Below are 45,253 nucleotides of genomic sequence, written 5' to 3' on the forward strand. Positions count from 1 at the left end.
GATCAAGTTATTGCGACTAAAGCTGATACAACTTATGTAAATGCTCAAAATGCACTTCAAAATCAAGTTATTGCGACTAAAGCTGATACAATTTATGTAAATGCTCAAAATGCACTTCAAGATCAAGTTATTGCGACTAAGGCTAATACAACTTATGTAAATGCTCAAAATGCACTTCAAGATCAAGTTATCGCGACTAAAGCTGATACAACTTATGTAAATGCTCAAAATGCACTTCAAGATCAAGTTATTGCTACTAAGGCTAATACAACTTATGTAAATGATTTGTATACATCACAAAATCAAACTATTGCTTCTAAAGCAGATAAAGCATACGTTGATCAACGTGATAATCAAGTACTGGCTAGTGCTAATGGCTATACAAACTCTCGAGTTAACGATTTAGAGAAAACCTTCTCACAAGAAAGTAGAGAGTTAAGAGCAGGAATTGCTGGAGCAATGGCATTATCTGGATTACCACAAGCTACCATCGGTAGTCGTGGTATGCTCAGTATGGCTGGTTCAACTTATAATGGACAATCAGCATTTGCATTAGGTGCTAGTGCCGCATTTGAAAATGGGGCGATTTTTAAAATGGGTGTAACAAGTGATAGTCAATCTAACTTTGGTGGGACTGTTGGTGTCGGTTACCAATTTTAAAAATAAATTGTAATTTATGAAACCAGTATAAGCTTTATGCTTATACCGGTTTTTAAAATTAATTAAAAAGAAAATAATATAATTTTATAAATACATAATAGCTATAAAATGCCCAATTTATCATAGCACCTATCAATACCACGATACTGCTTGAGCTTAGCAAAAAGTTTCGATTAAATGTCGTGCTTTATAAGGATATTAGACATAATTACCTTGATCATTAACGTTCCTTTTTTTGGCATGATGACTTGGCTATTGATTTTATCGATTGGATCAATCGCCTGATCTTTAGAGTTGTACACTTTATCCATGAACTAAGTCTGGTTTAATGATCTATCTAACATTACATATTTACTGTCAGGCACTCTGCCACCCAACTATTTTAGCGTAACAGCTAAAGTGAGTGAGTATGACTCTAAAATTATCAAAGCGTTTTGGTAAGTCTTGCTAATAGATACCTGAATAATGCCCATACAATATTGCTTCAACAAATAATCGGTTATCTTTGATGCTAACTCCAATACTATCTGCCAGTCCAAGTAACAGATCTTAGTAACTTTGATAATTTATTTAAAAAATCTTAAATAATGCATAATAAAGTTTGATATATGTCACAAAATTTACAAAAAGAATGATTTTAGTATTATAATAGATCTGTTTGAAATGATTAAAGTTGAGTAAAAAAAGCCGAACAAAAATTTTGATAGTAGAAATTACCATATATTGTGCAGACATAATTTTATGGTTTGAAAAATAATGTTTTGTCTATATGTATCTAAGAATTCATATAGATAATAATTAATGTATGAAAATTGTTTAATACACATTGATATAATGGTGCCTAAGTGATTGAAAAGATATTAAAAATCAATAAAGATAAGATTCTTATTTTATCTAATCTAATTCGATTAAATATATCTAAAATTTCAGAGTTATCGAAATCAATTTTGTTTAAAAAAATATTTTATTGCATCAATAATTTAAAACAGAAAAATTTTAATTTTCTAAAAATAAAAATTTTTATCAAAAAAAATATCAATCAAAACTACTATTTTTTTATAAAAAATAATAAAATTAGCCGTGTTAATTTACAAATTATCTTTTATAAGAAAATCTATTTATCTAGATTCTTCACCTATCTTAACAAAATTGAATTTGTAGTGAGTGAATAATGATTCTTGATTTCTGTAATGAGCTTGGTATAAACAATTTTATTGATTTTGTTAGTCCTAATCAAATCATAATTTTTGGTCTATGGAAATTTGGGAAAGATGAAAATGATAATATCTATATTCAAGAACTAAATGAATTTGGAACTTGGGTAGAAACTGAATTTACTGATTGTAAAGTAAAATTATTCCTAGATGATGGTTTTATAAGTATGCCAGATATGAATCCAGTTTATATTTCTGATATGATAAATATAGAATATAAGTTACGTGGTTGGACAGCTAACTTTCGTGATGCAGTAATTGCAAAGATAAAAAAACTATATTATGCAAAGAAAAGATTTCATATACATGAAAAACAAGAAAAGTTAATAGAATATTTTATCAAACAGATCTGTAATAGATTAAATTATGAGGATTATATTTTTAAAGTGTATAATCTTCATTACTTTTTTGAAACTAACTTCAATTTTAATAAAATAAGAAAATTATTGGTTTATATTGATGAGCAAATATATATACATACTTTTTTGAATTTTTCTAATAAAAATTACGCTATTGAAAACTTTACAAAATATTTACCTACACATCTTTCTTTTCTTCGATTGATTGATGGTAGAGACTTTATAATGAGTATTAACAAGTTAACTTTTGAATCTAAAGAACAATTTGTAAATCACATATTTTCTTTTATTAATAGAAATCAAAAATACTCAATTAATGATATTAATTTTTTTTTAAATTTAGATTATAAAAGCTTAGATGTTCTAATTAAAGATCATAGAAACTTCATCTCGTGGATTAAATTTTTATCTGATAATAAAAATAATCATTTTATTTTTAATATTCATCTATTATATAAATTTTTCATTAAAATTGGAATTAAAAATTGTAGGTTAAATAGAAATTTAGTCAAAGAAATTTTTACATTTTTTTATAAAAAACAACTGCTTGGAAATAAATATGATCTTTTATATTCAATTAAAGAAAATGTAATTGAAAATTGTACTGATTGGAATAAATCATGTGCAATTGAGCTTAATATTTTTATGAAAAAAATTGAAAATGATATTGAAGAAATTAGAAGAAGAACGATAATTAGTTTTTTCTTGGAATTGAATAATAGGAACCAATTATTTTTTTCAAAATCAGATGTTATATGTGATAAGACTAAAGAAATTTGGGATAACTGTATAATATTTTGTGGTATAGATAGAAAAGATAGTCAATGTATACAATTTACTATTTTTCAACATGAAGAACGTTATCTTCTTTTGGGAGGTAGTGTTGGTGAATCAGTATGTTTATATATGGATTTACTAAAAGGGAGCAGTGATAATTGTTGTTGTATCTATCTATACGGTGAAAGATATTTTAACATGGCTATGCGTATTTAATTTATAAATCTTAGGGTGTATTGATATCTCATAATAGTAGGCAAATAAATATAGGATAAAGCAACTGAATTTTCATAGTTTTTCTTTAAATTGCTTAAGTCTTGTAAATGTACTTTCAATAAGTATCTGATTTTATATAAAAGCCACTCCATGTAATCATTATTCGAAAGGTGGCCTTTTGGGGAGTATTCTCTTGAGTCATTACTCTTTTAATGATTCTAAATTATATCTTTTATTTGCGAAACATACCTCAGTATATTTTAGATCTATGCAACCCATACAAGTGCTATTTTAAAATCGTAAATTTTACCATCCTGGATAAGAAATTGAATCTGATTTCTATTTGAATCTATGGCTAAATTATTTTTAGAATAATTATTGTTTACCTTCATAAAATTACCAATTTGAAAGCTAAGAATTTTTAGATAAAGTGAGAAATATCAGATATTCCTTATCACATTGATACAATTTATATTAAAAAAAAATATCGGTGTCGCCAGATTTTAGAAAATATAGTTATTTATTGGTAATCCCACTAAAAAGAATAGAATCTAAAAGTAGAATTTTCTCTTAAAGTATAGGCAGGAAATTCTGCATGAAAACATCTAAATTTACTGACAGTCAGATCATGTCCATTTTGAAACAGGCGAAGTCTGGCACACCTGTAACCGCCCTTTGTCGTGAACACGGTATGAGTAATGCGACCTTTTATAAATGGTGTGCCAAATATGGCGGTATGGATACGTCATTAATCGCTAGACTCAGAGAGTTAGAAGCAGAAAATGCCAGACTGAAAAAAATGTATGCTGAAGAGCGATTAAAGGCAGAGATCATTCAGGAAGCGATGGCAATGAGTAGCACTGCTACGCAAGGGTGAAACTATCCTGCCGACGTAAGATGGCACAGCAGGCAGTTGCCCACTATGCCATTATCATTCGTTTGGCTTGCACTGCATTTAGTATCAGTGAAACCTGCTACCGTTATCAGTCCAAGTTAAACGATGACAATGCATTAATTGCAGAACAGCTCATTGAACTCACTGAAGAAAATGCAGATTGGAGCTTTGGTCTGTGTTTCTCTTATCTACGTCATATTGAAAACCATGTTTGGAATCATAAGCGTATTTACCGTATTTACTGTGAGTTAGCACTGAATCTGCGCATTAAACCAAGAAGACGACTAAAAGGGCATGCACCAAAACCACTGAAAGAGCCAATCCGAGCAAATCAGGTCTGGTCACTGGATTTTATGCATGATCAGCTTTCTGATGGTCGAAAGTTCCGATTATTCAATGTGATTGATGATTACCGTCGAGAAGGTTTAGCGAGAGGTGGGTTTCTCATTGCCTACAATGCGAGTTATTAGAGCATTCAATCAGTTACTGGAATATCGAGATAAGAAGAACGGATGAGCTGTAATAACCGCTTATCTTCAATCGTTCTGCCTGATTCGGGTTCATGCAACCAGGCGTAGTAGCCAGCACGACCAATCTTAAGAACCCGACACATCTTTTTAATTTTAAATTGATGGCTGTGTATTCAAGGATAAACTGATAATTTACTCTGGCAGGCTTGCAAAGCTGCGTGAAAGCAGTGCTTTCACTTTAAGATGTTCCGTTCCTCTTCAGTCTGTAAGCTGACTTTTAAGGCGAAGGATTTCTTTCGTTGCCTCGAGCAGTTCATGTTCATCAGAATGGTTGCGTAAGGGTTGTAGATATTTTAGCCATTTTAAATGCTGTGCTACACTTAAATGTTCCTCCACATCAGTGACAGAATATCCAAGTTCGGTAATCAATTTAACAGCTTCATCTTTAAATTCAGGGGGATATCGTTGTCCACTCATAATGTTATCTTTTATGCAAAAAGAATAGATGATATTTATTTAGGAGAGTGGTGGCACTCTTTTGCATAGTAGATAAACTTAATCCTACTCAAATGCTAGATAATTTAGATCTTACACCCAAGTTACGATTTAAATTTGAGAAGCCTAGGGTAGCTCTAATTGTTCAATATTTTTGCAATAGAGTTCTTATATGAGAGGAAAGTATTTTAATATAAAACATATATTTAAAATATATGTTAAATTATCTAATATAATTATGAATAAAATAAAAAAATGGTTTCAAAAATTACCTATATTAATATTTAAAAACTATTATTTTTTGTAAAAATGTTGCTCGCAATTGTTGTGTAAAACTTATCATTCAATCAACATAAATTTTGTTTTATAAACATTCTTTATTTTAGCCAAAAATATTTCTATTAATAGTTTTTATTAAAATTTTAAAAATAAGTATGTTACGTTCATACACTATTAATAAAGTATAAAACCAACCTAATTACTAGAGATTTATAAGTTTTTTAGGAATGATCATAAATTGTATAGAATACTTACTCTATTAGTTATTATTCTTACCATAGATAAACCTCAATTTTATAAAGTAACTTATTTTTTAAATTATTATTACGTAAATCAGCATTTCTTTGATATTTTTATGGTAAATTAATTAGTGTAAAAAAACCATGTTTTAGATTTTTCCTCGAAGACATTTAGCGGAATTGAAACTAAGACAATTTGTAAGGATTTAATTTAGAATAGATGAATAGGTTAAAAGTATGAAAGCTGAGGCAAAAAATTTAAGTAAAAACTCGGAGCGCTTCTTAGAAATAGACTTTAATTCGCTAACTTCTGAACAAGTACAACAGTTGCTCCTTCAAGCAAACAAGATTATTGAAACTCGTAGAGAAAACGAACGAGAAAATGCAAAAATGCAAATCTTGAAACTCGTTAATGACTTTCAAATACCGTTTGATGAGTTAAGTAATTTACTGCAATCTTCAGATGCTATTTATACGACACATGGTCGTCTTAAGAAAATTTATGTTGATCATAATAACAAAAATAATAAACCATGGGTTGGACTGGGCCGGCGTCCAGAATGGATTCGTATTGCAATTGAAAATGGAGAAGATATCGAAAAATATGCTGTAGAAACTTCTGATGACTCGAAGCATACTTCAACTTGGTTTTTTAATCCCAATCGTCCAACTCAGCGCTGGAATGGTATTGGATGTAAACCAATTTGGTTTAAGGAGCTAGAAGATCAGAATATTGATATGGATAATTATCGTATCAGCTTGTAATTAAATTTTGCGTAAAAAACAACTTGATATTATGTAAGTTAAAATAGAATAATGACATGTTTTTTTTGTATAAATCTATAACTAGAGTCAGCCCTATAATTTTGTAATGAATAAACATAGACAATCCAATACTCGCTCATTACTAAATCCCTACTTCGGCTATCTTTATGTATCGTCACTAGGGTGTGATATGAATTAAGCCACATCATTGTTAGCAAGGTAAATTGCTCAGGTAGGAAGTTTTGAATCAATTTACCATAGCGTGTAGCAATACCATGACACGGCTTGAGCCTAGCAAAAATTTCTCTATTGGGTGTCTTGCTTTATAAAAATATTGGTAATCTCCGCTGAACTCTACTTTTCTAACTTATGGGTTTAAAAAGAGTTGTAGACAGTACAACACCAATGCTAAAAAAGTCCCGTTGAACCTTTACAGTTGAATTTAAAAATAAAATTATTCAACAATCCCCGCAACCAGAGACATCGGTGGCCAAGGTGACTTCTACACCGGCATCCACAAAGATGTTGTAGTAAGGAGCAGCGAGTTCTTCCAGCCAGAAGCCGGTTTTCTTACCAGTCTTACCAAGCGTGTCATGTGAAGTCAAAACCATCAGAATGTTCATATTATTTTCCTGTCTTTCTTTAACGTTTATATGCATCATCGCAAGTTAATTTAACAATTCGCTGGTATGTAGATTGTTGTGATCGGTTCATTTGCTGTATCAAGATGTTTTTATTGAAATTGATTCAAGCTGTGATTTATCTGCCCATTAGCAGTCCTTGCTGAACATCGGCCTGTTTACGCAAAAAATCCCACACTAACTTAATTCTGGGCTCATGTTGTAAATCGACCAGGGTCAGCATCCAGAAAGTATGGGTAAAGCTCAGCTGATCGCCCAGAACTTCTTCCAGTTCGCTTTTATCATGCACCAGAAATCTCGGCAAAATGGCCAGTCCGGCACCCGCCCGGACTGCAATTTCTTGTGCCAGAATGCTGTTACTGCGAAAACAGGCACTGACCTGCAAAGGTAAACGTTCCAGCGAATACAGTGCAGCGCTATAAACCAGATCATCAATATAATCGACAAAACGGTGCTGTTTCAGATCATCCAGTGTTTGAATGGGCGGATTGTGTTGTAAATAGTGTTTACTGCCATACAGCTTTAGACAGTAATTGGACAGCCGGGTAATGATATAGGGTCCAGATTTGGGCCGGTCGATGGAAATGACGATATCCGCTTCCCGATGCGAGAGCTTGATGGTTTTCGGCACCGGAATCAGGTCAATGGTCAGCAACGGATAATGCTGGGAAAACTCCGCCAACAGACCGGCCAGAAATGCCGTGCCGAATCCTTCCGGCGCACCGATACGCACCCGACCTTGCAAGGGGTCATGCCGCGTGTCAATCTGGATAAAGGACTGCTCCATCAGTTCCACACGCGGGACCAGCGCCAGACCTTCCGAAGTCAGCTCATAACCGCTGGCTTCGCGCTTAAACAGTTGCGTACCGAGGGTATTCTCCAGTGCCTGAATCCGGCGTGCCACGGTACTGTGTTCAACCCCGATCAGGCGGGCTGCGTTGGTGAGCGTTTTAGCACGTGCCAAAACCAAAAAAAAGCGTAAATGATCCCAATCTACTTTCATCTTCTATTTAACATCCTGTTAAATTCCTGTGCATATTTGCACAACCATCGTGCATCAATTTCTATTGGTGGTCAAAGTGTTCTTTGTTAGTCTGCTGAAACAGCGTAAAAAATACGTTAAAAAAGCCAGTAAAGGCAGAGACAACGACAATAACAAACCAGCACGGAGCGACCATGAACGCTATTCATCATCCACAGCAAAGTACCGGATTCACCACGGCCAAATTATTGATTAATGGTGAATTTGTCGAATCCAAAACCAACCATTGGCAAGATATTGTCAATCCTGCGACTCAGGAAGTTTTGGGTCAGGTACCATTCGCAACCCCTGAAGAAGTCAATGCTGCGATTGCGGCGGCGCAAAATGCCTTGGCCAGCTGGCGTCAAACCCCGATTCAGGCCCGTATGCGGATTATGCTGAAACTACAGGACTTGATCCGCAGTAACTTGAAAAGTATTGCACAAGTTCTGACCGCTGAACAGGGCAAAACCCTGGCCGATGCCGAGGGCGATATCCAGCGTGGCCTGGAAGTAGTGGAGCATGCCTGTTCTATCGGTACGCTGCAAATGGGAGAGTATGTGGAAGGCGTGGCACGCGGTGTCGATACCTATACCTTGCAGCAGCCGCTGGGTGTCTGTGCCGGCATTACCCCGTTTAACTTCCCGGCAATGATCCCACTTTGGATGTTCCCGATGGCCATTGTTTGCGGTAATACCTTTGTATTAAAGCCTTCGGAACAGGATCCCCTATCGACCATGATGCTGGTTGAACTGGCGATTCAGGCTGGTGTACCGGCTGGTGTACTGAATGTCGTACATGGCGGTAAGGAAGTAGTTGATCAGCTGTGTACCCATCGCGATATCAAGGCGATTTCTTTTGTCGGTTCGACTGCAGTCGGTACGCATGTCTATAACCTCGCAGGCCAACACGGAAAGCGTGTGCAGTCGATGATGGGTGCGAAAAACCATGTGGTGGTGATGCCGGATGCTAACAAGGAACAGACCTTGAATGCCTTGGTCGGTGCAGCTTTTGGTGCAGCGGGACAGCGTTGTATGGCACTTTCGGTGGCGGTGATGGTCGGTGAGACCAAGCACTGGGTCGATGAACTGGTCAATAAAACCAAAACCTTAAAGGTGAATGCCGGGCATGAACCGAATACCGATGTTGGACCAGTGATTTCAACCCGTGCCAAAGCGCGTGTCATCGATTTGATTAACAGTGGTGTTGAACAGGGTGCTGAACTGCTGCTGGATGGATGTGATGTGCAGGTTCCGGGCTATGAGCAGGGCAATTTTGTCGGTCCCACGATTTTTAACCAGGTGACGACCGAGATGCGCATTTATAAGGAAGAAGTGTTTGGCCCGGTACTTGCGATCATGCATGTCGATACTTTGGAACAGGCGATTGCACTGATTAATGCCAATCCGTTTGGTAATGGCGTTGGTCTGTTTACCCAAAATGGTAATACGGCACGCACCTTCCAGAACCAGATTGATATCGGTCAGGTCGGTATTAATATTCCAATTCCGGTGCCTGTGCCGTTCTTCAGCTTTACCGGATCACGCGGTTCCAAGCTTGGCGATTTGGGTCCTTATGGCAAACAGGTAGTGCAGTTTTATACCCAGACCAAAACCATTACCAGCCGCTGGTTTGAAGACAACCAGGAAACCACTGGTGTGAATACCACCATCAGTCTGCGTTAAGGAGCATCAGCATGAAGATTGCATTTATCGGTTTAGGCAATATGGGCGGCTCGATGGCACAGAACCTGCTCAAGTCGGGACATCAGGTGTTGGGTTATGACTTAAGCGAAACAGCGCTACAGCATTTTGCGCAAGCCGGTGGCATCATCTGTGACAGCCCGCAAGCTGCCGTCAAGCAGGCAGAGGTCGTGGTCAGCATGTTGCCCGCCGCCAAGCATGTCCGTGACGTTTATCTGGGTGAAAATGGCATTCTGGATGTGCTTCAGGCGGGTAGCCTGTGTATTGACAGCAGCACCATTGACCCGCAAACCATTCAGGAGATTGCCGCAGCAGCGCAGGCCAAACAGGTTCGCGTCTGTGATGCACCGGTATCCGGCGGCACTTTGGGCGCTAAAGACGGTACTTTGACCTTTATGGTCGGTGCCGATGATGCCACCTTTGAAGCCGTTAAGCCGGTCCTCAGCTGTATGGGTAAAAATCTGGTGCATTGCGGTGCTGTGGGTACAGGACAGGTGGCGAAAATCTGTAATAACCTGATTCTGGGCATTTCTATGACCGCTGTTGCTGAAGGAATGGCGCTCGGGGCCAAACTAGGCATTGATCCGCAGGCACTGGCTGGGGTAATCAACAGTTCCACCGGACGTTGCTGGAGTTCTGAGATTTATAATCCCTGGCCGGATATCTGTGCCAATGCGCCATCATCACGGGGTTATACCGACGGTTTTGCCGCACAACTGATGCTGAAAGATCTGGGCCTGGCGGTCGATGCGGCACAACAGGCCGAGCAGCCGGTGGTTCTGGGCAGCATGGTACAAAAACTCTACCAACAGCTGTGTCAGGACGGTCATGCCCATCTGGATTTTTCCAGCATCATGCATCAATACACTACAACACCTGCTTAAAAACTTAATGATTCAATGGAGCAAGGACTCGCTTCATCAACAATACCTTGTCAGTAATAACGATAAATTCAGGCTGAGGTTTAAAATGTTAAATTATCAAAAAACGGTTGAAAATTTCGATTTAGATGCGGTGGCAAAGCAGTATTTGTCCGGTTCGATGCAGGCGGTAAACGCCTGTTATGAATGTTGTGACCGGCATGCCGATTCCGATGCGATTGCCTTGTACTGGTATGGTAAAGATGGCCGCAAAGAAAAATACAGCTTTCGTGAACTGAAGAAATATTCCAGTCAGTTTGCTAACTTTTTAAAGTCACAGGGCATTGGTAAAGGTGACCGCGTTTCCGGCTTGTTGCCGCGCACCCCGGAGCTGATCATTACCATTCTGGCGACCTGGCGCATTGGTGCAGTTTATCAACCTTTATTTACTGCCTTTGGCCCTAAAGCCATTGAGCATCGTATTCAGCTGGCGCAAAGCAAGCTGGTGGTCACAGACCTGGCCAATCGGGAGAAATTATCCGAGATTAGCCACTGCCCCCCGATTGTGACGGTACAGGCTGAACTGCAGGCCGAAGTCTATCCGCAGGATCTCAGCTTCTGGAGGGTGCTGAACCGGCAAGCGGAAAACTGTGAACTGGAAATGCTGGGTATCGATGAGCCATTTTTACTGATGTTTACCTCGGGTACGACTGGACCAGCCAAACCGTTAAAGGTTCCGCTGAAAGCGCTGATTGCTTTTGCTGGCTATATGCACAATGCCATCGGTCTCACCGAGGATGATGCCTTCTGGAATATTGCCGATCCGGGCTGGGCCTATGGTTTGTACTATGCCATTACTGGGCCTTTATTGCTTGGACACGCGACCCTGTTTTATGAAGGCGGTTTTAATGCTGAAAGTGTCTGCGACATTGTCAAGGAATATGGCATCACCAATCTGGCTGGTGCACCGACCGCTTACCGTATGATGATGGCAGCGGACCCTGCCCAGATGGCCCAGCTGCGCGGCAAGTTGCGCATAGTCAGTAGTGCCGGAGAACCGTTAAATCCGGAAGTGATCCGCTGGTTTAAAGAGGTGCTGGATGTGCCGATTTATGACCATTATGGCCAGACCGAAGTCGGGATGGTGGTGTGTAACCATCATGCGCTGGAGCATCCGGTACGTTCAGGTTCGGCAGGCTTTGCCAGCCCGGGTTACCGGATTGCCGTCGTCGATGAACAGGGCCATGAATTGGCAGCTGACGTTCCGGGCATTCTGGCGGTGGATATCAGCCAGTCGCCGATGATGTGGTTCTCGGGCTATGAAGAAAGCCGCAAATCGCCTTTTGTCGGCCATTATTATTTAACCGGAGATACTGCAGAAATTCATGCCGATGGCAGTATGAGCTTTGTCGGACGCAGTGATGATGTCATTACCACCTCAGGCTATCGCGTCGGTCCGTTTGATGTGGAAAGTGCCTTGCTGGAGCATGACGCGGTGATCGAAGCGGCGGTGATTGGTGTACCTGACCCAGAGCGGACCGAAATCATTAAAGCCTTCGTGATTCTTGCCAGCCATTCTCCTGCAACTGCCGAGCTGCAACAGGAACTGGGTCAGTTTGTGAAAAAGCGTTTATCTGCCCATGCCTATCCGCGCCTGATCGAGTTTGTCACTGAACTGCCGAAAACCCCAAGTGGCAAGATTCAACGTTTCTTATTACGTAATCAGGAAATTAACAAGCAACAAGCGAAGACTGCATAAACCAGGCAAATTCAGCAGATTGAATAAAAGATCGAATTAAAGAGATTGAAGGAAGAAGCAATGCAATTTACGGAAGAACAACAACTGATTCAGGACATGGCCAAGAGCTTTGCCCAGGAACAGATTAAACCACATGCCGGCGAGTGGGATCAAAAAAGCATCTTTCCCAAGGACGCATTGTCTCAAATGGGCGAGTTAGGTTTTCTTGGGATGCTGATTCCCGAGGAATGGGGCGGTTCCGGCACAGGCACACTGGCTTATGTGTTGGCGCTGGAAGAAATTGCCGCAGCCGATGGTGCTACCTCTGCGATTATGAGCGTGCACAACTCGGTCGGTTGTGTACCGATTCTCAAGTTCGGGACAGAGCAGCAAAAGCAGCAATTTTTAAAACCTTTAGCCCAAGGCGAAATGATTGGTGCCTTTGCCTTGACCGAACCACATACTGGTTCGGATGCTGCTGCCATTAAAACCCGTGCGGTCAAAGACGGCGAGCACTACATCATCAATGGCGCCAAACAGTTTATTACCTCCGGGAACAACGCCGGGATGATTATTGTCTTTGCCGTGACCGATCCATCTGCGGGAAAAAAAGGCATGAGTGCCTTTTTAGTGCCACGCGACACCCCAGGCTATGAAGTGATCCGGGTGGAAGAGAAACTGGGCCTGCACGCTTCGGATACCTGTCAGATTGCCTTAACCGATGTGTGCATTCATGAAAGTTTAAGACTCGGTGCAGAAGGTGAAGGCCTGAAAATCGCCCTCGCCAATCTGGAAGGTGGACGGATTGGCATTGCCGCACAAGCCGTCGGACTGGCGCGTGCCGCTTTAGAAGAAGCCAGCAAATATGCACATGACCGCGTGGCCTTTGGCAAACCGATTTTTGAGCAGCAGGCAATTGCATTCAGGCTGGCCAGCATGGCCACCGAAATTGAAGCGGCACGTCAACTGGTGCATTTTGCGGCCCGTAAAAAGGAAGCCGGCGAAAGTTGTTTGACTGAAGCCTCCATGGCCAAATTATTTGCTTCGGAAATGGCGGAACGTGTCTGCTCCAAAGCCTTACAGATTTTTGGCGGTTACGGTTATCTGAAAGATTTTCCGATTGAACGCATCTATCGCGATGCGCGGATTTGTCAGATCTATGAAGGCACCAGCGATATTCAGCGTCTGGTGATTGCACGCAGTTTATAAGGAATGAAAAAGGATTTTTATCATGCAATGGCAAACGATTTTACTCGAACAACGTAACGGCGTCGGACTGATTACCCTAAACCGCCCGCAAGCTTTAAATGCACTGAATAACCAGCTGATTGTTGAAGTCAATCAGGCCTTGGATCAGCTAGAAAAAGACCCGGCCATCGGCTGTATCGTGATTACCGGTTCGGAAAAAGCCTTTGCTGCCGGTGCCGATATTAAGGAAATGGCCGATTTAACTTTTCCGCAAATTTATCTGGACGATTTTTTCAGTCTGGCCGACCGGATTGCGCAGCGTCGTAAGCCATTGATTGCCGCGGTCAGTGGCTATGCCTTGGGTGGTGGTTGTGAGCTGGCTTTAATGTGCGACTTTATTTATTGTGCCGACAATGCAAAATTTGGTCTGCCTGAAGTCACCTTAGGTGTGTTGCCTGGCATTGGCGGCACCCAGCGTTTAACACTGGCCATTGGCAAGGCCAAAGCCATGGAAATGTGCCTGACTGCACGGCAAATGGGAGCGCAGGAAGCTGAGCAAAGCGGTCTGGTGGCCCGGGTATTTGCCAAGGAAGAACTGCTGCAACACACCCTGCAAGCGGCGGAAAAAATTGCCGAGAAATCCTTGCCGGCAGTCATGATGATTAAAGAATCGATTAACCGGGCCTTTGAAGTCAGTCTGGCCGAAGGTCTGCGTTTTGAACGCCGGGTTTTCCATTCCATTTTTGCCAGTGCTGACCAAAAAGAAGGCATGCAGGCCTTTGTAGAAAAACGCCCAGCCCAATTTACCCATCAATAAAAATCACAATAGGAACAAAAATAATGAGTGATGATAACAACTTAGACATTCGGGGTGCAGGAGGTTTGGGCATCATTAGCTTGGACCGTAGCAGCCATTTAAATGCCTTGACCCTGCCGATGATTCAGGGTATTCAGGCACAACTCGATCAGTGGCGTCATGATCCTCAGGTACAAGCCGTGCTGATCAATTCCAACAGTCCGAAAGCGTTCTGTGCCGGAGGCGATATCCGCTATCTGTATGACAGCTATCAGGCCGGAAATACCCGATATCAGGATTTTTTCGCTACTGAATATGCCATGCTGAGCACATTGCGTCATTTCCCCAAACCCGTCATCGCGATGATGGATGGCTATGTCCTGGGTGGTGGCTTTGGACTGGCGCAGGCGTGTCATATTAAGGTCACTAGTGAAAAATCACGTTTTGCTATGCCAGAAACCGCGATTGGATTTTTCCCGGATGTCGGTGCCACCCATTTTCTGTCCCGACTGGATGAAGTTGGTGTCTATATGGCACTGACCGGTGAACAGATCAGCAGCAGTGATGCGCTGTATCTGGATCTGGTTGATTATCATGTCCCGGGTGAGCGTTTTGCTGAGTTAGAAACGGCATTGAGTGCTGAGCCTATTTTAAACCCGGTGGAAATCCGCAAAATCATCAGTGCGTTTATCACCCATCCGCAAGAAAGCGAATTACAAAAACGTATCGATCTGATTAACCAGCATTTTTCCTATCCCCATCTGGATGAAATTGAACACAGTCTGGCCTATGCCAGCGATGCCCTCAATCAGGACTGGGCGAAGAAAATGCTGTCCCTTTTGCAGCAACGTCCGTTGATGGCAAAACAAGTCAGTCTGAAATTACAGCAGACCGGTCAGAACCTGTCGCTGGAAAAATGTATGCAGCTGGAGCGAGACTTGCAGGATGTCTGGTTAGAGCAGGGCGATTTTATCGAGGGAGTACGCGCACTAATTATCGATAAAGACAAAAATCCGCAGTGGCAAACAGACAATACAGACTTTGAAAAAACGCTGGCCCGTCTGGACCAGGCAGCATATAGATTCGCTTTGTTATAAATAATCGGAGTTTATTTTAAATAACAAAGTGGGTCACGGATGACACGGCTCAAAAAATATAAGAGGGATAGATATGAAACCCGGACAAGAATTACATGCTCAAGCTAAAAAGCCTTCACACTGTTTGGCGGGTATATCCAGTATGGTGGGTACCACCATTGAATGGTACGATTTTTTTATTTACGGTACTGCGGCAGCATTAATTTTTAATAAACTCTTCTTTCCTAATCTAGATCCATTGATGGGGGTCATGGCTGCATTTACGACTTACGCCGTTGGCTTTATTGGTCGGCCTCTGGGAGGCATTGTATTTGGTCATTTTAGAGACAAAATTGGCCGTAAAGCCATGTTATTGACTACGCTGATTATGATGGGTATTCCCACCGTTCTCATCGGTTTATTGCCGACCTATGAAAGTATTGGTTATTGGGCGACCGTGTGTCTGGTTATCCTGCGCTTTATTCAGGGTATGGCCATGGGAGGAGAATGGGGCGGTGCCGTTTTAATGGCAGTTGAACATGCACCTGAAGGAGGCAAAGGATTTTGGGGCAGCTTACCTCAGGCCAGTGTGCGGGTGGTGGACTGATGCTCGCATCCATTGCTCTGGGATTGGTGTCTATCTCTAAGCGAAAGAGGACTCCACCCGACATAAGGGTGGAGGTGAATTTCGCATAAAATCTTACCCTTTCTGATGTTTAATATACTCTTTAATGATTTCTAGTGGTGCGCCTCCACAAGACCCCGCAAAGTACGAGCGTGACCATAGAACAGGCTTTGCATAGCTGCCTCTTAAATCTAAAAATTCATTCCTCATTCTTCTGCTAGTAACAGACTTCAAATTGTTCACCAATTTACTTAATTGTACTGTTGGCGGGTACTGAATAAGCATGTGGACATGATCTTCTTCACCGTTACATTCTTTGAGTTCTGCATCAAAATCCTGACATATCTCAGATACACACTGACTAAAATGTTTATGATGAAGATCGCTCAATATCTTCTTGCGGTACTTTGTAATAAACACCAGATGAACGTGTAGATTAAAGGCTGAATGGCGGTTTTTATATATCTCACTCATTGATAATATCTGAATTAACTGTTAGTATTGATAGTATATTATCAGATACACACTCATTAATGAAGATTAATAAAGCGTATAAATTTAGGCTTGAGCCTAATGCGGAACAAGAGGTTGTTTTAAACAATCTTGTTGGCTCTGCGCGTTTTGTTTGGAATCAGATTTTAGCTGTGTCATTTGAAATGCTTGCCAAGAATGAACGTATCACCAAGGATAACTTGGTTAGAAAAATACCCGATCTTAGAAAAAAACCTGAATGTGCTTTTTTGGAAAACAGCTCTAATGGGGTTTCACTTCAACAAAAAGTTCGTGATCTTGGTTCTGCATGGGGGAAGTTTTTTAACCCAAAAGAACAGGCCAAATTAAAGCAAAAACCATTTAAAGCCAAAAAACCAAAATTCTTCAAGTTGCCTGATGGTACTGAGCTTCAACTTAGACCACTCATGCCACGTTTTAAAAAGAAGTCTGATGGTTATGATTCAATTCGTTTGGTTCAGTTTGAAAAATACTGTCACATTGAGGGCAATCGGGTTAAGTTGCCTAGTGGTATTGGTTTTGTGAAGTTTAGAAAATCACAGGACATACTTGGCACAATCAAGAATGTGACCATCAGTAAAGTATCAGGTCGATGGTATATTTCATTTGGCACTGAAAAAGAACTCACCGAAATGCCAATCCATCCATCAAAAACAGCAATTGGGGTGGATTTGGGTATTAAAAAGTTGGTCACAACATCTGAGGGTGATGTATTTAAACCAATTCACAGTTTTAAAGCCAATCAGGTGAAAATAGTCAAATTACAACGCAAGTTAAGAAAGAAAACCAAGTTCAGCCAAAACTGGAAAAAGCTCAATTTAAAGATCAATAAACTACATCATCATATTGCCAATATTCGGCATGACTACTTGCATAAAGTCACGACAACGCTCAGCAAAAACCACGCAATGATCGCAGTTGAGGACTTAAAAGTAGCCAATATGTCGAAGTCAGCAAGTGGCACAATCGAGAAAAAAGGAAAGAATGTCAAAGCTAAGTCAGGCTTGAACAAATCAATCCTCGATCAAGGTTGGTCCATGCTTGTTGAAATGTTGGAGTACAAGCAACAATGGCGAGGTGGATTGCTAGTCAAAGTAAACCCTCGGTACACAAGCCAAACTTGCTGTCAGTGTGGTCATGTGGCGAAAGAAAATCGACAGACTCAAGCCAGGTTTGAGTGTGTCGAATGTGGTTATGTTGCGAATGCAGACATTAATGCTGCCCGCAACATATTGGCGGTGGGACACACCGTATTGTCTGTGGAGGGAGGATGCGGTAAAGGTCGCCCTGCGAAGCAGAAAGCAAGTGAAGTCCGTGAGGAAGTCACTTAAGAGCTTATGCTTTTAGAATCCCCCACTTGAGCAAGGCGAAAGTGGCGGGAGTATGTCAAGCCTCATTGTAGAGCATCTATTCATCATCTGCTCGAAGTCAAGACAGCAATCCCGAGTCATCGTCATCGTTTTGGGACCTTGAATATATTTAACTTTGCTAAGGTTATACAAGTTTTATCTCATTAATAGAACAACAGCTTTTATTGCCAAGTTCTCTGTCAACAACAATTCTAGAATCTAAAGACTGATGTCAGTATTACAAATATAAAAAATCGTAATACTAAACTGGCACGTCATTTGCATTTATCTATCCATCATAAAGTGATCTAGGGTTCCGGCAGTTATTTGTAAAAATACTGTGCCTGAGACCGAGAGTTCACGGCTTAGTTTTGATAAAAAACAGAGCTACACGGAGGGATAAAAGCCCGGGAGGTTGGAACAAAAACCTTAGAGAGGTCAAGCAAATGGGCGACTATCATAACAATCAGACTTTATGGACTGAAATCCTGCCAGGCGGGCATCACTGGTCCGGCCGCATTCAAAAAGGCACAGTTCTGCAATTCAAGGCACTGGGGGCCAATGCCAACGTTTCCCTGTTCTGTGTTAATGCTGAAGATAAGCTGGAACGCTACAACATGCCCGACAGTCTAAAAGGGCAGCATACCGCATTTTTAAGCACCGGCCATGTGCTGTATTCAGATCTCGGCCGGGTCATGGCATCGATTGTCAAAGATGAGCATGGCTGGAATGATGCTTTATGCGCGCCAAGCACCAAAGTACAAATTGAAAAACAGTTTGGAACCAAAACCTTTCAAGATGCACGCAATGACATGTACCGCAGTGGCCGTGACAGCTTGCTGTTAGAGATGAGCAAATTTGGCTTATCGACTCAAGATTTAAGCGCTACGGTCAATCTGTTTTCTAAAGTTGCGCCAAATGATGCCGGTGAGCTGTCTTATGTGGCATCGGACCATACCAATGAGATCATTGAACTGCGTTTTGAAATGGACTGTCTATTATTCCTGTCTGCAGCACCCCATGCCTTAGATAACAGCGCTGAGTATCAACCTGCCGATATTCAATTGTCATTGTTCAAAGCCAATACTTTAGCCGAGACCGATATTTGCCGTGATTCATGCCCGCAAAATCAGCGTGCTTTCCAAAACAATAATCGTTACTACGCACTCAGCGTTTAATTGGGGGAATCATCATGACTGCATTAGCTAATTTAGAAAATGGTTTAGAAAAATCAGTATTAAGTGAAGTCTGTCCTGCCGGTGAAGCGTGGATGGGTGAAGTCAAGAAAGGACAGTATTTCCGTATTGTTGACTTGGAGGGCAACCAGGCGGTGGATACTTTATTTATTTCAGCAAGAAATCCTGAAGAGCGTTACAGCGCAACCGATACGCTTGCGATCAATAAACAGATTTATTTAGAAAAAGGCACCACGCTTTATACTAATTTTGGCAATGCGATTGCAAAAATCCAGGATGATAACTGCGGCCGCCACGACACTTTAGGCGGTGCATGTTCATGTGAAAGTAACAGCGTGCGTTATGCGCATGACAAATATCCAATGCACAGTTGCCGTAACAATTTCATGATGGCGTTGTCTCAGCATCCGATTGCCAAAAAGCATGGCCTGAATCTGCGTCATATTGGTCCAAACATTAATTTCTTTATGAATGTGCCGGTGACCGCAGACGGTCATCTGAAATTTGATGATGGCATTTCTGCACCCGGTAAATTTGTCGAGATTCAAGCAGAAATGGATCTGATTGTACTGATCTCAAATTGCCCGCAACTGAATAATCCCTGCAATGCCTATAACCCAACCAAAATTCAACTGATCATCCGTGAAGGTGAGGAGTAAGCTATGTTCAATAAAGTCCTCATTGCCAACCGTGGCGCGATTGCCTGCCGCGTGATCCGTACTTTAAAAAAATTGGGTATCCAGTCGGTTGCGGTGTATTCAGAAGCCGATCGTGATTCCTTGCATGTCACACTGGCCGATGAAGCGGTGTATATTGGTGAAGCAGCGGCCAGTCAAAGCTATTTAAATGTTGAGAAAATTTTAGACATTGCCAAACAGACCGGTGCGCAGGCCATTCACCCGGGTTATGGTTTCCTGTCTGAAAATGCCGAATTCTGCGACCTGTGTGAATCTCAAGGTATTGCCTTTATTGGTCCAAACTCCACACAAATGCGTAAGTTTGGCCTGAAACACACCGCACGTGAACTGGCGATTCAAGCCAAAGTGCCATTGCTGCCAGGCAGTCAGTTATTGGCAGATGAAGCGGAAGCGCTGACTGAGGCTGCGCGTATTGGCTATCCGGTGATGCTAAAAAGTACCGCAGGTGGTGGTGGCATCGGCATGCGTCTGGTCTGGAATGAGACTGAACTGAAAGATGCTTATACAACGGTGTCTTACTTAGCTCAAGCCAATTTTAAAGATGCAGGTTTATACCTAGAGAAATTTGTACAAAACGCCCGTCATATCGAAGTGCAGATTTTTGGTGATGGCAACGGACAGGTACTTGCACTGGGTGAGCGTGATTGTTCAGTACAGCGTCGTAACCAGAAGGTGATCGAAGAAACCCCGGCACCGCATATCAATGATGAGCAACGTGCCTATATCCAGAATGTTGCGATCCAGCTGATGCAATCAGTGAATTACCGTTCGGCCGGTACGGTTGAATTCGTGATGGATACCGATACGCAGGAATTTTACTTTCTGGAAGTGAATACCCGTCTGCAAGTCGAGCATGGCGTGACCGAGCAGGTCTTTGGCGTGGACTTGGTGGAATGGATGGTGACCCTGGCCAGCGGTGACTGGACAGCCCCAAGTGAAAAACTTGAAGCCAAAGGTCATTCGATTCAGGTGCGTCTGTATGCCGAAGACCCGATCAAGAACTTCCAGCCCAGCGCAGGTTTACTGACCCATGTTGAGTTTGATGCCCAAGCTCGCAATGAAACCTGGGTGGAAACCGGTTCAACCGTATCCTCATTCTATGACCCGATGATTGCCAAAATCATTGTCACCGCAGACGACCGTGAATCTGCAATTCAGGCGATGACCAAAACGCTGGCAAAAACGCAGGTTGCGGGGATTGAAACCAATCTGGAATATCTGCAAAACATCATCGACTGTGAGGTGTTTAAAGCCGGTACCCAAACCACACGTTTTTTAAATACCTTTGTATGGAAAACCCAAAAAATTGAAGTCCTACAAGCTGGTATTCAGACTGCGGTGCAAGATGTTACAGGGCGTTTGGGCTATTGGGATGTCGGTGTGCCACCATCCGGTGCGATTGATCCATTGTCGTTAAATGTGGCTAATCAATTGCTAGGCAATATACCAAATACTGCAGGTTTAGAATGTACCCTGCAAGGTCCAACGCTGAAATTCCATTGTGATAGCCAGATCGTACTGGCAGGTGGGGAAATGCCATCGACCTTGGATGGTGTAGAGGTGCCGATGTGGCAAACGGTGAATGTAGGTAAAGGCCAGATTTTAAAATGTGGCAAAATCGCCACAGGTTGCCGTACCTATATCGGTATCAAGGGCGGTCTGAATGTCCCGAAATATCTGGGTTCACAAGCAACCTTTACCTTGGGCCAGTTTGGTGGTCATGCCGGGCGTAACCTGTTAATTGGCGATATGCTGCCAATTACGGCATTTACATCTAATGAAGTGAAAGTGCTGACACCTGAACAAATCCCAACATTCAGCCATGAATGGGAAATTGCGGTGATGTACGGCCCGCATGGCGCGCCGGATTTCTTTACCCAAAACGATATTGATACCTTCTTTGCCAACAGCTTTGAAATTCACTTTAACTCCAGCCGTACCGGTATCCGTTTAATTGGTCCCAAACCGGAATGGGCACGTGAGGACGGTGGTGAAGCCGGTCTGCATCCTTCCAATATTCATGACAATGCTTATGCCATTGGCGCGATTGACTTCACCGGGGATATGCCGATTATTTTAGGGCCAGATGGTCCAAGTCTGGGGGGGTTTGTTTGTCCTGCGGTGGTGATTAATTCAGAACTGTGGAAACTCGGTCAGCTGAAAGCCGGTGATAAAGTCAAGTTTGTCCCTGTCAGCTACCACCAAGCAAAACTCTTAAATGAAAAATATCATGCACAATTAAAAGCTTCTGACACCCAAGCTGTGGCATTTGATGAATCATTTTACCCTGAAATTAGTACCTTAAAGTCGGCGATTTTGGATACCTTAAAAGGTCAAAATGGTCTACCGGATGTGGTGTATCGTCCTGCCGGCAATAACTATATGCTGGTGGAATATGGCGAGCTGGTGCTGGACCTGAACCTACGTTTCCGTATCCATGCACTGATGCAATGGGTACAGAAACAGAATATTGCCGGCATTATTGACCTGACGCCAGGCATTCGTTCACTGCAAATCCATTTTGATTCGACCCAGCTGGATCAGCTCGACCTGCTGCGTCTGTTACAAGTCGCTGAAGTTGAACTGCCGGATGTTACGAAAATGGAAGTGTCATCACGTACCGTGTACTTGCCATTGGCTTGGGAAGATTCTCAAACGCAACTGGCAACCGAACGTTATATGCAAACCGTGCGTCCAGATGCGCCGTGGTGTCCAGACAATATCGAGTTCATTCGCCGTATTAATGGCTTAAAAGATAAACAGGCTGTAAAAGATGTGGTCTATGATGCAAGTTATTTGGTCATGGGCTTAGGCGATGTGTATTTGGGTGCGCCCGTGGCGACCCCGCTTGATCCACGTCAGCGGCTGGTCACCACCAAATATAATCCGGCACGTACCTGGACACCTGAAAATGCCGTGGGGATTGGCGGTGCCTATATGTGTGTGTACGGTATGGAAGGTCCGGGTGGTTATCAGTTTGTCGGTCGTACTACACAAATGTGGTCACGCTACCGTAAAAATGCCGACTTTGAACAAGGTAAACCGTGGTTACTGCGCTTCTTTGACCAAATCAAGTTCTATGAAGTCTCTGAAGCGGAACTGATGCAGATGCGTGAGGACTTTAAAGCGGGTCGTTTAAAACTGCGTATTGAAGAAGGTATATTGAACCTCAAGGAATACAACGACTTCTTAACGGAACATCAAGAATCGATTTCTGCCTTTAAGGAAGTGCAACAAGCCAACTTTGATGCAGAACGTCGTCGCTGGCATGCAGCAGGTCTTGCGGAATATGTGTCTGAAAGTCTCGACGCTGTCGATGATGGTGAAGGTGTGGAAATTCCAGATGGTGGTTGTGCAGTGGAATCGCATATGCCGGGTTCAATCTGGAAAATTGAATGTGCTTCGGGTGATATTGTGGAAGAAGGCGCAACTTTGGCCGTCATTGAAGCGATGAAGATCGAGATTCCAATTATTGCCCCTGAGCGTATGCGTGTAGATGCCATTACCATTGAAAAAGGGCAAACGGTGAAGACGGGGCAGGTGTTGTTTACCTTGGCGCCAGTGGCTTAAAGAATAACTTGCTAATAGAGACAATTGTCGTTAGTATAATAATTAACACAGCCGCCACGCTTAGTTCTTCTTCGGGAGTCCGCGCAACCTTGGCGGTTTTTTATGTCTGAATATAATGAACCATGTTGAAAATCTACAATAAAAAGCCACTCTCATATATCGAACAGGTAAATCATTTGGAAGACAAAGGCATGATTATTCATAATCGTGCTTGGGCTGAATCTGTATTGTCTAAATATGGTTATTATCGTTTAAGTGCATATTGGTATCCTTATCGTGTACGACAAGAATATAAAATTTTAGATACATTTCAACCTAATACAAGATTTGAAAGCATTGTTCAGCTATACGAGTTTGATACAGAACTCAGGTTGCAAGTCTTTAATGCCATAGAGATGATTGAAACTTATCTACGTACACAGATTACCTATTTTATGGTGCATAAGTATGGTGCTTTTGGAATTTATCAGGTAACAAACTTTCATCCAAAATTTAAGCATAGCAGTTTTATCAACAATTGTAATAAAGAGGTTGAGCGTTCAAAAGATACATTCATTCAACATTTTGAACAAAACTATATCGGATTTCCAAAAATTCCTATTTGGATGCTGACAGAAGTTTTAAGTTTGGGATCACTATCTTTTTTATATCAGGGCTTGAAGAACAATAAGTCTGAAGGTATAGAAGATAAAAAGGAAGTTTCACAGCACTTTTCAGTACATCATGAAAAATTAGCTGAATGGTTGCACATATTGACGTATGTACGAAATACTTGTGCACATCATGGGCGATTATGGAATAAAGAATTAGCAATTAAATCCAAAGTCGATAAAGATCCCAATTGGCAACCACCTATTACACCGACCAACAAACGTATCTTCTATGTACTCTTAATATTAAAAACATTACTCAGACCGACAGGTTTTGATACAGAGTGGTGCAATCAACTGAATAAACTATTAAAATCTATACTGAAAAATGAGAATTGGCGTGTTGCGATGGGTTTCCCTGAAAAATGGGAAGATCATCCTATTTGGAATTTATAAAAGATGGCTAAAAAACTAGAAGAACTTTTAGGAATGCATAGTATTGAAAGTCAAAATCGCATTTTTGAAAATGCAAAAATAATTTTGAATGATCTTGTTAAAGAAGATATTCAATTATTAAAACTTGCAGAAGAAGCTAAAAATGATGAAACCGTAAAGATGAGTCTAAAAGAGCTACGAGCTCGAGTTCACAAAAATCGTGCTTAAAAAGTTCGATTAGCTCAATCCGAAAATTGTAGAATTGTTTATTGGTAAACTCGAAACCATTCACCCAAGACTACACAGCACAATTTTATGTTTTAAATGACATTGTTTTGGTGCAAATCTGATCAATCTTGGCGCATAAACATTTGATCAATATTTTAAAGTACTTTTTATTTTAATAAATAACTGTTTTTACATAATTTTATTTATAACAACTAAGCTGGCACGCTTCCTGCTTTTATTTATATGACAGATAAACAGAGGAGAGCCATTTACTTGATCACTCAACCATACTCATCGGTCAACCCATCATGTATAAAAAAAATAACCGTACATGAAGAATAAAAGCAATCGAACCGGTGAAATCATCAATAACCCCCTGATTTAAAACAAGCCCCAGCTCAGCGTACTGGGGCTTTTTTTTAGCCGTTTTTATTTTATCCCGTCGCTACAATTGGCACGCTTTCTGCATTTTAGCAAGTAATACGAAATTCCAGTTTTGTAATACTTGTAGGAGATGCACATGAATCATCCAGACTCGAATAAAAAGCTGCATCCATGGCTGAAATTTTTAGTTGAGCTTTTAAGCATACGTGCCGGACTGCATTTACAGCAATCCGCACAGCAGAAGGAATACCACCGTGGCTAAACAAAAATTGGCACGGATTAGTATCACCCTGCCAGAAAGCACGCTTCAGGCACTCGATCAAAAGATTGTCGAGCAACATTACGAAAGCCGTTCTCAGGCTATTCTCGACATGATTAACCGCTATTTGATTGACGATCTGGTGGCACACGATGAAGTGATGGTCGGCACATTGACGCTGGTCTATGACGTCAGCCTCAAGCCGCTGCGTTCCCAGCTGGTGGACTTGCAACAGCAATATCTGGAACAGGTGATCAGCTCGCTACATATCCAGCTGGATGATGAAAAAGTCCTGCAGGTGATGCTGATGCAGGGCGTGAGCAGTGACCTGAAAGAAATTAGTGAACAATTTATTGCATTGAAAGGGATGCTCAAAGGGCACCTGGAACTGATGGATGCCGTGATGCCTCCGATTCCCCAAAATACCAATAAAGGAGTATTGTCATGAACACTTTATGGACCATTCAGGACTGGCAGAATGCTTACCAACAACAGCAGATCCAGTTACAGGACCTGATCTCTTATGTTGCATCGTTTAACAATGACGATCATGCCTGGATTTCAATTGCCACAGCAGAACAATTACAAGCCCAAATTGATAATTTAAAGGGTAAATCCGCAGCAGACCTGCCGCTATACGGTATTCCATTTGCGGTGAAAGACAATATTGATGTTGCCGTTTTTTATAGCACGGCGGCCTGTAAAGAAGCTGCTTATCTGGCCAGCAGTGATGCAACAGTGGTTGCCAAGTTGAAAGCGGCTGGTGCGATTGTGGTGGGTAAAACCAATCTGGACCAGTTTGCAACCGGTCTGGTCGGTGTACGTTCTCCATACGGTGCAGTGAAAAATAGCTTTCATCCAGACTATATCAGTGGCGGTTCAAGTTCGGGTTCATCTGTGGCGGTTGCCAATGGTCAGGTGCCTTTCAGTTTAGGCACAGATACCGCAGGTTCGGGCCGTGTGCCAGCCGGCCATAACAATATTGTGGGGCTTAAACCGACCAAGGGCTGGTTCTCAACTTCGGGGCTGATTCCGGCTTGCCGTACCATTGATGTGATTTCAATTTTTGCCTTGACGGTGGATGATGCCTGGCAAGTGGCTCAGCTAATGCAAGGCTATGATACATCTGATGAGTATTCACGCCAGCATCCAGCCAATGTGCCTACCCAGTTTTCCAAAGGCAAAATTGCCATTCCGGCACAGCTGGAGTTTTATGCAGATGTGGAATCGGAAAAAGCCTTTGAACTGGCGATCGCTCGTGCCAAACAGCTGGGCTATGCGGTCGAAGCGATTGATTTCAGCATCTTCAATCAGCTGGCTTCGGCTTTATATAACAAAGCCTGGGTCGCAGAGCGTTGCAGCGCCGTAGAGAAAATGGTCTCGCGTGAGGTGACCCATCCGGTGATTCACCAGATCATCAGTCAGGCGGACAACTTCAACGCTGTCGATATGATACAGGCGGAATATGAACGTGCCCAGCTGGCGCGCCAAATCAATCTGGCATTGGCGGACTTTGATGCCTTGATGGTGCCTACCGCACCGACCATTTACAAGATTGCCGATGTGGAAGCAGATCCACTGGTTAAAAACAGCCACATGGGTGCCTATACCAATTTTGTCAATTTTGCCGATCTGTCAGCCTTGGCACTGCCAAATAGCATTCGTGCCGATGGCCTGCCAAGCGGTGTGACCTTTATTGCTCCCGCCTGGATGGATCAGGCCTTGGCCAACTTTGCTCAACGCTGGCAGCAAGCGACCGCTTTAACGTTGGGGACTTCGCAAAAAACTTATATACCAAGCACCCAGATTCAATCCCAGCATTCGGTCAAACTAGCAGTCGTAGGTGCACACCTGACGGGTATGCCGTTGAACTTCCAGCTGACCACACGTGGCGGAACCTTGCTGCAAACCACCCAGACCGCCGCCAGTTATAAACTGTATGCCTTGAAAAATACCACACCGCCTAAACCGGGCCTGCAGTACAGCAGCACAGGTCAGAAGATTGCAGTCGAAGTCTGGGATATTCCATTTACCAACTTTGGCCAGATTGTTGCGGAAGTGCCGGCACCGCTTGGTATTGGCAATGTTCAGCTGGCAGATGGCCGTTGGGTCAAAGGCTTTATCTGTGAAGGCTATGCGCTGGAAGATGCCACTGACATCAGCCATTTCGGTGGCTGGCGTGACTTTATTCAATCAAAACAACCTTCAAACACGCGTTTTAAATGTAATTGCATAGGGGAAATCGCACCATGATGAAAAAACTAAGTTTAGCCACATCAATCTGTGGCGCCATTTTATTGAGTGGCTGTGACAATACGGCTAAGGTGCCAGAATCAGATGCCAAGGCAGGCGCTAGTGCCCAAACCCAGCCTATCCGTATTGGTTATAGTGACTGGCCAGGCTTTGTGGCATGGCAAGTGGCCATTGAAAAAGGCTGGTTAAAAGAAGCTGGCATAAATGCCGATTTTAAATGGTTTGACTATTCGGCTTCCTTGTCTGCTTTTGCTGCAAACCAGCTGGATGCAGTCATGGTCACCAACGGCGATAATCTGGTGACCGGTTCCGGTGGCACCAAAGGCGTAATGATCATGGCAACCGACTATTCGGCGGGAAATGACGTTATTATCGCTAAACCGGGAATTAATACGATTCAGGAACTGAAAGGCAAAACGGTGGCGACTGAAAAAGGGCTGGTCGATCACCTGCTGCTGTCGACTGCACTGGATGATGCCAAAATCAAGCTGAACGAGGTCAAGCTGGTCAATACCATGACCAATGAACTGCCTCAGGTCTTTAATACTCCAGATATTGATGCCATTGCCGTATGGCAGCCGGTCGCCAATCAGGCTTTATCTGCCGTTGCCGGTTCAAAGATTATTTTTAGCTCTAAAGATAAAGCCGGCCTGATCTACGATACCCTGACGGTGAATCCAGCACATCTGCAAGCCAACCAGGAACAATGGAAAAAGCTGATCCAGGTTTGGGATAAAACGGTAAAATATATTAATGATCCGGCGACTCGTGAAGATGCGGCCCGGATCATGGCCAAACGGGTCGGAGTCGATGCCAAAGCCTATATGCAGTTTATCGAGGGGACGCATCTGTTGGACTTAGAGGCGAACAAGAAAGTCTTTAGCAAAGGCAATGGCTTCGATTCGATCTATGGTTCCAGCTACCATGTCAATAAATTCAATGTGACCAATGGCATCTACAGCACTGAAATGAATGTCGATGCTGTCATTGTGCCGACACTGGTACAAGAGCTGAAATAAAGCCAGATCTAGTGCATAAAAAAATCCCCAGTCTGATCAGGCTGGGGATTTTTTATGGTCAGATAAACATTAAAAAATTAAAGTTCAGTGCTTTTAGAAAACACATTGATAAAAATAATACCCATGATCATCAATGCCAGTCCGATCAGCGCCGGAAGATCTAGTTGTTGTTTAAACACCAGCAGGCCAACCGTTGAAATCAGGATAATGCCGGCACCGGACCAGATCGCATAGGCAATGCCCATCGGAATGGTTTTCATGGTCAGTGACAGAAAGAATAGCGCAACGGCATATCCAAGAATGGTGGCCAGAGATGGCCAGAGCACACTAAAGCCATTGGAGGCTTTCAGGGCAGAAGTCGCAATGACTTCTGCAATGATGGCAATCGACAGATATAAAAAAGCCATATTCCTCCCTATACCACACGTGCTGCATGATGCATCAGATGATCCTGCTCTGACTTCAGCCAGTATTCCGCTTCTGCAGTTGTCGCAGTGCTGTGCTGAAACTCGTAGTCAGGCTGATACATATCTAACGCAAAAATCAGGTCAATTTCACGACCATCCAAAATTACATGCTGAACCAGACGGGTTTCATCAAGAATTTCAAAGTTTTCTAGATTAAAAGCTTTACCGGCTTCACTGGAGCGGGTGCTGTACGTTTTAGTTTGGCCATCCGTGCCGATCGAGACTTCAAAACTTTCAATTAAAGCAAAAACAGTTGGATCAACCGCTTTTAAATCCATTTGAGCAACTGTGCTTTGTACATCGGGCAAACGGGTCAGGGCATAGGCCATATAATTGCCACAGATAATCAGGCCACCATCCATTTCCAGCTTTTGTCCTAACTGGACATCAAGTGCTGATTGAAGTCGCAGGCCTAAAAACAGACCGCGTTGTACCTGCTGACGCCAGTCTTCGACATACACGTTGCTGGGAGAAAATTCCAGAATGCAGTTGCCAATTGCATGCAGCTTTGCCGGCTCAGGCCATTGCACATGGTTCTGGTAATTGGCGTAGTCAGCGACCTCCCAGGACAACAGCTGCTTGGATTCATCCCATGAGGTATTACCAATCCAGCCCTGACGGTCTGCGACGGGTGTGCCATTCTGACTTTTCAGGCGCAGATCAATGCTAAAGCTGCGCGACTGAAACCAGTACACAATGGTGTTTTCATCGGTCAGGCCATTAAAGAAGCTGATGCTTTTGCGCCGGAAAGCACCGTATAAAAAGCGCGGAATGACTTCGGGCTGGTGGCTTATCGGTGTTAAAGTTTTGAGTGCTTCAAGTAAGTTCATGATGCTACCTCCGGCTGTTCTTCAAGGCCAAAGGAGGACAGCGGGATCGCATTTTTCAAGATCAGTTTGCCGGAAGCGATACGTTGTTTTAAATAATGAAACGTTTGTGCAGTCTGGTTAAACAGATGTTCGCCACCAATCAGTGCAGTATATTTGCAATCTTCAGTTGGAATGACCGTTTCAATTACGGTGTCATAGTTACAGGCACAAAACAGCGGAAAAGAATAACGTTCTTCAGAAACCTTTTTCACCCGATGCTTGGTCGCCAGGTATTGACCATTGGACAGAATTTCCATCATATCACCGATATTCATCACCAGGGTATTTTCAATCAGGGGAATGTCGATCCACTCACCGGCTTTATTCAGTACCTGCAAACCGGGTGCAGTGGGTAGCAGCAGGGTAAAGCATTCATAGTCGGTGTGTGCGCCAATCCCTTCGGCATCTGTGACTTCGGGATTATAGGGATAATGAATTAGGCGTAACTGGCTTGGGGCATCGGTAATTTTGCGCTCAAAAAAGTCCTCGCGAACGCCCAGTGCCAGGGCAAAAGCAGCAAAAATCTGCTGGCTGATCTCACGCAGATGGCTGTAATACTGACTGACCACTGCCTTGAAATTCGGGTCTTCCGGCCATAAGGTTGGGCCGAGCAATGGGCAGCCTGTTTTAGGTCCCTGATAATCATAATTGACATCATAGGCTTCTTTTAGGTCATAGCTATTCCCGGCAAACTGTTCTTCACCAATCGGCACATAACCACTATGGTTACTGGATTGACCAATATAGTGCTGCATCTTGCTGTCCAGATCCTGTGAAAAATAGGATTGGGCAATTTCAATCAGGGCTTTGGCATAGTCAAAATTAAATTGGCTACCTTGCAGATAGAGAAAGCCAACCTCTTTGCAGGCCTGATCCAGAGCATGAGCAACTTCAATACGGTCGGCCAGATGTGGACTTTGCAGTTTGGAGATATCAATAAGGGGGAGTACATATGGGTCTTGCATGGCAATCACCTTAATGGTTGGTCGTCCAACACAGCGATTAAAACCTTTGGGTCGTCCCAAAGGTGCTTCTAACCTGATTATTTGCTGGTGCTCACTTTAGTCAGACGCGGAATCTCCGGCAGATCCGCCAGTGCAGGATCCAGTTCATCTTCCTGGGCATGCACCAAGTGATCGACATGCTCACGCAGCTGTTTAAATTCCGGCGTCAGCATCAGATCGGGATGACGCGGACGTGGCAGATTCACTTCGATAATTTCCTTGATCTCACCTGGATTGGCTTTCAAGGCCACAATCCGGTCGGCCAGCAAAATCGCTTCATCCATATCGTGGGTCACGAAAATGATGGTGATGTCGATGTTCTGCCACAAATCCATCAGGTGACGCTGCATTTTCTGGCGTGTATGCGGATCCAGCGCACCAAAAGGTTCATCCATCAGCAAGACCTTGGGTTCATTGACCAGCGCACGGGCAATTGCGACACGCTGTTTCATCCCGCCAGAAAGCTGATGCGGATACTGGTCCTGATATTTTTCCAGACCAATGATATTGATCCATTCACGTGCCTGCGCTTCGGCTGAGGCATTACTTTGACCTTTCATTTTTGGGCCAAACATGACATTTTCTTTGACGGTTTTCCATGGGAACAGGGTATAGCCCTGAAACACCATGCCACGTTCCGGACTCGGACCGGTAATCGGCTGGCCATCGACCAGAATCTCGCCACTGCTATAAGGGTCTAGTCCCGCCACCACACGGCTAAAGGTCGATTTACCACAACCTGAAGGACCTATCACACAGATAAACTCACGCTTATGAATTTTTAGATCCAGGGCATTTAAAACCGTACGTTCAGTTTTGCCATGACTGAATTTTTGCGTCAGCTGTTTCGCTTCCAGAATCACCGGACGGCTATAAATCTTGTCAAAGTATTCTCGGGTATTAAATTCAGGGTTTTGCATTAATTTGCTCCCGGTTTCCATTTAAATAGGCGTTGTCCCAGTTTCATTAACAGCACATCGCAAAGCAGACCAACCACCCCAATGATCAGGATCGCGGCAAAGACATTGTCAAAATTCTGGTAACGGGCTTGCTGGGTAATAAACCAGGTAATCCCGGAGGTACTGCCGATCAGTTCAGCCACGATCAGATAGGTCCATGCCCAGCCGAGCAGGACACGCAGATTGCGGTAAATTTCAGGAAGGGCCGCTGGAATCACCACATGAAACAGGCTTTTCATTTTATTGGTGCCTAAGGTAAAACCGGCTTCAATCAGGCTACGGTCCACCAGACGTGTAGTATTGGCAATAATCAGGATTTGCTGGAACAGGGTGCCAATAACAATGATGGCAATTTTCGGTGCATCATTGATCCCTAAAATAGCAACTGCAAGTGCACCAAAGGCCGGGGCAGGCAGGTAGCGGAAAAATTCAACAAAAGGCTCTGTCAGCTGGGAAATTTTGTGAGAGAAACCACATAAAATACCGAGTGGAATCCCGATCAGCGAAGAAATAAAGAAAGCACTAAAGACCAGCTTGATACTGTGCCACAGGCTTTCATGGAACCAGGGTGCATTGGCCTGTGCAGGTTCAGTGGTGAATGCTGTGACTAGGGCAATCGCCACTTCATGCGGGGCGGGTAGATAGATCGGATTCACCAGAATCCCTTGCGGTGGAGCCAGACCTTGATCTAGCGCAGACTGGGCGGCAGAGAAAAAGACATCTTTATCAATACGACTACCGACCTGTAAATAATTCACGCTGCCTGAATCAGCAATCTGGACTTGTGGATGCCAGATAAAAGGTAAATAGCTGACTGCACACCAAATCAAGACCGGTATTAAAAAAGATCCCAAGCCAAACAGGAGTTTATTTCTTTGACTGAGTTCACGTGCAACGTAACCCATAGTGTTGCCCCTCAATATTACAATTTTTATAAAACGTAATACTGATTAAGCAAAATGGGTGCCAAAATTATTGTTTTCATTCACTGGACTGCTGGAAATAGCCTAAGCTGAAAGAAACTGATGCTTAAATTACGCAGAATGCCACTTTTTATATCGAACAAAGGCTTGAGAAGCGGGGGCGTTGTACCGGCCATGAGCTGGTATGACTTTAGTCCCTGGTTAAAAAACATGGGAACTAAAATCAGGTGGCTCGAATGGATGGGTAAGGAGCTAGCCTCAACCATGATCTGGCTTAATGGGTGGCAAGCACCAGAGAGCAAGTATTGAAAGCTTTTAAACGTGCAGTTAAAAATAACGTAAAAACTAAAAAATGGAAGAATTTCTACAATTTGATCAAACATATAGCGATTGTTAGCTCATCATCTCTCTACTTTTGCTATGTAAACAAATTGCAGTAAATAAATTAGAAATAGACATTCTGCTTAACCTAAAGACACAGGTATCTACACATCTTTCTCGATCCTGAAAATGTATTTCTCTATTTTCTCTAACTCATCAACTGAATATTCTGAAGCTAGCTGGAGGGTATCAGTTTACTGAATAAGGCACATGACCTACCCGAGTGGGAGCTTGCAGTTATCATCACCTGGGATATTGCGCCTTTAAAATATTTGTATAATCCTGCCATAGCCGCATAAAGACCGCACCCTCTAGAAAAATGCAGCGCGGGTCTCATGGTCCGGGTGCCTTCAGCCGTGGCCATGCTCAGGTTTACAGAGCAGCCAAGGGCTAGGCAAAAATTATGGGCTGAATAATCAGCTTTTTACTCTTAACCTTTGCGGATCATAAAAAGGTAACTCCACCACTTTGGCTTTCAGGCGTTTTTTAAGACCATCCAGTTGTCCAACTTCGACAGCGGTGTCTGTTAGGGCATACTGCGGTGCAAGGCGGCACAGGGCAATCTGTTGCTGCAGCACAGGGGAGTTGGCTGCACTGGTCACCACACCCACAGGAAAACGTCCGACATAGACTGGGTCGCCATGCTGGACCGCTTCATTGCCTTCCAGCACTAAGCCCATCAGTTTATGCCGACTTTCCGGCGCCTGATTTTTCATGGCCTGTTTACCGATAAAATCTTCTTCCTTGGTTTTCATCGGTACTGTAAAACCAATGCCGGCTTCATAGGGATTGGTTTCGGCTGAAAACTCATGCTGTGCAAAGATTAGCCCGGCTTCTATGCGCAATAAATCCAGGGCATCAAAACCGAGCGGAGCAATCTCATATTGTTGACCTTCCTGCCAAACGGCATCCCAAAGCTGTTCGGCATGGCTAGGATGACACCAGACTTCAAAGCCCAGCTCACCGGTGTAGCCGGTGCGTGATACCATGACCGGAATACCGTCTGTACCGCCCAGCTTGCCGAGGGTAAAGTGGAACCATGCTAATTTTTCTACGCTTGGCTGATGTTCAGGCGTCCAGATCAGTTGCTGCAATAGCGCACGGCTGTGTGGACCTTGCACTGCAATATTGTGAATATGCTGGGATGAATTGCGAATGCTGACTTTATAGCCATGCTGCTGTGCCAGCTGTTTCAGCCAGGTTCCTGAATATTCATCACCGCAAATCCAGCGGAAACAGTTTTCACCCATGCGGAAAATCGTGCCGTCATCCACCATGCCGCCGGTTTCCAGACAGGAGGCCGAGTAGGCAATTTCACCCACCGCCAGTCTGCGGATATTGCGGGTCAAGGCATACTGCATAAAAGCTTCTGCATCCGGGCCGGTAATTTCAAATTTGCGCAGCGCGCTTAAATCGATCATGGCGACCCTTTCACGGCAGGCCAGATATTCTGCTTTGGCACCCCAGCCATCGTATTCATTGGCAATCCAATAGCCGTGGTATTCACTGATTTTTGAAGTAAGCGCTTGGATGCGCGGAAAAAATCCTGATGCTTGGGTCATGCGCGGCAGTTCCTCGGGGTCAATTCGATAATGCTGGGATCGGGGGAAATGCTGATCCTGATCATAAATCCGGACCAGAATATCCGTCGGTACCCAGCCATTGGAAGGATCAATATCGTCAGGGCAGGCAGATGATGCACAGAGCAGATCACGGTGGGCACGCAGCAGGACATAATCTCCCGGTCTGGACCACGGTTCTGCCATACTGATTGCACCGCAAGGTTCAACAAAGGTGTTGTAAAACAGGTTAATGGCAGGCCATGCATTGCGGCTTTGGATGCCAAAAGGCTGCAGAACTTGGTTAAAATTATCGGTGCAGGAAATATGGCCAAAGTAGCCGGAATCGTTATAGAACTTCGGACTGCAGGCACTCAGGAACATATCGTGCCGGCCCACGGTGTCTTGAACCACTTCGGCCAGTGCTTGCAGATCTGAGGCAAAAAACTTAGAGTGCAGCCCGGGAGCCGGGGTGGCATGCCCCAAAATGGTCCGGGTGGCCATGGCATCCAGACCCAGTTCTTGGCCCTGGGCCAAAGCCTGGGCATCAAAGGCCAAAAAATCGGAACACTGCTTGCCCGACAAGTCGATAATTTGAATCCATTGTCCTGCTTTAACGCTATACGTCCGTGCTGAAGCGCGCGGTATCAGAATTTCCTGCACCGGTTTGGCTAAAGGCTGCGGCAAATAATAATGTACGGGCTGGACTTTAAATAGCGTCACTGGCACTTCATCTATGCAGTACTGCTGCTGTACATTCATGTCTAGGCCGGTATTCAGCACGATGACTTGAATTGCCGCCGATGCCTGAAAAATGTTCTTTCCAGGGCTGTTCAAGGTCAGCGCCTGCTCCAGCCAGTCAGGCTGTATAGCATGTTGTGCTAACTGCTGTTTCAGGCGCTGGCTAGAGGCGCTGGCCTGATTTAACTGCGCATGTGTAGCCCGAGCACCATTGGCCACCAGGTGGGATTCGGCCTGTAGTGCCTGTAGCAATTCTGGCTTAAGCTGCTGTTCTGTATTGAAAATCAGTAGATCAATACTCTGTTGTTCAGGTAAGTCAAATTGAATGCGATCACCCGCATCCAGGTCAAAAATGTGCATGCACTGTGCATCTGCGCGCAAATACAGTTCATGGATTGGCTGCTGCAGATGAATATATTCATCTGTCACTGCAGTGGCTAAAGCTGAAGTAAGCGTTCCCATAGATGAGCCCAAAGCGTCCCGCTGGTTCTGATGCTCTTCATTTCACACATATTCTGCTGGCACAGCAATTTCTCCAGAGGTATACCCTGAATAGGGTAGTGCTGGATGTTGGCATGATTCCTGCTCAAATAATTTAACTGTAAAGAATAATTCAGCAGCATGGCGCATCTTGCGAGTGAAGTGATGAATGACGGCAAAATAGAGACAGAGCGGGCCATAAACCAGACAGGTGATTTAGATCAGACCCAACGGCTGCTTCGCCAGCGTGAATTGACGCTGTTTTATCTGCAGGCCAAATTAAAGCTGATGCAGATTCAGGATACCAAGGCCGAATTGCCACTTTTTCTGCAATGGCTGAAACAGCATTTTCCTGTGCCGGACTTGCCGGAATATTGTCTGGTGATGTGCTATCCCTTCACTCAGGAATGTTTCATTTTTCATGCCTTGGCGCAACCGCTGGCGCAGTCTGAGGTACGTCTGCTCCAAGAGCAGCTGCTACCGCGTTCTGTAGCGGTGATGCAGCAGGATGTATCTCTGCTGCTGGGGCAGCATGATTGCCTCCCGCTGTTTACCGGACAGAATTTTGCAGTCTGGCGGGTCTATTTAAACTATTCGGCAGCCCAGCCGGTAGAAGCGGAGCTACTGCAGCAGCTGGATCAGGCTTTGCAATCGGGCTTTCAGGAACGCGCGCTACAGCAGGAGCGCATACAAACCATATTGCAGCAGGAGCGGCGTGATTTTTCGGCTGACTTACATGACAGCATTGCGCAAATTATTGGATTCTTAAGGTTGAAATCCGCGCAGCTGAACCAGCAATGCAAACAGCAGCCTGGCTATGCACCGTTGCTGGAACAGACCGAGGAGCTGGCGGCTTATACCCATTATGCTTACCAGCAGGTGCGTGAATTAATTACCGCCTCACGCTTAACCTATCAGGAACTGGATTTTTTCACTGCGCTGAAAAAAATTATTGCTGAATTTGAACATCAGTCCAGTGTGGCTTTTGAACTGGATAACCGTGTCCCACAGCTGAAAGTCAGTGCCAGACAGTCGGTACAGTTGCTTTATATCATCCGTGAAAGCCTGAGCAATGTTGTGCGTCATGCTCACGCCAGTACAGCCGTCATTTCTGTAAAGCGCAATTTCACTCAGCAGCTGCACATTCAGATTGCAGATAATGGCCGCGGCATACAGGCAGGGCGGAAACGGCCGGACAGTTTCGGACTGGAAATTATGCAGGAACGAGCCGAACGGATTGGTGCTGTGCTCAGTATCCGCCCGAATCGGCCCTGCGGCACCTGCGTTGAACTGATATTAGACCTGAGCACTGGAGGGAAGTGAGATGAATAAAATTGCAGTCAGTATTGTAGATGACCATGCGCTGTTCAGGCGCGGTGTGGCGGATATTATCCGCCAGTCCGAGCATTTTGATGTACAGCAGGAATACAGCTGCGGATCAGCATTTCTGTCAGCACTGGACACCGCGAACATTGAATTGCTGCTGCTGGATGTACAGATGCCGCAGATGAGCGGCATTGAGGTACTAAAATGCATCCGGGAACGCAATGTCGATCTTAAAGTGATTATTTTAACTGCCAGCCTGGAGGACAGCATTGTATTGGATGCCATTCGTCTGGGTGCCAATGGCTTTTTGCCCAAAGATACCTTGCCGGAAGATATTCTGCTGCAACTGCATCAAGTCATACAGGGCAGGACCGTACTGCATGCCGATGGGGTAGCTTTGCTGGCGCAGCAAGTCCGGCAGCAGACGTCACCCTTAGCCGCTGCCTTGCATAAAACCTCTGAACAGGTGCTATTGCAGCGTAAACTTCTGTCGGAAATGACACAGCGGGAGCAGGAAACGTTAAAGCTGATCGCAAAAGGCTTGAACAATAAACTGATTGCCCGTGAATTAGGCATCAGTGACGGTACGGTAAAAGTCTATGTGAAAAGTCTGCTACGCAAACTGAATGTGCATTCACGGCTGGAGCTTTCCGTGTGGGTGCATCAGCAGCTTAACACTGCAGATTTTGATATTTATCCCTCCTCTTCCGTTTAAGGTTCACCGTGCGAGTAATGCTGATATGTCGAAAATAGCGCTGCCTTCCAGCAAAGATGGGCTGAATATGGACTTGAATCAGGATTGGCCTGAACTGTTTGACCAGTTTGCCGATATTGCACTATTGCTGGATAGTCATGGCGTGATTCAGCGCAGTAATCGTACCTGGCACAACTTGCTACAGCTGCAACCGGATGCTGCAGCACAGCGCTTACCCTTGAGCTACTGGCTGTATTCCGAAGATAGTTTGACCTTCCAATGTGCCCTCATGGCCGGACGGCCGTGTAAGCTGGCACTGCGCCTGTTAATCCCGGAACAGCCCTTGGTATGGTTTGATCTGTCGCTGCAGCCGATCTGTGCCGGTGCCGGAAAAAACCAGTTGCGGGGATGGTGCATTTTAGGCACGGAGCAGACGCAAAAAATCCGGCAGCAAGAACTGCAGGATGCACAGCAGCGCAGTCTGCATGATTTGCTTTCGCGCCTGCCGGTCATGCTGTACCGTTCACGCAATGACTGGAACTGGACTATGGATTATGTCAGCAGCGGCTGTCAGCAGATAACCGGTTATCACAGTGAGCTGCTGATCAATACGCCGCGCTACGGACAGCTGATTCATCCCGATGACCAGCAGTACGTCTGGGACAGTATCCAGTTGGCTGTGCAGCATCATCGCGTATTTCATTTGCACTACCGCATTATTACTGCCCAGAACAGCATACAGCGGGTACAGGAAATCGGACAGGGTCTATATTCGCAAAGCGACATGGTGCTGGGTCTTGAAGGCGCTGTATTTATCCAAAACTGAGGGAATGCAAGCCGCTAAAGCGGCATGACCCCAGGTCAGTATCCCATTGTGCATACCCCATCTGAGGAATTTCGAAAAGATCTAGGCCTGTCTAAGGTAATGGCATCACGGCAGTTTTGTTTAAAACAGATCACATGGAGATTCACCATGAAACGAGTTGCAATTATTGGGGCAGGGCCAAGCGGGATGGCGCAACTGCGCGCTTTTCAATCTGCGCAAAGCAAGGGCATCGAAATTCCGGAAATGGTATGCTTTGAAAAGCAGGCCGACTGGGGTGGTCAATGGAACTACACCTGGCATACCGGCCTGGATAAACATGGTGAACCGGTGCATAGCAGCATGTACCGTTATCTGTGGTCGAATGGCCCGAAAGAATGTCTGGAATTTGCAGACTATACCTTTGATGAGCATTTTGGCCGGCCGATTGGTTCTTATCCGCCACGTGCCGTGCTGTGGGACTATATCAAAGGCCGGGTAGAAAAAGCCGATGTACGCAAATATGTCCGCTTCAACAGTGCGGTGCGCCATGTCGAGTTTCACCCGGACAGCAAACAGTTTTCAGTGACGGTGCATAACCATGTCACCGACGAGATGTATACCGAGACTTTTGATTTTGTGGTGGTGGCTTCTGGACATTTTTCTACCCCCAAAATTCCTGAATATGAAGGTTTCGGCAGTTTTGGTGGGCGGATTTTACATGCCCATGACTTCCGCGATGCACTGGAATTTAAAGGGAAAAATGTACTGCTGGTCGGCAGCAGCTATTCTGCTGAAGATATCGGTTCACAATGCTATAAATATGGTGCGAAGCAGATTATCAGCTGTTACCGCAGTTCACCGATGGGCTATCACTGGCCTGAAAATTGGTCAGAGCGTCCGCAACTGCTGCGGGTCGATCAGACCCATGCCTATTTTGCCGATGGTAGTTCGGCCGAGATTGATGCCATTATTTTATGTACCGGCTATTTGCACAGTTTCCCTTTCATGTCGGAAAGCCTACGTCTAAAAACCGATAACATTCTCTATCCGCTGCACCTGTATCAGGGTGTGGTCTGGGAAGCCAATCCGCAGCTATTTTATTTAGGCATGCAGGATCAGTGGTATTCCTTCAATATGTTTGATGCACAGGCCTGGTATGCGCGCGATGTGATGCTGGGTAAAATTGCCTTGCCGAGTTTTGCCGAGATGCAAGCCGACACCCAAGCCTGGCATGAGGAAGAAAAAACCCTGCAGGATGCAGCAGCCATGTTCAAATTTCAAGGCGACTATATTATGCGCCTGATTGATCAGACCGATTATCCAAGCTTTGATATTGAAGCGGTGCGGCTGACCTTTTTGCAATGGAAAAAACACAAGCAAGAAAACATTATGGCCTTCCGTGACAATACTTACCGTTCATTGATGACCGGGACGATGGCAACGCCGCATCATACGCCCTGGATTGATGCCCTGGATGACTCCCTGGAGGCCTATTTACAGACCGAGGCCAACCTACAGCAAAAGGCAGGTTAGCACGGTCAATGCTTGACCCGTAACACTGCCGGGCAGCCCCATAACACATAGTAACAACCTGGCATACGTTTCTTCTGCAGCAGCTGGTTTCCAGCTGCTTTTTTTATTTCCGCATTAGCTTAAAAATCTCCCCCGCATATCGTGCTTTACCCCTTAGTGGGTATGATTTAGAGGGAATGGCCAGGCGGCGTAAAAACCTTTAAATATCTGATTATGTAGTTCTTATATGAGGTTTCTCAAATGATGGAAGCCATGCACAGTACCCCCAGATATGACACTGTAGAAACGCTGCACTGGAATGCACCCAAGTATGTTCTGGTGTTGCAGCATGCAGCATCGGCAGTGACCCGGAAATTAACCGAAATGAGCAAACAGCATCCGCAAACGGTGCAGCTGATGCTGGACAGTCAACAAGATCCACCCTTGGCTGGCCTGCTGCATGAACTAGAGACAGTGCTGCAGCAGGAAAAGGCCGGCGTGCGTACCGTGGTCTGCGGTGATGAATCCTTTGTTTGGACAGTACAGCAGTGCCTGGTGGGTACGGGCTGCCTAGATGAGGAAATCAGCTTGATTGCGGATAGCTCCAGCCTGCAAAACCCGCGTAAAAAAGTCTACTGCGTGCACTGCGGTCATACCCAGAACACCGTTAAAGACGAGCTTTGTAGCTGTGAACAGTGTCAGGTCGAACTGCTGATCCGCAGTCATTTTTCTGAACGCCTTGGCGCCTATATGGGAGTCTGTGCCAATGCGCATCAACCTATGGGAGCACTCAGCGCATGAACCCAACCGTTCCTGTCCATGTAACCCGAATTTATCAAGTTACCCCGATGATTCGCGAATTTACCTTGGCCGCTTTAGATGCCCCCTTGCAGCCGTTTTCTTCCGGCAGTCATGTGATTGTACAGTTGCCAGTTGAAGGCCGCATCATCCGCAATGCCTATTCATTGCTGAATGCCCCGTATGAGCAGCACCAGTATCAAATTGCGGTGCGCTTGCAGGAGAACTCGCGTGGCGGTTCGCAATACCTGCATGAAAACATCCAGGTGGGCGATACCCTAAATATTTCTGCGCCGCTGAATTTATTTTCCCTCAATTCTCAGGCCCAGCATCATGTATTTATTGCCGGCGGCATCGGCATTACCCCGTTCCTGTCGCATATGAAATACCTGCTGCATGCCGGGCACAGTTTTGAACTGCACTATGCCTGTCGTGACGGCATCAGCAATGCCTATGAAGATATGCTGATGCAGCTGTTTCATGACCAGGTACATATTTATTCGGAAAAAACCCAGCGCCGTTTGGACATAAACGCATTGCTGAGCCAGCAGTCCCTCGGCAGCCATGTCTATATTTGCGGGCCAGAGCGTCTGATTCATGCTGTTGTTGACTGTGCACAAATGCTGGGCTGGTCAAAAAAACGTGTGCATTGGGAAGCTTTTTCTTCGCCTGCACCGGGAGTCGCATTTGATGCCGTGCTCAGTAAAAGCCAGCGCCGTATTCATGTGCCCGGCGATTTTAGCCTGCTGGAAGCACTGGAACAAGAAGGCATTGAGGTACCCAATCTCTGCCGCGGCGGCGTATGCGGTCAATGTGCCACGTCCTACAGCCAAGGCGAGGTAGAACATCTGGATCATTATTTAACGGTGCAGGAGCGCTCGGCGCAGTTGATGCCTTGCGTTTCGCGTGCCAAACAAGGCCATTGCCTGCATTTAGACCTATAGCTTTGGGAGATTACGATGACGGTTCAATTTAACCCCAATGAAAATATGCATGATCAGTTTCACTACCATAACAGTGCAAAGGCGATTGCCCGTTTTCCTTTTCCATTTCCCGAAGACCAGTATATGTATTCGGTGAATATTGAGCCTGTTGTTTCAAGGCCGGATAGCATTTTTGAGCATTGGTTCGATGTAGATGAACATTATGTAACGGAAATGAACGAGCGCCGTTTAACCCTGGAAAAGGATCCGAAACGTTGCATTATCATGCCTCACATGCGTCAAGCAAGCTGGGACTTTTTGGAAATGGTGATGCTGCATTATGCGGAAGACTACCCTGAACATTTCCAGCTGGAGCGTGATGGCCTGAACTGGCACTGGGTCAATCAACCCTTAAATATCGATGTCCATTTTATTTTTGGTCAGGCAGACAGCTTGCCGATGGAGCCGTTTGAATTTATCAGCCGTCAGTTCCAGGGCGATGTTGCCTTGCTGGATCAGCGTGATGGCGATTTGTTTATGGATACCGGCATGATCACCGGCCCTGCAGACTGGTCACTGAATTTTGATGCCGGCATGAGTTTTAAGCAATGGCACGCCCCTGTACCAAAACTGGCACATAACCTGGGGGTGTTTGAGCGCGCACTCAAATTCCTGCTCAACATTCAGGTTGGCCAGCCCTACCGACGTCTGAATTGGACAATGACCATCAATCCGCGTATGGATACTTCCTCGGAAACCTATCATTTATGGGGACATGAACGCGGTCTGGTCACTGCGGAAAATGCCGGTGAACTGGTGCATTTGCGGGTGGAGCTACAAACAATGCCGCGTCTGGCACGCAGCAATGCACTGCTGTTCAGTATCCGCACTTATCTGATTAGCCTGAATGATTTGACCCGCAACCCGGCATGGACCAAGCGGCTATACCGCGTAATCCGCGATTTGCCTGAGCCGATCGCAGAATACAAGGGCATCAGTGAATATCGTGAACCGCTGGTGCAATGGCTCAGCCAGTTCGATGGCGTAGATGAATAACAGCTCAGTTTCAAAAATTAAGTAATCAGCACATTTTAAAATATTCAATAAGGAAGACCTGTATGGCAAACTCTTGGCGCATTTCTGCATTGGCAGCCCACCACCGTCAGCTCGGTTCAAAATTAGAAGACTGGAACGGCATGGGAACAGCATGGACCTATGATTCGGATATTGCAGATCACTATACGGCTATCCGCACCAAAGCCGGATTGATGGATGTTTCGGGCCTGAAAAAAGTCCATTATGTCGGCCAGCATGCGGAAAGCCTGCTGGAATATGCAACCACCCGCGACATTTCCAAATTGTATCCCGGCAAATCCGTGTATGCGACCATGCTGAATGAGCAAGGAAAATTTGTGGATGACTGCGTGATTTACCGTACCGGACCAAATGCCTTTATGGTGGTGCATGGCACAGGCATTGGCTATGAAATGCTGATTCGCTCAGCGGCTGGGCGTCAGGTTGCGGTACTGTTTGATGATGACCTGCATGATTTATCGCTGCAAGGGCCATTGGCCGTGGACTATTTAGCTCAACATGTCGCGGGCATTCGTGATTTGCCCTATTTTCACCATCTGCAAACCAAACTGTTTGGTGCGCCTGTCATGATTTCACGTACCGGCTATACCGGCGAACGCGGCTATGAAATTTTCTGTAAGGCGGCCGATGCACCGATGATCTGGGAAACCATTCTCAGTACCGGCGCTGAATATGGCATTATTCCCTGTTCATTTACCACGCTGGACTGGCTGCGTACAGAAAGTTATTTACTCTTCTTTCCGTATGATAATTCAGAATATTTCCCCTTCGAGAATGATGTCTGCGGCGACACCTTGTGGGAACTCGGCCTGGATTTCACGGTTTCACCGCATAAAGGCGAATTCCGCGGCTGCTATGAGCATCGCCGTTTAAAAGGCAAAGAACGCTTTAAAATCTTCGGTGTATTGCTGGAAGGCGATCAGGTGCCTGCAATGGGAGATACCTTATGGGACGGCAATCAGCAAGTGGGGGTCATTACCTGCGGTATGCATTCGCCGCTGACCGGTAAAACCGTGGCCATCGCACGTCTGGATGTGCCTTATGCAGAGCAGGGTAAAGCCCTGCAGGTCAAAGGCAGTCTGGAGGTAAATGCAATCGCGCATACCTTGCCATTTGATGATCCCGAGAAATTAAAACGTACCGCAAAAGGCTAAGTAGCCAGCAATCCACTCAGCCTAAAAAAATCCTGCTAACTGCAGGATTTTTTTAGGTGTTCTATTTGACCCGTTTGAGCAGCCGATGAGTCTGGAGCTGAGCCTGCTTTAAACTGATGGGAAGCCGTTTTCATATTCCCTTTTATTTGAATGACGCGCATGGACATGACCTGCGATGTAGACATGTAGCAAGTTGCAACACATCTCGAGAATAGCGGCATAGGTCATAGTCGTAGAAGGTATTTTAGAATCCTTGAACAAGGGCAGAAACGCTGCAACAGGCTTTCAGAGGGATAGTCAGAATTGTACCCGGCTGGCAATAAAAGCGTTGAGTTCAGTCTTATGTGTCCCCAAACCCCACTTGCCGGGTAATTCAGTGTTTAACTTTTGCGAGGGTGATCAAACCAAAGGGTGGGGGGATAGGATCGAGCATAACACTAAATGGCGTCCATACCGGTTTCACCAGTGCGGATACGTACCACTTGTTCCAGCGCGCTGACAAAAATTTTACCATCGCCAATTTTGCCCGTAGCGGCAAATTTGCTGATAATTTCAATTGCTGATTCGACCTGATCGCTCCGGACGGCCACTTCCAATTTCACTTTCGGCAAAAAATCGACCCTGTATTCGGCACCGCGGTACATTTCGGTATGGCCTTTTTGACGGCCTGCGCCTTTGACTTCGGTCACGGTCATACCATGAATGCTGTGTTTGTTGAGCTCTTCACGGACATCGTCCAATTTGAATGGTTTGATAATGGCGGTGATTAGTTTCATACAGTACCTCTTAATTTTATTGTATTCATTTTCATTCTTGAACAAGTTTTATTTTGCAAGAATGATGCCATTTTTCATTTTAAAATCATATCAATAGCAATCGATACATTTGTACGGCCAGTCTGGTTTTTCCACCTGAGTGGCCGTACAGCTGCGCTGGTGATGCGCTTAGCTTTCACTTAGGCCTTATTTAAATACCACCGTACGGTCATCATTAAGGAATACGCGGTGTTCGACAAAGTATTTCACCGCTTTGGACAGCGCGACTGTTTCGGTATC

At 44.6% G+C, this 45,253-nt stretch carries 39 protein-coding genes, 4 pseudogenes and 1 riboswitch; of the genes and pseudogenes, 30 read left to right on the forward strand and 13 right to left on the reverse strand.

Annotated elements, in window-relative coordinates:
- The 3 genes and pseudogenes from GTU69_RS15125 to GTU69_RS15135 form a co-directional block, all read left to right on the forward strand.
- Positions 1–660 (forward strand): YadA-like family protein (locus tag GTU69_RS15125; protein ID WP_171522039.1); only part of this gene is annotated, 660 nt, incomplete at its 5' end.
- A 1,171-nt stretch (positions 661–1,831) separates the two neighbouring features.
- Entirely contained in the window at positions 1,832–3,226 is a 1,395-nt protein-coding gene (locus GTU69_RS15130) for a hypothetical protein (protein WP_166171704.1), read from the forward strand.
- 595 nt (positions 3,227–3,821) lie between these two features.
- Positions 3,822–4,625: pseudogene (locus GTU69_RS15135) on the forward strand (transposase); the annotation flags it as partial.
- Here GTU69_RS15135 and GTU69_RS15140 read toward each other — a convergent pair.
- Positions 4,597–4,734 carry a hypothetical protein gene (locus tag GTU69_RS15140; RefSeq protein ID WP_166171702.1) on the reverse strand — a complete coding sequence of 46 codons (138 nt, stop codon included), beginning with the start codon at positions 4,732–4,734 and terminating at the stop codon, positions 4,597–4,599. The pseudogene GTU69_RS15135 and the gene GTU69_RS15140 sit on opposite strands and share 29 nt — an antisense overlap.
- Positions 4,735–4,849: 115 nt before the next feature.
- A complete protein-coding gene (locus GTU69_RS15145) occupies positions 4,850–5,068 on the reverse strand; it encodes a transposase (protein ID WP_166171706.1) in 219 nt (72 codons plus the stop codon).
- Positions 5,069–5,841: 773 nt separating this feature from the next.
- Here GTU69_RS15145 and GTU69_RS15150 point away from each other — a divergent pair.
- The gene (locus GTU69_RS15150) at positions 5,842–6,369 is read left to right on the forward strand and encodes an H-NS histone family protein (RefSeq protein ID WP_166171708.1); all 528 of its coding nucleotides are present in this window, start codon (positions 5,842–5,844) and stop codon (positions 6,367–6,369) included.
- Between the two features lie 485 nt (positions 6,370–6,854).
- On the opposite strand, the pseudogene GTU69_RS15160 reads toward GTU69_RS15150, so the two are convergent.
- Both GTU69_RS15160 and GTU69_RS15165 read right to left on the reverse strand, forming a co-directional pair.
- Positions 6,855–6,992, reverse strand: a pseudogene (locus tag GTU69_RS15160) (type 1 glutamine amidotransferase domain-containing protein); the annotation flags it as partial.
- A gap of 136 nt (positions 6,993–7,128) precedes the next feature.
- Positions 7,129–8,013 (reverse strand): LysR family transcriptional regulator, encoded by an 885-nt coding sequence (locus GTU69_RS15165; protein ID WP_166171710.1) that lies wholly within the window; start codon positions 8,011–8,013, stop codon positions 7,129–7,131.
- Between the two features lie 49 nt (positions 8,014–8,062).
- Between GTU69_RS15165 and GTU69_RS15170 the strand changes: the two genes are divergently transcribed.
- The 8 genes and pseudogenes from GTU69_RS15170 to GTU69_RS15205 all read left to right on the forward strand — a co-directional run.
- Complete coding sequence (locus tag GTU69_RS15170) at positions 8,063–8,248, forward strand: hypothetical protein (RefSeq protein WP_166171712.1); 186 nt, start codon at positions 8,063–8,065, stop codon at positions 8,246–8,248.
- Positions 8,187–9,716 (forward strand): CoA-acylating methylmalonate-semialdehyde dehydrogenase, encoded by a 1,530-nt coding sequence (locus tag GTU69_RS15175; RefSeq protein ID WP_166171714.1) that lies wholly within the window; start codon positions 8,187–8,189, stop codon positions 9,714–9,716. Before GTU69_RS15170 ends, GTU69_RS15175 begins: the two co-directional genes overlap by 62 nt.
- Before the next feature lie 11 nt (positions 9,717–9,727).
- On the forward strand, positions 9,728–10,618 hold the full coding sequence (gene mmsB / locus GTU69_RS15180; RefSeq protein WP_166171716.1) for a 3-hydroxyisobutyrate dehydrogenase: 891 nt from the start codon (positions 9,728–9,730) through the stop codon (positions 10,616–10,618).
- 85 nt (positions 10,619–10,703) lie between these two features.
- Complete coding sequence (locus tag GTU69_RS15185) at positions 10,704–12,353, forward strand: AMP-binding protein (protein ID WP_166171718.1); 1,650 nt, start codon at positions 10,704–10,706, stop codon at positions 12,351–12,353.
- 60 nt (positions 12,354–12,413) lie between these two features.
- The gene (locus GTU69_RS15190) at positions 12,414–13,541 is read left to right on the forward strand and encodes an acyl-CoA dehydrogenase family protein (RefSeq protein WP_166171720.1); all 1,128 of its coding nucleotides are present in this window, start codon (positions 12,414–12,416) and stop codon (positions 13,539–13,541) included.
- A gap of 22 nt (positions 13,542–13,563) precedes the next feature.
- Positions 13,564–14,337: an enoyl-CoA hydratase gene (locus GTU69_RS15195; RefSeq protein ID WP_166171722.1), complete on the forward strand. Its 774-nt coding sequence runs from the start codon at positions 13,564–13,566 to the stop codon at positions 14,335–14,337.
- A 23-nt stretch (positions 14,338–14,360) separates the two neighbouring features.
- On the forward strand, positions 14,361–15,413 hold the full coding sequence (locus tag GTU69_RS15200; RefSeq protein ID WP_166171724.1) for an enoyl-CoA hydratase/isomerase family protein: 1,053 nt from the start codon (positions 14,361–14,363) through the stop codon (positions 15,411–15,413).
- Positions 15,414–15,486: 73 nt separating this feature from the next.
- A pseudogene (locus GTU69_RS15205) lies at positions 15,487–16,034 on the forward strand (MFS transporter); the annotation flags it as partial.
- Between the two features lie 58 nt (positions 16,035–16,092).
- On the opposite strand, the gene tnpA reads toward GTU69_RS15205, so the two are convergent.
- Positions 16,093–16,491, reverse strand: coding sequence for an IS200/IS605 family transposase (gene tnpA / locus GTU69_RS15210; RefSeq protein WP_166171726.1), 399 nt, complete (start codon positions 16,489–16,491; stop codon positions 16,093–16,095).
- Positions 16,492–16,550: 59 nt separating this feature from the next.
- Between tnpA and GTU69_RS15215 the strand changes: the two genes are divergently transcribed.
- The 10 genes from GTU69_RS15215 to GTU69_RS15255 all read left to right on the forward strand — a co-directional run bounded on the left by GTU69_RS15215 (position 16,551) and on the right by GTU69_RS15255 (position 28,508).
- Positions 16,551–17,858 carry an RNA-guided endonuclease TnpB family protein gene (locus GTU69_RS15215; RefSeq protein WP_166171756.1) on the forward strand — a complete coding sequence of 436 codons (1,308 nt, stop codon included), beginning with the start codon at positions 16,551–16,553 and terminating at the stop codon, positions 17,856–17,858.
- Between the two features lie 315 nt (positions 17,859–18,173).
- Positions 18,174–18,292: riboswitch (guanidine-I (ykkC/yxkD leader) on the forward strand.
- A gap of 30 nt (positions 18,293–18,322) precedes the next feature.
- Complete coding sequence (locus GTU69_RS15220; protein WP_166171728.1) at positions 18,323–19,054, forward strand: urea amidolyase associated protein UAAP1; 732 nt, start codon at positions 18,323–18,325, stop codon at positions 19,052–19,054.
- 14 nt (positions 19,055–19,068) lie between these two features.
- Positions 19,069–19,731: an urea amidolyase associated protein UAAP2 gene (locus GTU69_RS15225; protein ID WP_166171730.1), complete on the forward strand. Its 663-nt coding sequence runs from the start codon at positions 19,069–19,071 to the stop codon at positions 19,729–19,731.
- A gap of 3 nt (positions 19,732–19,734) precedes the next feature.
- Entirely contained in the window at positions 19,735–23,340 is a 3,606-nt protein-coding gene (uca, locus tag GTU69_RS15230; protein ID WP_166171732.1) for an urea carboxylase, read from the forward strand.
- Positions 23,341–23,462: 122 nt separating this feature from the next.
- On the forward strand, positions 23,463–24,386 hold the full coding sequence (locus GTU69_RS15235) for an Abi family protein (RefSeq protein WP_166171734.1): 924 nt from the start codon (positions 23,463–23,465) through the stop codon (positions 24,384–24,386).
- Between the two features lie 3 nt (positions 24,387–24,389).
- Positions 24,390–24,593 (forward strand): hypothetical protein, encoded by a 204-nt coding sequence (locus tag GTU69_RS15240; protein ID WP_086194863.1) that lies wholly within the window; start codon positions 24,390–24,392, stop codon positions 24,591–24,593.
- A 520-nt stretch (positions 24,594–25,113) separates the two neighbouring features.
- On the forward strand, positions 25,114–25,239 hold the full coding sequence (locus tag GTU69_RS17330; protein WP_277343580.1) for a hypothetical protein: 126 nt from the start codon (positions 25,114–25,116) through the stop codon (positions 25,237–25,239).
- Positions 25,232–25,684 carry a ribbon-helix-helix protein, CopG family gene (locus GTU69_RS15245; RefSeq protein ID WP_086194862.1) on the forward strand — a complete coding sequence of 151 codons (453 nt, stop codon included), beginning with the start codon at positions 25,232–25,234 and terminating at the stop codon, positions 25,682–25,684. Before GTU69_RS17330 ends, GTU69_RS15245 begins: the two co-directional genes overlap by 8 nt.
- Complete coding sequence (gene atzF / locus GTU69_RS15250) at positions 25,681–27,489, forward strand: allophanate hydrolase (RefSeq protein WP_166171736.1); 1,809 nt, start codon at positions 25,681–25,683, stop codon at positions 27,487–27,489. The genes GTU69_RS15245 and atzF overlap by 4 nt, the downstream gene beginning before the upstream one ends.
- The gene (locus GTU69_RS15255; protein WP_166171738.1) at positions 27,486–28,508 is read left to right on the forward strand and encodes an ABC transporter substrate-binding protein; all 1,023 of its coding nucleotides are present in this window, start codon (positions 27,486–27,488) and stop codon (positions 28,506–28,508) included. Before atzF ends, GTU69_RS15255 begins: the two co-directional genes overlap by 4 nt.
- 77 nt (positions 28,509–28,585) lie before the next feature.
- Here GTU69_RS15255 and GTU69_RS15260 read toward each other — a convergent pair whose 3' ends face one another.
- From GTU69_RS15260 to GTU69_RS15285, 6 genes are all read right to left on the reverse strand, one after another.
- Positions 28,586–28,915: an SMR family transporter gene (locus GTU69_RS15260; protein ID WP_086194859.1), complete on the reverse strand. Its 330-nt coding sequence runs from the start codon at positions 28,913–28,915 to the stop codon at positions 28,586–28,588.
- 8 nt (positions 28,916–28,923) lie between these two features.
- Positions 28,924–29,805 (reverse strand): hypothetical protein, encoded by an 882-nt coding sequence (locus GTU69_RS15265; RefSeq protein WP_166171740.1) that lies wholly within the window; start codon positions 29,803–29,805, stop codon positions 28,924–28,926.
- Positions 29,802–30,809, reverse strand: a complete 1,008-nt coding sequence (locus GTU69_RS15270; protein ID WP_166171742.1) for an isopenicillin N synthase family oxygenase — start codon at positions 30,807–30,809, stop codon at positions 29,802–29,804. Before GTU69_RS15270 ends, GTU69_RS15265 begins: the two co-directional genes overlap by 4 nt.
- Before the next feature lie 77 nt (positions 30,810–30,886).
- Positions 30,887–31,768 carry an ABC transporter ATP-binding protein gene (locus GTU69_RS15275; RefSeq protein ID WP_166171744.1) on the reverse strand — a complete coding sequence of 294 codons (882 nt, stop codon included), beginning with the start codon at positions 31,766–31,768 and terminating at the stop codon, positions 30,887–30,889.
- Positions 31,768–32,712 carry an ABC transporter permease gene (locus GTU69_RS15280; RefSeq protein ID WP_166171746.1) on the reverse strand — a complete coding sequence of 315 codons (945 nt, stop codon included), beginning with the start codon at positions 32,710–32,712 and terminating at the stop codon, positions 31,768–31,770. The genes GTU69_RS15275 and GTU69_RS15280 overlap by 1 nt, the downstream gene beginning before the upstream one ends.
- An 815-nt stretch (positions 32,713–33,527) precedes the next feature.
- Positions 33,528–35,873 (reverse strand): aminomethyltransferase family protein, encoded by a 2,346-nt coding sequence (locus GTU69_RS15285; RefSeq protein WP_166171748.1) that lies wholly within the window; start codon positions 35,871–35,873, stop codon positions 33,528–33,530.
- A 159-nt stretch (positions 35,874–36,032) separates the two neighbouring features.
- On the opposite strand from GTU69_RS15285, the gene GTU69_RS15290 reads away from it, so the two are divergent.
- The 8 genes from GTU69_RS15290 (at position 36,033) to GTU69_RS15325 (ending at position 44,198) form a co-directional block, all read left to right on the forward strand.
- Positions 36,033–37,214, forward strand: coding sequence for an ATP-binding protein (locus GTU69_RS15290; RefSeq protein ID WP_171522040.1), 1,182 nt, complete (start codon positions 36,033–36,035; stop codon positions 37,212–37,214).
- 1 nt (position 37,215) lies between these two features.
- Positions 37,216–37,932, forward strand: coding sequence for a response regulator (locus GTU69_RS15295; protein WP_004704319.1), 717 nt, complete (start codon positions 37,216–37,218; stop codon positions 37,930–37,932).
- A 25-nt stretch (positions 37,933–37,957) separates the two neighbouring features.
- Entirely contained in the window at positions 37,958–38,737 is a 780-nt protein-coding gene (locus tag GTU69_RS15300; protein WP_004704317.1) for a PAS domain-containing protein, read from the forward strand.
- A gap of 147 nt (positions 38,738–38,884) precedes the next feature.
- Entirely contained in the window at positions 38,885–40,249 is a 1,365-nt protein-coding gene (locus GTU69_RS15305) for an NAD(P)/FAD-dependent oxidoreductase (RefSeq protein ID WP_004704315.1), read from the forward strand.
- 240 nt (positions 40,250–40,489) lie between these two features.
- Positions 40,490–41,029: a dimethylamine monooxygenase subunit DmmA family protein gene (locus GTU69_RS15310; protein ID WP_166171750.1), complete on the forward strand. Its 540-nt coding sequence runs from the start codon at positions 40,490–40,492 to the stop codon at positions 41,027–41,029.
- Positions 41,026–41,970, forward strand: coding sequence for a PDR/VanB family oxidoreductase (locus GTU69_RS15315; RefSeq protein ID WP_031953670.1), 945 nt, complete (start codon positions 41,026–41,028; stop codon positions 41,968–41,970). Before GTU69_RS15310 ends, GTU69_RS15315 begins: the two co-directional genes overlap by 4 nt.
- A gap of 15 nt (positions 41,971–41,985) precedes the next feature.
- A complete protein-coding gene (locus tag GTU69_RS15320) occupies positions 41,986–43,005 on the forward strand; it encodes a DUF3445 domain-containing protein (protein WP_166171752.1) in 1,020 nt (339 codons plus the stop codon).
- A 62-nt stretch (positions 43,006–43,067) separates the two neighbouring features.
- On the forward strand, positions 43,068–44,198 hold the full coding sequence (locus GTU69_RS15325) for an aminomethyltransferase family protein (RefSeq protein ID WP_166171754.1): 1,131 nt from the start codon (positions 43,068–43,070) through the stop codon (positions 44,196–44,198).
- A gap of 437 nt (positions 44,199–44,635) precedes the next feature.
- Here the strand turns inward: GTU69_RS15325 and GTU69_RS15330 are convergent, their stop codons facing one another.
- Complete coding sequence (locus GTU69_RS15330) at positions 44,636–44,974, reverse strand: P-II family nitrogen regulator (protein ID WP_086197630.1); 339 nt, start codon at positions 44,972–44,974, stop codon at positions 44,636–44,638.
- Positions 44,975–45,160: 186 nt separating this feature from the next.
- Positions 45,161–45,253 (reverse strand): annotated as a pseudogene (locus GTU69_RS15335) (formyltetrahydrofolate deformylase); the annotation flags it as partial.

The sequence above is a fragment of the Acinetobacter sp. SA01 genome, from assembly GCF_011319235.1.
GTDB lineage: Bacteria > Pseudomonadota > Gammaproteobacteria > Pseudomonadales > Moraxellaceae > Acinetobacter.

Excerpts from the sequence above, each read along its gene's own strand:
- GTU69_RS15130 (WP_166171704.1), top strand. The coding sequence starts at position 1,832 with ATGATTCTTGATTTCTGTAATGAGCTTGGTATAAACAATTTTATTGAT.
- GTU69_RS15140 (WP_166171702.1), bottom strand. The coding sequence starts at position 4,734 with ATGTGTCGGGTTCTTAAGATTGGTCGTGCTGGCTACTACGCCTGGTTG.
- GTU69_RS15145 (WP_166171706.1), bottom strand. The coding sequence starts at position 5,068 with ATGAGTGGACAACGATATCCCCCTGAATTTAAAGATGAAGCTGTTAAA.
- GTU69_RS15150 (WP_166171708.1), top strand. The coding sequence starts at position 5,842 with ATGAAAGCTGAGGCAAAAAATTTAAGTAAAAACTCGGAGCGCTTCTTA.
- GTU69_RS15165 (WP_166171710.1), bottom strand. The coding sequence starts at position 8,013 with ATGAAAGTAGATTGGGATCATTTACGCTTTTTTTTGGTTTTGGCACGT.
- GTU69_RS15175 (WP_166171714.1), top strand. The coding sequence starts at position 8,187 with ATGAACGCTATTCATCATCCACAGCAAAGTACCGGATTCACCACGGCC.
- mmsB (WP_166171716.1), top strand. The coding sequence starts at position 9,728 with ATGAAGATTGCATTTATCGGTTTAGGCAATATGGGCGGCTCGATGGCA.
- GTU69_RS15185 (WP_166171718.1), top strand. The coding sequence starts at position 10,704 with ATGTTAAATTATCAAAAAACGGTTGAAAATTTCGATTTAGATGCGGTG.
- GTU69_RS15190 (WP_166171720.1), top strand. The coding sequence starts at position 12,414 with ATGCAATTTACGGAAGAACAACAACTGATTCAGGACATGGCCAAGAGC.
- GTU69_RS15195 (WP_166171722.1), top strand. The coding sequence starts at position 13,564 with ATGCAATGGCAAACGATTTTACTCGAACAACGTAACGGCGTCGGACTG.
- GTU69_RS15200 (WP_166171724.1), top strand. The coding sequence starts at position 14,361 with ATGAGTGATGATAACAACTTAGACATTCGGGGTGCAGGAGGTTTGGGC.
- tnpA (WP_166171726.1), bottom strand. The coding sequence starts at position 16,491 with ATGAGTGAGATATATAAAAACCGCCATTCAGCCTTTAATCTACACGTT.
- GTU69_RS15215 (WP_166171756.1), top strand. The coding sequence starts at position 16,551 with ATGAAGATTAATAAAGCGTATAAATTTAGGCTTGAGCCTAATGCGGAA.
- GTU69_RS15220 (WP_166171728.1), top strand. The coding sequence starts at position 18,323 with ATGGGCGACTATCATAACAATCAGACTTTATGGACTGAAATCCTGCCA.
- GTU69_RS15225 (WP_166171730.1), top strand. The coding sequence starts at position 19,069 with ATGACTGCATTAGCTAATTTAGAAAATGGTTTAGAAAAATCAGTATTA.
- uca (WP_166171732.1), top strand. The coding sequence starts at position 19,735 with ATGTTCAATAAAGTCCTCATTGCCAACCGTGGCGCGATTGCCTGCCGC.
- GTU69_RS15235 (WP_166171734.1), top strand. The coding sequence starts at position 23,463 with ATGTTGAAAATCTACAATAAAAAGCCACTCTCATATATCGAACAGGTA.
- GTU69_RS15240 (WP_086194863.1), top strand. The coding sequence starts at position 24,390 with ATGGCTAAAAAACTAGAAGAACTTTTAGGAATGCATAGTATTGAAAGT.
- GTU69_RS17330 (WP_277343580.1), top strand. The coding sequence starts at position 25,114 with ATGAATCATCCAGACTCGAATAAAAAGCTGCATCCATGGCTGAAATTT.
- atzF (WP_166171736.1), top strand. The coding sequence starts at position 25,681 with ATGAACACTTTATGGACCATTCAGGACTGGCAGAATGCTTACCAACAA.
- GTU69_RS15255 (WP_166171738.1), top strand. The coding sequence starts at position 27,486 with ATGATGAAAAAACTAAGTTTAGCCACATCAATCTGTGGCGCCATTTTA.
- GTU69_RS15260 (WP_086194859.1), bottom strand. The coding sequence starts at position 28,915 with ATGGCTTTTTTATATCTGTCGATTGCCATCATTGCAGAAGTCATTGCG.
- GTU69_RS15265 (WP_166171740.1), bottom strand. The coding sequence starts at position 29,805 with ATGAACTTACTTGAAGCACTCAAAACTTTAACACCGATAAGCCACCAG.
- GTU69_RS15270 (WP_166171742.1), bottom strand. The coding sequence starts at position 30,809 with ATGCAAGACCCATATGTACTCCCCCTTATTGATATCTCCAAACTGCAA.
- GTU69_RS15275 (WP_166171744.1), bottom strand. The coding sequence starts at position 31,768 with ATGCAAAACCCTGAATTTAATACCCGAGAATACTTTGACAAGATTTAT.
- GTU69_RS15280 (WP_166171746.1), bottom strand. The coding sequence starts at position 32,712 with ATGGGTTACGTTGCACGTGAACTCAGTCAAAGAAATAAACTCCTGTTT.
- GTU69_RS15285 (WP_166171748.1), bottom strand. The coding sequence starts at position 35,873 with ATGGGAACGCTTACTTCAGCTTTAGCCACTGCAGTGACAGATGAATAT.
- GTU69_RS15290 (WP_171522040.1), top strand. The coding sequence starts at position 36,033 with ATGGCGCATCTTGCGAGTGAAGTGATGAATGACGGCAAAATAGAGACA.
- GTU69_RS15295 (WP_004704319.1), top strand. The coding sequence starts at position 37,216 with ATGAATAAAATTGCAGTCAGTATTGTAGATGACCATGCGCTGTTCAGG.
- GTU69_RS15300 (WP_004704317.1), top strand. The coding sequence starts at position 37,958 with ATGTCGAAAATAGCGCTGCCTTCCAGCAAAGATGGGCTGAATATGGAC.
- GTU69_RS15305 (WP_004704315.1), top strand. The coding sequence starts at position 38,885 with ATGAAACGAGTTGCAATTATTGGGGCAGGGCCAAGCGGGATGGCGCAA.
- GTU69_RS15310 (WP_166171750.1), top strand. The coding sequence starts at position 40,490 with ATGATGGAAGCCATGCACAGTACCCCCAGATATGACACTGTAGAAACG.
- GTU69_RS15315 (WP_031953670.1), top strand. The coding sequence starts at position 41,026 with ATGAACCCAACCGTTCCTGTCCATGTAACCCGAATTTATCAAGTTACC.
- GTU69_RS15320 (WP_166171752.1), top strand. The coding sequence starts at position 41,986 with ATGACGGTTCAATTTAACCCCAATGAAAATATGCATGATCAGTTTCAC.
- GTU69_RS15325 (WP_166171754.1), top strand. The coding sequence starts at position 43,068 with ATGGCAAACTCTTGGCGCATTTCTGCATTGGCAGCCCACCACCGTCAG.
- GTU69_RS15330 (WP_086197630.1), bottom strand. The coding sequence starts at position 44,974 with ATGAAACTAATCACCGCCATTATCAAACCATTCAAATTGGACGATGTC.